Source organism: Oceanicella actignis (assembly GCF_900111545.1).
GTDB classification, from domain to species: domain Bacteria; phylum Pseudomonadota; class Alphaproteobacteria; order Rhodobacterales; family Rhodobacteraceae; genus Oceanicella; species Oceanicella actignis.
The window spans coordinates 1-56836 of sequence record NZ_FOHL01000002.1 but is presented as its reverse complement, the minus strand read 5'-3'; the positions used below and the strand labels follow the sequence as shown (position 1 = coordinate 56836).

Annotated in this window: 46 protein-coding genes, 1 tRNA gene and 1 pseudogene (1 of these 48 cut by a window edge); 22 read left to right on the top strand and 26 right to left on the bottom strand. The window is 73.6% G+C overall.

Translation table 11 applies throughout. The features are described from left to right. Positions 1–630 carry the 5' portion of a class II aldolase/adducin family protein gene (locus tag BMW67_RS02945; RefSeq protein WP_091764132.1) on the bottom strand. The gene continues 24 nt to the left of window position 1, outside the view, so only the first 630 of its 654 coding nucleotides appear in the window; the start codon lies at positions 628–630; its stop codon lies off the left edge, out of view. A 685-nt stretch (positions 631–1315) separates the two neighbouring features. Between BMW67_RS02945 and BMW67_RS02940 the strand changes: the two genes are divergently transcribed. The 5 genes from BMW67_RS02940 (at position 1316) to BMW67_RS02920 (ending at position 5808) form a co-directional block, all read left to right on the top strand. Beyond that, on the top strand, positions 1316–2023 hold the full coding sequence (locus BMW67_RS02940; protein ID WP_072746016.1) for an ABC transporter permease: 708 nt from the start codon (positions 1316–1318) through the stop codon (positions 2021–2023). Beyond that, entirely contained in the window at positions 2016–2855 is an 840-nt protein-coding gene (locus BMW67_RS02935; RefSeq protein ID WP_083581091.1) for an ATP-binding cassette domain-containing protein, read from the top strand. The genes BMW67_RS02940 and BMW67_RS02935 overlap by 8 nt, the downstream gene beginning before the upstream one ends. A gap of 50 nt (positions 2856–2905) precedes the next feature. Further along, positions 2906–3706, top strand: a complete 801-nt coding sequence (locus BMW67_RS02930) for an ABC transporter substrate-binding protein (protein ID WP_072746118.1) — start codon at positions 2906–2908, stop codon at positions 3704–3706. Between the two features lie 10 nt (positions 3707–3716). After that, complete coding sequence (gene aroQ, locus BMW67_RS02925; protein WP_072746017.1) at positions 3717–4157, top strand: type II 3-dehydroquinate dehydratase; 441 nt, start codon at positions 3717–3719, stop codon at positions 4155–4157. Between the two features lie 172 nt (positions 4158–4329). After that, positions 4330–5808, top strand: a complete 1479-nt coding sequence (locus tag BMW67_RS02920) for a right-handed parallel beta-helix repeat-containing protein (protein ID WP_072746018.1) — start codon at positions 4330–4332, stop codon at positions 5806–5808. A gap of 180 nt (positions 5809–5988) precedes the next feature. Here BMW67_RS02920 and BMW67_RS02915 read toward each other — a convergent pair whose 3' ends face one another. From BMW67_RS02915 to dapF, 4 genes are all read right to left on the bottom strand, one after another. Continuing rightward, positions 5989–6897 carry an EamA family transporter gene (locus BMW67_RS02915; protein WP_072746019.1) on the bottom strand — a complete coding sequence of 303 codons (909 nt, stop codon included), beginning with the start codon at positions 6895–6897 and terminating at the stop codon, positions 5989–5991. A gap of 10 nt (positions 6898–6907) precedes the next feature. Continuing rightward, positions 6908–7999, bottom strand: coding sequence for a signal recognition particle-docking protein FtsY (ftsY, locus tag BMW67_RS02910; RefSeq protein WP_072746020.1), 1092 nt, complete (start codon positions 7997–7999; stop codon positions 6908–6910). Between the two features lie 107 nt (positions 8000–8106). Next, on the bottom strand, positions 8107–9456 hold the full coding sequence (gene mtaB / locus BMW67_RS02905; protein ID WP_083581092.1) for a tRNA (N(6)-L-threonylcarbamoyladenosine(37)-C(2))-methylthiotransferase MtaB: 1350 nt from the start codon (positions 9454–9456) through the stop codon (positions 8107–8109). Further along, complete coding sequence (gene dapF, locus BMW67_RS02900; protein WP_245728458.1) at positions 9453–10388, bottom strand: diaminopimelate epimerase; 936 nt, start codon at positions 10386–10388, stop codon at positions 9453–9455. Before dapF ends, mtaB begins: the two co-directional genes overlap by 4 nt. Positions 10389–10661: 273 nt before the next feature. Between dapF and BMW67_RS02895 the strand changes: the two genes are divergently transcribed. Further along, on the top strand, positions 10662–12179 hold the full coding sequence (locus tag BMW67_RS02895; protein ID WP_218139745.1) for a pyridoxal phosphate-dependent decarboxylase family protein: 1518 nt from the start codon (positions 10662–10664) through the stop codon (positions 12177–12179). A 64-nt stretch (positions 12180–12243) separates the two neighbouring features. Here BMW67_RS02895 and BMW67_RS02890 read toward each other — a convergent pair whose 3' ends face one another. From BMW67_RS02890 to argC, 7 genes and pseudogenes are all read right to left on the bottom strand, one after another. After that, positions 12244–13020, bottom strand: a complete 777-nt coding sequence (locus BMW67_RS02890) for an enoyl-CoA hydratase-related protein (protein WP_072746023.1) — start codon at positions 13018–13020, stop codon at positions 12244–12246. A 23-nt stretch (positions 13021–13043) separates the two neighbouring features. After that, positions 13044–13562: a cytochrome c-type biogenesis protein gene (locus tag BMW67_RS02885; RefSeq protein ID WP_072746024.1), complete on the bottom strand. Its 519-nt coding sequence runs from the start codon at positions 13560–13562 to the stop codon at positions 13044–13046. Then, a complete protein-coding gene (locus tag BMW67_RS02880) occupies positions 13559–15544 on the bottom strand; it encodes a heme lyase CcmF/NrfE family subunit (RefSeq protein ID WP_072746025.1) in 1986 nt (661 codons plus the stop codon). Before BMW67_RS02880 ends, BMW67_RS02885 begins: the two co-directional genes overlap by 4 nt. A 110-nt stretch (positions 15545–15654) precedes the next feature. Beyond that, positions 15655–17928: a xanthine dehydrogenase family protein molybdopterin-binding subunit gene (locus BMW67_RS02875; RefSeq protein ID WP_072746026.1), complete on the bottom strand. Its 2274-nt coding sequence runs from the start codon at positions 17926–17928 to the stop codon at positions 15655–15657. Between the two features lie 188 nt (positions 17929–18116). Beyond that, a pseudogene (locus tag BMW67_RS02870) lies at positions 18117–18578 on the bottom strand ((2Fe-2S)-binding protein); the annotation flags it as partial. A 40-nt stretch (positions 18579–18618) separates the two neighbouring features. After that, a complete protein-coding gene (ccmE, locus tag BMW67_RS02865; RefSeq protein ID WP_072746028.1) occupies positions 18619–19074 on the bottom strand; it encodes a cytochrome c maturation protein CcmE in 456 nt (151 codons plus the stop codon). A gap of 93 nt (positions 19075–19167) precedes the next feature. After that, complete coding sequence (argC, locus tag BMW67_RS02860; protein ID WP_072746029.1) at positions 19168–20199, bottom strand: N-acetyl-gamma-glutamyl-phosphate reductase; 1032 nt, start codon at positions 20197–20199, stop codon at positions 19168–19170. Positions 20200–20337: 138 nt separating this feature from the next. On the opposite strand from argC, the gene BMW67_RS02855 reads away from it, so the two are divergent. Both BMW67_RS02855 and BMW67_RS02850 read left to right on the top strand, forming a co-directional pair. Beyond that, positions 20338–20547: a DUF4169 family protein gene (locus tag BMW67_RS02855; protein WP_072746030.1), complete on the top strand. Its 210-nt coding sequence runs from the start codon at positions 20338–20340 to the stop codon at positions 20545–20547. Beyond that, positions 20544–20807 carry a ribbon-helix-helix domain-containing protein gene (locus BMW67_RS02850; RefSeq protein ID WP_072746031.1) on the top strand — a complete coding sequence of 88 codons (264 nt, stop codon included), beginning with the start codon at positions 20544–20546 and terminating at the stop codon, positions 20805–20807. Before BMW67_RS02855 ends, BMW67_RS02850 begins: the two co-directional genes overlap by 4 nt. A gap of 281 nt (positions 20808–21088) precedes the next feature. On the opposite strand, the gene BMW67_RS02845 is transcribed toward BMW67_RS02850, so the two are convergent. Both BMW67_RS02845 and BMW67_RS02840 read right to left on the bottom strand, forming a co-directional pair. After that, the gene (locus BMW67_RS02845) at positions 21089–21979 is read right to left on the bottom strand and encodes a cytochrome c biogenesis CcdA family protein (protein WP_072746032.1); all 891 of its coding nucleotides are present in this window, start codon (positions 21977–21979) and stop codon (positions 21089–21091) included. A gap of 97 nt (positions 21980–22076) precedes the next feature. Then, entirely contained in the window at positions 22077–23573 is a 1497-nt protein-coding gene (locus BMW67_RS02840) for a hypothetical protein (protein ID WP_125458974.1), read from the bottom strand. A gap of 137 nt (positions 23574–23710) precedes the next feature. Between BMW67_RS02840 and BMW67_RS02835 the strand changes: the two genes are divergently transcribed. Together BMW67_RS02835 and BMW67_RS16135 are read left to right on the top strand one after the other, a co-directional pair. Next, complete coding sequence (locus BMW67_RS02835) at positions 23711–23968, top strand: sulfurtransferase TusA family protein (protein ID WP_072746034.1); 258 nt, start codon at positions 23711–23713, stop codon at positions 23966–23968. A 140-nt stretch (positions 23969–24108) separates the two neighbouring features. Next, positions 24109–26940, top strand: coding sequence for a calcium-binding protein (locus BMW67_RS16135; protein ID WP_072746035.1), 2832 nt, complete (start codon positions 24109–24111; stop codon positions 26938–26940). A gap of 8 nt (positions 26941–26948) precedes the next feature. Here BMW67_RS16135 and BMW67_RS02825 read toward each other — a convergent pair whose 3' ends face one another. From BMW67_RS02825 to BMW67_RS02795, 7 genes are all read right to left on the bottom strand, one after another. Further along, positions 26949–27911 carry a ChaN family lipoprotein gene (locus tag BMW67_RS02825; RefSeq protein ID WP_091764130.1) on the bottom strand — a complete coding sequence of 321 codons (963 nt, stop codon included), beginning with the start codon at positions 27909–27911 and terminating at the stop codon, positions 26949–26951. A gap of 412 nt (positions 27912–28323) precedes the next feature. Next, positions 28324–29481 carry an ABC transporter substrate-binding protein gene (locus BMW67_RS02820; protein ID WP_072746036.1) on the bottom strand — a complete coding sequence of 386 codons (1158 nt, stop codon included), beginning with the start codon at positions 29479–29481 and terminating at the stop codon, positions 28324–28326. 25 nt (positions 29482–29506) lie between these two features. After that, positions 29507–31372 (bottom strand): AMP-dependent synthetase/ligase, encoded by a 1866-nt coding sequence (locus BMW67_RS02815; RefSeq protein WP_072746122.1) that lies wholly within the window; start codon positions 31370–31372, stop codon positions 29507–29509. Positions 31373–31386: 14 nt separating this feature from the next. After that, on the bottom strand, positions 31387–32214 hold the full coding sequence (locus tag BMW67_RS02810; RefSeq protein ID WP_072746037.1) for an ABC transporter ATP-binding protein: 828 nt from the start codon (positions 32212–32214) through the stop codon (positions 31387–31389). After that, positions 32211–32999 carry an ABC transporter ATP-binding protein gene (locus tag BMW67_RS02805; protein ID WP_072746038.1) on the bottom strand — a complete coding sequence of 263 codons (789 nt, stop codon included), beginning with the start codon at positions 32997–32999 and terminating at the stop codon, positions 32211–32213. The genes BMW67_RS02810 and BMW67_RS02805 overlap by 4 nt, the downstream gene beginning before the upstream one ends. After that, a complete protein-coding gene (locus BMW67_RS02800) occupies positions 32996–34096 on the bottom strand; it encodes a branched-chain amino acid ABC transporter permease (RefSeq protein WP_072746039.1) in 1101 nt (366 codons plus the stop codon). The genes BMW67_RS02805 and BMW67_RS02800 overlap by 4 nt, the downstream gene beginning before the upstream one ends. Positions 34097–34100: 4 nt before the next feature. After that, the gene (locus tag BMW67_RS02795; RefSeq protein ID WP_072746040.1) at positions 34101–34976 is read right to left on the bottom strand and encodes a branched-chain amino acid ABC transporter permease; all 876 of its coding nucleotides are present in this window, start codon (positions 34974–34976) and stop codon (positions 34101–34103) included. Between the two features lie 483 nt (positions 34977–35459). On the opposite strand from BMW67_RS02795, the gene BMW67_RS02790 reads away from it, so the two are divergent. The 4 genes from BMW67_RS02790 to leuC all read left to right on the top strand — a co-directional run bounded on the left by BMW67_RS02790 (position 35460) and on the right by leuC (position 40404). Continuing rightward, the gene (locus BMW67_RS02790) at positions 35460–36611 is read left to right on the top strand and encodes a DUF2927 domain-containing protein (protein ID WP_072746041.1); all 1152 of its coding nucleotides are present in this window, start codon (positions 35460–35462) and stop codon (positions 36609–36611) included. Further along, the gene (locus tag BMW67_RS02785; RefSeq protein WP_072746042.1) at positions 36608–37414 is read left to right on the top strand and encodes a DUF2927 domain-containing protein; all 807 of its coding nucleotides are present in this window, start codon (positions 36608–36610) and stop codon (positions 37412–37414) included. Before BMW67_RS02790 ends, BMW67_RS02785 begins: the two co-directional genes overlap by 4 nt. A 644-nt stretch (positions 37415–38058) precedes the next feature. After that, positions 38059–38742 (top strand): CE1 family esterase, encoded by a 684-nt coding sequence (locus BMW67_RS02780; RefSeq protein ID WP_245728439.1) that lies wholly within the window; start codon positions 38059–38061, stop codon positions 38740–38742. Between the two features lie 246 nt (positions 38743–38988). Then, on the top strand, positions 38989–40404 hold the full coding sequence (gene leuC / locus BMW67_RS02775) for a 3-isopropylmalate dehydratase large subunit (RefSeq protein ID WP_072746043.1): 1416 nt from the start codon (positions 38989–38991) through the stop codon (positions 40402–40404). Between the two features lie 488 nt (positions 40405–40892). Here the strand turns inward: leuC and hslU are convergent, their stop codons facing one another. Then, positions 40893–42215 (bottom strand): ATP-dependent protease ATPase subunit HslU, encoded by a 1323-nt coding sequence (gene hslU, locus BMW67_RS02770; protein WP_072746044.1) that lies wholly within the window; start codon positions 42213–42215, stop codon positions 40893–40895. Positions 42216–42262: 47 nt separating this feature from the next. Then, positions 42263–42838 (bottom strand): ATP-dependent protease subunit HslV, encoded by a 576-nt coding sequence (gene hslV / locus BMW67_RS02765; RefSeq protein ID WP_072746045.1) that lies wholly within the window; start codon positions 42836–42838, stop codon positions 42263–42265. A 132-nt stretch (positions 42839–42970) separates the two neighbouring features. On the opposite strand from hslV, the gene hisB reads away from it, so the two are divergent. The 6 genes from hisB to BMW67_RS02735 all read left to right on the top strand — a co-directional run bounded on the left by hisB (position 42971) and on the right by BMW67_RS02735 (position 46219). Continuing rightward, positions 42971–43558: an imidazoleglycerol-phosphate dehydratase HisB gene (gene hisB, locus BMW67_RS02760; protein ID WP_072746046.1), complete on the top strand. Its 588-nt coding sequence runs from the start codon at positions 42971–42973 to the stop codon at positions 43556–43558. Beyond that, entirely contained in the window at positions 43558–44199 is a 642-nt protein-coding gene (gene hisH, locus BMW67_RS02755) for an imidazole glycerol phosphate synthase subunit HisH (RefSeq protein WP_072746047.1), read from the top strand. The genes hisB and hisH overlap by 1 nt, the downstream gene beginning before the upstream one ends. A gap of 21 nt (positions 44200–44220) precedes the next feature. Then, positions 44221–44943, top strand: a complete 723-nt coding sequence (gene hisA / locus BMW67_RS02750) for a 1-(5-phosphoribosyl)-5-[(5-phosphoribosylamino)methylideneamino]imidazole-4-carboxamide isomerase (RefSeq protein WP_072746048.1) — start codon at positions 44221–44223, stop codon at positions 44941–44943. Positions 44944–44972: 29 nt separating this feature from the next. Then, positions 44973–45731 carry an imidazole glycerol phosphate synthase subunit HisF gene (gene hisF, locus BMW67_RS02745; RefSeq protein ID WP_072746049.1) on the top strand — a complete coding sequence of 253 codons (759 nt, stop codon included), beginning with the start codon at positions 44973–44975 and terminating at the stop codon, positions 45729–45731. Beyond that, positions 45728–46087 carry a phosphoribosyl-ATP diphosphatase gene (locus tag BMW67_RS02740; RefSeq protein WP_072746050.1) on the top strand — a complete coding sequence of 120 codons (360 nt, stop codon included), beginning with the start codon at positions 45728–45730 and terminating at the stop codon, positions 46085–46087. Before hisF ends, BMW67_RS02740 begins: the two co-directional genes overlap by 4 nt. Before the next feature lie 55 nt (positions 46088–46142). After that, a tRNA-Arg gene (locus BMW67_RS02735) sits at positions 46143–46219 on the top strand. Positions 46220–46533: 314 nt separating this feature from the next. Here the strand turns inward: BMW67_RS02735 and BMW67_RS02730 are convergent. The 3 genes from BMW67_RS02730 to BMW67_RS02720 form a co-directional block, all read right to left on the bottom strand. Next, positions 46534–51354, bottom strand: a complete 4821-nt coding sequence (locus BMW67_RS02730; protein ID WP_072746051.1) for a calcium-binding protein — start codon at positions 51352–51354, stop codon at positions 46534–46536. A 496-nt stretch (positions 51355–51850) separates the two neighbouring features. Then, positions 51851–52543 carry a copper resistance protein B gene (locus BMW67_RS02725; protein ID WP_072746052.1) on the bottom strand — a complete coding sequence of 231 codons (693 nt, stop codon included), beginning with the start codon at positions 52541–52543 and terminating at the stop codon, positions 51851–51853. Positions 52544–52547: 4 nt separating this feature from the next. Continuing rightward, on the bottom strand, positions 52548–54275 hold the full coding sequence (locus BMW67_RS02720) for a copper resistance system multicopper oxidase (RefSeq protein WP_072746053.1): 1728 nt from the start codon (positions 54273–54275) through the stop codon (positions 52548–52550). 246 nt (positions 54276–54521) lie between these two features. Here BMW67_RS02720 and istA point away from each other — a divergent pair, with 246 nt between their 5' ends. Both istA and istB read left to right on the top strand, forming a co-directional pair. Next, on the top strand, positions 54522–56030 hold the full coding sequence (gene istA, locus BMW67_RS02715; RefSeq protein WP_072746054.1) for an IS21 family transposase: 1509 nt from the start codon (positions 54522–54524) through the stop codon (positions 56028–56030). After that, a partial coding sequence (gene istB / locus BMW67_RS02710; protein WP_072746055.1) for an IS21-like element helper ATPase IstB occupies positions 56027–56836 on the top strand: 810 nt, incomplete at its 3' end. The genes istA and istB, both read left to right, overlap by 4 nt.

Here is a 56836-nt window from a genome sequence, read left to right as displayed (position 1 = left end):
GGCGAATCGCGCGCGCACCTCGGCCATCTGCGCCGCGCTCAGCACCGCGGGCGTTCCGATCTGCATCGCCGCCCAGGTCTGGCGCGCAAGCGTCTCGAGCTCGACCGCGCGCCATTCGGCCTTGGCCAGCGTCTCGCCCAGCACGATCACGCCGTGATTGGCCAGAAGGCAGGCCGTGCGTCCCTCGAGCGCGCGCAGCGCCGCCTGCGACAGCGCCTCGCCGCCGAAGACGGCGTAGTCGGCGCAGCGCACGTCGTCTCCGCCGAAGGCCGCGACCATGTAGTGCGCGGCCGGGATCGCCATGCGGCACATGGCGAAGGCCGTGGCGTAGGTCGGGTGCAGATGCGCCACGGCGCCGATCTCGGGACGCGCGCGCAGAATGTCGCGATGGATGCGCCACTCGCTCGAGGGCGGCAGCGGCCCTTGCCAGGCGGGCGGCCCCTCGAGGGCGGTCGAGGCCAGGCTCTCGGCGGTCATGGCGGCGTAGGGGGTGGCCGAGGGGGTGACGATCATCCGCCCCTCGAAACGCGCCGAGACGTTGCCCGACGTGCCCTGATTGAGGCCCGACGCCTCGAAGCGCAGGCACATGGCGATGATCTCTTCGCGCAGCCGTCTTTCTTCGTCGGTCAAGCTCTGCTCCGTGCGTCATGCCCCGGCCGATCCGCGGGCGGCCGAACAGATGTGCCCGTTCGGCGCGCGCGCCTCAAGCCCGCGCAAGGCGCAACGGCGGCGCGCATCCGCCCGTCCGCCCTTGCGCCGGGCGACGCAACGGCGGCGGGGCGGCGGCGCGATGCGGTGCGGGCGCGCCAGCAGGACGGGCGCAGGTCCGGGCGGGGCGGCGCGGGCGCCCGCAACGGGCGATGCGACGCCGCGCGGCCGGGGGGCCGTCGCGCCGCCGCGATGGCCGACGGCGCGGCGATCGCGGCGCGCCCGCTCGGCCGGGCTTCGAGGGAGGCGTCGAACGACCCGCCGCGGCCCGCGAGCCCCGCCCATGCGGCGGGGCTTGCGATCACCCTGGCCGGGCGCGCCCGCGCGCGGCGAGCGAGGGGCGCTGCGTGCGGCTCGCGGCGCTGGCGCGGCCAGGGATTCGCCGCATCGCGCCGAGCCCGCGCGGCGCGTCAGGCGCGCCGTTGGAGGGATGTTCGGGCGCGGCCCCGAGGACGGCCGGACGGGGGCGCCGGCGCCTCGGCGCGTGGTCGCCCTTGCGCGCGGCCCGGCGCTCGGCCTTCCGGCTGGTGAAAGCCCGCCCCCTTGCGCGGCGCGGCGATCCGCGCGAAGTCTGGGCGCGGCGAAACCGCCGAGGAAACGGACCCGGATGCAGGAGTTCACGGACGCTTTCGGCGCGGCCTTCGCGCTGCTGGCCTCGGGCGATCCCGAGCTGGCCGAGATCGTCGGCCTGTCGCTGCGCGTCACGCTGACGGCGGTGGCCATCTCGTGCCTCGTCGGCATGCCGCTGGGCGCGCTCCTGGCCATTGCGCGCTTTCCCGGACGCGGGGCGGCGGCGGCGCTGCTCAACGCGCTGATGGGGCTGCCGCCGGTGGTGGTGGGGCTGGCGACCTATCTGCTGCTGTCGCGCTCGGGGCCGCTGGGGGCGCTGGGGCTGCTCTACACCCCCGCGGCGATGATCATCGCCCAGACGATCCTGACGCTGCCGCTGGTGGCGGCGCTGACGCGCCAGACCATCGCCGACCTGCATGCCGAGCATGACGAAACGCTGCGCGCCCTGGGCGCCGGGCGCTGGGCGACGGCGCTGACGCTGCTGCATGACGGGCGCTTCGCGCTGACCACGGCGGCGCTGGCCGGCTTCGGACGCGCGGCGGCCGAGGTCGGGGCGGTGATGATCGTGGGCGGCAACATCGCGCATGCGACGCGGGTGATGACCACGGCCATCGCGCTCGAGACCGCGCGCGGCGAACTGGCGCTGGCGCTGGGGCTGGGGATGATCCTGCTGGGGATCTCGGCGGCGGTGAACCTGGCGGCCATGGCGCTGCGCGCGCGCGCCGAGCGGGCCGCCCATGTCTGAGCCCGCGTCCAGGCCCGCGGCCGAGCAAGCGGCCGCCCCGCTGTCCGGCCCCGCCTGCGGGCGCCCCGCCGGCGCCCGCGCCGCCGAGCGGCCCGCCGCGCCGACCCGCGCCGCAGCCGCGCGCGACCCCTGGCCGGTGCGCCTCGATCGCGTCAGCGTGCGGCGCGGCGGACGCGCGGCGGTCGATGCGCTGACGCTGCGGCTCGATCCGGGCGGCGTGCTGGCGCTGATGGGGCCGAACGGGGCGGGCAAGAGCCTGACGCTGCGCCTTCTGGCCGGCCTCATCGCACCGGACGAGGGCGCGGCGACATGGGCCGGACGTCCCACGCCCCCGCGCGGGGCGGTGGGGGTGGTGTTCCAGCGCCCGGCGCTGCTGCGCCGCTCGACGCTGGGCAACGTGACCCATGCGCTGGCGCTGGCGGGCGCGCCGCGCCGCGCAAGGCGCGCCCGGGCCATGGCGCTGCTGGCGCAGGCGGGTCTGACGCATCGCGCCGACGCCCCCGCCCGCGCGCTGTCGGGCGGCGAGCAGCAGCGCCTGGCGCTGGCGCGCGCGCTGGCCTGCGCGCCGGCGCTGCTCCTGCTGGACGAGCCGACGGCCAATCTGGACCCGCGCGCGACCGCCCAGGTCGAGGCGCTGCTCCGCGAGGTCTGCGCCCAGGGGGTCACGGCGCTCGTGGTCACGCATGACGCCGGCCAGGCCCGGCGCGTTGCCGACGAGGTCGCGTTCCTGCATAACGGACGCCTGACCGAGCGCACCCCCGCACGCGAATTCTTCGCCCGCCCCGCCTCGCCCGAGGGGCGGGCCTATCTGGAAGGCAGGCTCTTGCTGTGAACGCCCGCACCCCGACCCTTCGCGCCGCCCTGCTCGGGGCGCTGGCGGCCATGGCCGCGGCCCTGCCCGGCGCCGCGGCCGCCGCCGGGCAGGACGAGATCATCGTGCAATCGACGACCTCGACCGCCAATTCGGGCTTCTTCGACCAGGTCCTGCCGCAGTTCGAGGCCCGCACCGGGATCAAGGTCAAGGTCGTGGCCGTGGGCACCGGGCAGGCGCTGCGCAACGCGGCCAATTGCGACGGCGACGTGGTGCTGGTTCATGCGCCCGGGGCCGAGGCGGATTTCGTCGCCAAGGGTCTTGGCGTGCGGCGCCATCCGCTCATGAGCAACGACTTCGTCATCGTCGGGCCGGCCGCCGACCCCGCGGGCATCGCCGGCATGCGCGACGCGGCCGCCGCCATGGCCCGCATCGCGGCCGCCGGCGCGCCCTTCGCCTCGCGCGGGGACGACAGCGGCACGCACAAGGCCGAGCGTCGGCTCTGGCGCGCGGCCGGGCTCGACCCCGACCCGGCGACCGACCGCTGGCTGCGCGAGCTGGGGGCGGGCATGGGCGCGACGCTCAACGCCGCCGCGGGCATGGGCGCCTATGCGCTGACCGACCGCGCCACCTGGCTGGCCTTCGCCAACAAGGCCGACCTGCGCATCATGGTCGAGGGCGACCCGCGGCTGCTCAACCATTACGGCGTCATCCTGGTCAATCCCGCCCGCTGCCCGAACGTGAACGCCAAGGCCGGACAGGCCTTCATCGACTGGCTGCTGTCGGACGAGGGGCGCGCGGCCATCGCCGGCGCGCGCGTCCACGGCGCGCAGCTGTTCCGCCCCGCCAAGCCGCAGGAGAAAACCCGATGAGGAACCCCGCATGACCCCGCGCGTTCTGGTGCTCAACGGCCCGAACCTGAACCTTCTGGGCCGCCGCCGCCCCGAGATCTACGGCGCCCGGACCCTGGCCGACATCGAGGCCGCCTGCCGCGCGCGCGCCCAGGCGCTGGGTCTTGCGCTCGACTTCGCCCAGTCGAACGCCGAGCACGAGCTGATCGACCGCATCCACGCCGCGCGCGAGACGGCGCAGGCCATCGTCATCAACCCCGCGGCCTACACCCACACCTCGATCGCCATCCTCGACGCGCTCGAGACCTTCGAGGGCCCGGTCGTCGAGGTGCATCTGTCCAACATCCACAAGCGCGAGCCGTTCCGCCACCGCTCCTACGTCTCGCTGCGCGCGGATGCGGTGATCGCGGGATGCGGCGCGCAGGGCTACGAGCTGGCGCTCGAGCGCGTCGCCGCGCTGTTGCGCGGCTGATCCGGCGGGCTTGACAGCGGCGGCGCGGGCGCGCCCTGATCGGAGCCGGGCCGCGCGCGGCGCCGGACGCAGCCCCGGCCTCGGCGCTCGCGCCGGCCCCGCTCGCGGCCCGATCGCCGCCCAGCCCCCAGCGCCGCGCCCGGCGCCCGTCCAGACCGCACCGGAGCCCGCCATGCCCGCCGCCCCGCCCACCGCCCCGCCCGACCGCGCCGCCCCGCCAGAACCGCCCGCCCGGCGCCGCCCGGCGCCCTGCCCGCCCGGCATCCGCCGCCGCGGCGCCGCCGCGCTGCGCGCCGCGGCCGCCGCCCTCGCCGCGCTGCCCGCCCTGGCCGCGGCCGGGGCCGAGCTGCGCGTGCCCGCCGGCCCCCAGGCCGAGGAGCGCTTGCAGGCGGCGCTCGAGGCGGCGCGGCCCGGCGACGTGGTCATGCTCGAGGCCGGGCGCTATGCGCTCGGGCGGGGCCTGTCGCTGGGCGCCGACGGCGCGACGCTGGAAGGCGCGGGGGCGGAGGCCACCATCCTGTCCTTCGAGGGCCGGGAGGCGGGCGAGGCGGGGCTGCTGGTGAGCGGCGACGACGCGATCCTGCGCGGCTTCGCCATCGAGGACGCCGCGCCCGCCGCCCTGAGGGTGCGCGGCGCGAACGGCGTCGCGCTCATCGGCATCCGCGTCGCGCGCGGCGCGGGCGGCGCGCCGGCCGACGGGATCGTGCTCGAGCGTGCCGGCAACGCGCTCATCGACGGCGTCGCGGTCGAAGGGCCGTGGCGCGCGGGCGTCCGCATCGATCGCGCGCGCAACGTTCTGCTGCGCGGCAGCCGCATCCGTGGCGCGCAGACGGGGGTTGCGCTGCTCGATTCGAGCGCGGTGGACGTGATCGACAACGCGCTGTCGGAAAACCGGATCGGCATCGCGATCGCCGCGCGCCCCGGCGCCGCCGGACCGCAGGGCGCCGGGTCGGAAAAGGCCGCACGGGACGGTGCGGAACCCGACGGCGCCGCGTCGGAGGGGGCCGGGGATGCGGGACCGCGGGCGGGGCGCACGCGCGTGCTGCGCAACCGCATCCGCGCTTCCGGCGCGGCCGAGCGCCCCGCCTCGGCCGCCGATCCGACCCTCGCCCCGGCGCCGGCGGGCGCCGGGCTGGCGGTTCTGGGCGGCGTGCGCGACGTCGAGATCTTCGAGAACGACTTTGCCGAGAACCGGGGCGCCAACGTCCTGATCCTGGCCCATCCCGAAGCCGACGATTCGGCCGCCGCGGCCTTCCCCACGCGGGTGCATGTGCATCATAACGCGTTCGCGCCCGCGGGGACCCCGCGCGTCGAAGAGGGCTCGCTCGCCGCCCTGCTGATCGAGGCGCTGGGCGCGCCGCTGCCGGACGTGACCTGGGACGGAGCCATGCCGCGCTGGAGCTATTTCCTGCTGGGCCAGGACGCCGAGGACAGGATCTCGGTGCATGACAACGCCCATGCGCCGGGCGCGCGAGGCTTTGGAAACGCGCATCTGATGATGCGCCGCCTTGCGCCGTGGCTGCACCGGCCCGATTTCGGCACGGCGCAGCTCGCCCCCGGCCTTGCGCCGCTTCCGGCGGCGCGCGTGATCGTGCGCGGCCAAGACGTCGCGGCGCAAGCGCCGTCGGCGGAACCGGCGGCCGCGCGCTAGCGGGCGCAGGCGCCCCCGGCCGCGCAGGCGGCGCGGGGCAGGCGCTCGGCCCCTTGCGGCGCCTTTGCCGCCCGCGCGGCATGGGGCGGATCGGGCGGCGTGCGCGCCGGGCCCGGACCGCGGCGCGGGCGCGAGGGGCGCGCGGCGGCCGGCCCGGGCGCCCGCGCCCCTCGCGCGCGGTCAGCCGAACTCGACCATCGCCGCGCCCAGCGCGATCAGCGCCATCAGCCCGGCGCGCGCAGGGCCCACGCGCTCGCCCAGGAACAGCCAGCCGATGAGCGCGGCGAACAGCGTCGAGGTCTCGCGCAGCGCCGCCGCCTCGCCCACCTTGTCCAGCCGCGTGGCCAGCATCACCGCGCCGAAGCTGACATAGGCGATCGCCGCCCCCGCCAGCGCGCGCAGCGCCAGCTGCCCCGGCGCCGGCGGCGGCCAGGCGCCCCGGCGCATCCGCCACAGCGCCAGCGCGGGAAACGCCCAGCCGTCGATGACGAAGAACCACGCCAGAAAGGTGAACGGATCTTCGGCCAGCCGCACGCCCCAGGCGTCATAGGTCGTGTAGGCCGCGATCATCAGCCCCGTCAGCGCCGCCAGCGCCAGCGCCGGCGCCATGCTGGCGCGCGCCGCCGCATCCGCCCGGCGCAGATTGAGCGCCGCCAGCGCCATGATCGCGCCCGACAGCACCGCCGCGCCGGCCCATTGCCCGGGGCGCAGGGACTCGTGAAACACGACCCCCGCCAGCGCCGCCGTCGCCAACGGCCCGACGCCGCGCGCCACCGGATAGACCACCGTGTAGGCGCCGCGCGCATAGGCCATGGCCTGGAACAGCTTGTAGACGGTGTGGATGAGCCACGCGCCGCCCAGCGCCGCCCACAGGCCGGGCGTGGGCCGGGGAACCAGCCACAGCGCCGCCGGCAGCGCCATGAGCATGTAGCAAAGGTCGATCGCGCCGCGCGTCAGCCAGGGATCGTGCCGCCCCTTCTGCAGCGCGCCGAAGGCGGCATGCGCCAGCGCCGACAGCAGCGCCAGCCCCAGCGCCGCCTGCGCGCCGGCCTCGGTTCCCTCGATGGCGCGGATCCACTCGGCCGGCATGGGGACGGCGTCACTCCGCTCCGGTCAGGGCGCGGGCGAACTCGTCGGGATCGAAGGGCTGAAGATCGTCGATCCCCTCGCCCACCCCGATCGCATGAATCGGCAGCCCGAAGCGGTCGGCCAGCGCCACCAGAACGCCGCCGCGCGCCGTGCCGTCGAGCTTGGTCATCACCAGGCCGGTGACCTTGCCCACCTCGCGGAAGATCTCGACCTGGGTCAGCGCGTTCTGCCCCGTCGTCGCGTCCAGCACCAGCAGGGAATCGTGGGGCGCGTCGGGGTCCCTCTTGCGCAGCACGCGCACGATCTTCTCGAGCTCGGCCATCAGGTCGGCGCGGTTCTGCAGCCGCCCGGCGGTGTCGATCATCAAGAGGTCCACGCCCTCGGCCTGGGCGCGGGCCAGCGCGTCGAAGGCCAGCGAGGCGGGGTCCGAGCCCTCGGGCGCGGTCAGCACCGGCACGCCCGCGCGCTCGCCCCAGATCTGGAGCTGCTCGACCGCGGCGGCGCGGAAGGTGTCGCCCGCCGCGATCATCACCGACTTGCCCGCCTGGCGGAACTGGCTGGCCAGCTTGCCGATGGTGGTGGTCTTGCCCGAGCCGTTGACCCCCACCACGAGGATCACCTGCGGCCGCGCCCCCGTCAGGCGCAGCGGACGCGCGACGGGTTCGAGCACGCGGGCGATCTCGTCCGCCAGAAGGCGCTTGATCTCGGAGGCGGTCAGGCGCTTGCCGTAGCGGCCCTCGGCCATGCGCGCGACGATCCGCGCCGAGGTCTCGACGCCCATGTCCGAGGCGATCAGCAGCTCTTCGAGCTGCTCGAGCATCTCGTCGTCGAGCGCGCGGCGCGGCTCGGCGGCGCGGCCCAGCAGCCGGCCCAGAACGCCCGCCCCGCGCGCGCTCGCGCCGGCCTCGGCCGCGGGCGCGGCGGGGGGGCTGTCGGGCGCTGTCCGGGATGCGGCGTCGGGCGCGGTCCGGGATGCGGCGTCGGGGGCGGTCCCGGCTTCGGCTTCGGGGGCGGCGCCCTCCTCGACGATCGCCTCCAGCCCCTGCTCGATCCGGGACGACGACTTGAACAGGCGCGACTTGAGCTTGTTGAAGAAGGACATGGGGTCTCCGATCTGCGGTCCGTGGATCCGCGGCCGGCGCCGGCGGCGCGCGATTTCACATAACCCGCCCCCCGCGCCAAGAAAAGGGCGCGCCCGGCCCGCCCCGCTCAGGCTGCCAAAAGGCGCCCGTCGCGCACGCCGACGATGCGCGCCTCGACCACGGCGCCGACGGGGCGATCCTCGGGGAACAGGATCTCGGCGAAGCTTTCGCCGCGCCCGATGCGGGGCGATTCGACCAGCGCCCGGTGCGCGCGCCCAACCTGCGCCGCCAGCCAGGCGTCGCGCGCCGCCTCGCCCTTGGCGCGCAGGCGCGCGGCGCGCTCCTTGACCACGGCGCGCGGCAGCTGGGGCATGCGCGCCGCCGGCGTGCCCTTGCGCGGGCTGAAGGGAAAGACATGCAGCCAGGTCAGCCCGCACTCGTCCACGAGGCGCAGCGAGTTCTCGAACATCGCCTCGGTTTCGGTCGGGAAGCCCGCGATCAGATCCGCGCCGAAGACGATGTCGGGGCGCGCGCGCCGCAGCGTCTGGCAAAAGCGGATGGCGTCCTCGCGCAGGTGGCGGCGCTTCATGCGCTTGAGGATCATGTCGTCGCCCGCCTGCAGGCTCAGATGCAGATGCGGCATGAAGCGCGGCTCAGAAGCGGCGGCCTCGATCAGGGCCGGGTCGGCCTCGACCGAGTCGATGGACGAGATGCGCAGCCGCGGCAGGTCGGGCACGAGGCGCAGGATGCGCTGCACCAGCTCGCCCAGCAGCGGGCGGCCGGGCAGATCGGCGCCCCAGCCGGTCATGTCGACGCCCGTCAGCACCACCTCGTTGTAGCCCTGATCGACCAGGCGGCGGATCTGCTCGACCACCTGCCCCGCCGGCGCCGAGCGCGAATTGCCGCGCCCATAGGGGATGATGCAGAAGGTGCAGCGGTGGTCGCAGCCGTTCTGGATCTGGACATAGGCGCGCGCGCGCGTGCCGAAGCCGTCGATCAGGTGGCCGGCGGTCTCGGTCACGGACATGATGTCCTCGACCAGGATCTTTTCCTCGGGCGGCGCGAAATCCGGCGCGCTCAGCCGCGACCAGGCGGCGGGGGCCATCTTCTCGGCGTTGCCCAGCACCAGGTCCACCTCGGGCATGGAGGCGAAGGTCTGCGGCTCGGTCTGCGCCGCGCAGCCGGTGACGACGATCCGCGCGCCGGGATTCTCGCGCCGCAGCTTGCGGATGCGCTGGCGGGCCTGGCGCACGGCTTCGGCGGTGACGGCGCAGGTGTTGACCACCACCGCGTCGTGCAGCCCGGCCTCGGCGGCCAGCTTCTTCATCGCCTCGGTCTCGTAGGCGTTGAGGCGGCAGCCGAAGGTCTCGAACACCGGGGCCGCGGAAGGGGCGGGCGGGCGCGCGCCGCCTTCGGCCGCGGACGGGGCGGCGAGCGGATCCGCGCCCGAGCGCGGCGCGGGGCGCGGGGCGCTCATGCCGCGCCCCCGGCGCCGGAAGGCGCCCCGGCCCCAAGCGCGCCGGAAGGCGCCTCGGCCCCAATCGCGCCGGCGGGCGCCCCGGCCCCAAGCGCGCCGGCCAGGAATTCGGGGCTCAGCCGCCCCTCGAACACCAGCGCGGCGGGGCCGGCCATGACCACGCCCTCGTCGCGCCAGTCGATCTGCAGCGCGCCGCCGTCCAGCAGCACCTCGACCCGGCGGCCGGTGAGCCCGCGCCGCGCCGCCGCCACCGCCGCCGCGCAGGCGCCCGACCCGCAGGCCAGCGTCACGCCCGCCCCGCGTTCCCACACGCGCATGCGGATGCGGCCGGGCGAAAGGACCTGGACGAACTCGACATTCGTGCGTTCGGGAAACAGCGGGTGGCGCTCGACGGCGGGGCCGAGACGCTCGAGCGCGACCGCCTCGGCGTCGTCGACGAAGAAGACGCAATGCGGGTTGCCCATGCCCACGGCCGAGGGCGCGCCCTCGATGGGCAGCGCGTCGATGTCGGCCGGCCGCGCCAGCGGGATCGCGGTCCAGTCGAGCACGGGCGCGCCCATGTCGACCTCGATCAGCCCGTCGGGACGGCGGCGGCAGGCCAGCGGCCCGCGCTCCGAGCGCAGGATCAGCGCATCGGCGCCGCTTTCCTCCATCAGCAGCCGCGCGACGCAGCGCGTGGCGTTGCCGCACGCGCCCGCCACCCCGCCGTCCGGGTTCCAGAAGACGACGCGCGCCGCCTCGTCCGGGCGGTCGGGGTCCAGGATCTCGGCCAGCTGGTCGAAGCCCACGCCGAAATGCCGGTCGCCCAGCGCGCGCGCAAGCGCCGGCGTCACGCGCGGGGCGCCCGCGCGCGCGTCGATCACCACGAAGTCGTTTCCCAGCCCGTGCATCTTGCGGAACGGGACGGGGCGAAGGTCGAGCCCTGGCCTCATCATGGCCGAGCATATACAACCGCGCGCCCGCCGGCGCCAGCGCCGCCGACGCATGGCCGACATGCGCGCGGCGCGGACGCCCCCGCACCGCGCGCCCCCGCGCGCGCCTCGCGCCGCCGCGGGATCGGCCCGGAACCATGCGCCCGACCGCCGCCCCCGGCCCGTCGGCAAGCTTGCGACGACGGCGGGGCGCGGCGCGCATCGCCCTCTCGCGCGGCGCGGCGAAGGCGGATAGAAAGGCGCCTGTCCGCGCTCAAGACCGGAGGATCGCCCATGACCACGCCGCGCCCGCAGCACCCCGCCCCCCGGCGCAGCGACGCGCCGCCGGCCCGGCCCCAGGCGCCCCGCCCCCCGATCGCCGACGCCGCGGCCGCCCCCGAACTCTCCGACGCCGCCGCGCAAGAGGCGCTGCGCGCGCGCATGTTCGCCCAGCTCGAGGACAAGGGCCTGTTTCGCGACGCGGCCGCGCGCGCCTTCGCCTATCTGGACACGATCATGGAGCGGCGCGTCTTTCCCGACGACGCCGCGCTGGCCGGGCTCGCCGCCTTCGACGCCCCCCTGCCCGAGCGCGGCGCCCCCGCCGAGGCGCTGATCGAGCTGCTCGACCGCGCCGGCTCGCCGGCGACGGTGGCGCAGCTGGGCGGGCGGTATTTCGGCTTCGTCAACGGCTCGGCGCTGCCGCCGGCGCTGGCGGCGCGCTGGCTGACCGACGTGTGGGACCAGAACCCGGCGCTGCATGTGATCTCGCCCGTTCTGGGGCGCATCGAGGCGACGGTCGAAGCCTGGCTGGCCCAGCTTCTGGGCCTGCCGCGGGGAACGGCGGCGGGCTTCGTCTCGGGCTCGTCCACCGCCATCTTCGCGGGGCTGGCGGCGGCGCGCTGGCGGCTGCTCGGCCGGGCCGGCTGGGACGTCAACCGCAAGGGGCTGGCGGGCGCGCCGGCGCTGCGCGTGGTGGCGGGCGAGCAGGCCCACGGCACCGTCGCCAAGGCGGCGCAGCTGCTGGGGCTGGGGCTGGACAATGTCGAGCGCGTGCCCGCCGACGCTGAGGGCCGCATCCGCGCCGACCTGGTTCCCGAGCTGGACGAGCGCACCATCCTGATCCTGCAGGCGGGCAACGTGAACTCGGGCGCGTTCGACGATTTCGCCGATCTTTGCGCGCGCGCCCGCGCCGCCGGCGCATGGACGCATGTCGACGGCGCCTTCGGGCTGTGGGCGGCGGCGACGCGGCGCTTCGCGCATCTGACGCGCGGCGTCGAGCTGGCCGATTCCTGGTCCGTGGACGGGCACAAGACGCTCAACACCCCCTATGACTGCGGCATCGCGCTGTGCGCCGACCCCGAGGCGCTGATCGGCGCCATGCAGACCGACGGCGCCTACATCCACTGGTCGGCCGAGCGCGACGGCATGCGCACCACGCCCGAGATGTCGCGCCGCGCGCGCGCGGTCGAGCTGTGGGCCGCGCTGGCATTTCTGGGCCGCGAGGGCGTCGAGACCCTGCTGGGCGCGCTGCACGACAACGCGCTGCGCTTTGCAGACGCGCTGCGCGCGGCGGGGTTCGAGGTGCTCAACGAGGTGGTCTTCAACCAGGTTCTCGTCGCCTGCGGCGACGACGCGCGCACCGAGGCCGTCATGCGCCGCGTCCAGCGCGAGGGCGAGGCCTGGGCGGGCGGCACGACCTGGCGCGGTTGCAAGGCGATCCGCATCAGCGTGTGCTCCTGGGCGACGCGCCCGCAGGACGTGGACCGCGCCGCGGCCGCCTTCGCCCGCGCCCTGCGCGCCGAGGGCGGCTGAGCCGGGCGGCGAGACGCGCCCCGGGCCGCGAGCGCGCGCCCCGACAGCCCCGCCCGCAGGAGCGTCAGCGGCCCTCGAAGCGCGGCGGGCGGCCTTCGCGCAGCGCCAGGAGCCCCTCCAGCGCGTCGCGCGTGCGCCCGGCTTGACGAAGCGCGCGCGCCTCGCGCTCGAGCTGCGTCTCGAGGTCGGACTGGGCGCCCGCGCGCACCGCCGCCCGCGTCAGGCGGATCGCCTCGGCGGGCCCGGCGGCAAGGCGGCGGGAGATCTCCATGCCCCGCGGCTCGAGCGCGTCATCCTCGGTCATCTCCCAGATCAGGCCCCATTCCAGCGCCCGCGCCGCGGGAACCGGATCGCCCAGAAGCGCCATGCCCAGCGCCCGCGCCCGCCCCGCCAGGCGCGGCAAGAGCCAGCTCGCGCCCATGATCGGCGTCAGCCCCGCGCGCAGCGACGGCTCGGCGAAGCTGGCCGAGCGCGCCGCCACGCAGATGTCCGCCGCCAGCGCCAGCGCCGCCCCCGCGCCCGCCGCCACGCCGCGCACCATGGTCACCACCGGCACGGCGCACTCCTCGATCGCGCGCAGGAGCGGCGCGAAATCCTCGCGCGCAAGCCCGCCCAGATCCGCCTCGGTCAGATCCGGCTCGCCGCCCAGATCCTGCCCCGCGCAGAAATCGCGCCCCATCGCCCCGATCGCCACCGCGCGCCCCTGCGCGGGGGCCTCGGCCAGGGCGTGGATCAGCTCGACGCGCATCTGCGCGCTCAGGGCGTTGCCGGCGGCGGGGCGCGCCAGGGTCAGGCGGACGACGTCGCCGTCGATCTCGTGGCGCAGGGCGTCGTAGCGCATCCGAAGGCTCCTTGGCGGGGCGGTCAGTCCTCGAGCAGGCGCGCAAGGCGCGCGCGCTCCTCCTCGGTCAGCGGGGCGGCGGCGGCGGACTCGGCGCCGCCGCGGCCCGCGCGGCGCACGAAACGCCAGGCCGCGATGCCGCCCAGCAGCAGCATCGCCGGGCCGCCCAGCCACAGCGCCGCGTTGCCGAGCGAGAAGCGCGGGCGCAGCAGCACGAATTCGCCGTAGCGGTCCACAAGGTAGCGCAGAACCTCTTCGTCGCTGTCGCCGGCCTTGATGCGCTCGCGCACCAGGATGCGCAGATCGCGGGCAAGGTCGGCGTCGGAATCGTCGATGTTCTCGTTGCGGCAGACCAGGCAGCGCAGCTCCTTGGACAGGGCGCGGGCGCGGGCCTCGAGCTGCGGATCGTCAAGCATCTCGTCCGGCTGCACGGCCAGAGCCGGCCCGGGCCCCAGCGGGCCGGGCGCCGCGCCCAAAGCCGCCAGCGCGCACAGCGCCGCCAGCGCCGCCGCGCGCAGCCGCGCCGCGGGGCGCGCGCTCATCGAGCCGCTCCGGCGACGGCCGCGGGCGCCGGCCGGCGCGCCGCCGCGCCCACGCGATAGCGCCGGTCCGACAGGCTGACCAGCCCGGCCAGCGCCATGACCAGCGCGCCGATCCAGATCCAGTTCACCAGCGGCTTGACATAGATGCGCACCGCCCAGGATCCGTCATCCTGCGGATCGCCCAGCACGACGTAGAGATCGCGCGCCAGCCCCATGTCGATCGCCGCCTCGGTCGTGGGCATGCGCTGCACGGTGTAGACGCGCTTTTCCGGCGTCAGGCGCGCGGTCTCGACGCCGCCCTCGAACACGCGGAACACCCCCTGGCGCGCGACGTAGTTCGGCCCCGGAACCTGGCGCACATCGTCGAAGACGAAGACGTAGCCCGACAGCTCGAGACTGTCTCCCGGGCGCGCGGTGCGGATCAGCTCGGCCTCCCAGGCGGTGACGGCGCTGACGCCGATGAAGCTCAGCCCCAGCCCGGCATGGGCCAGCGCCTTGCCCCAGTCGGCGCGCGGCAGCTTGCGCAGGCGGCGCAGCGTCTCGGCCGCCGGCGCGCGGCCAAGGCGCGCGCGCTCGAGCTGCTCGGCCAGCGCGCCGGCGATCAGCCAGGTTCCCAGCCCCACGCCCACCGGCCCCAGCGCCGAGCGCCCGGTCTGCAGCGCCCACACCAGCGCCGCCGCCGCCAGCGCCAGCGCCAGCGCCGGCGCCATGCGCCGCGCCGTGCGGCCCAGCCGCCCGCGCTTCCACGGCAGCGCCGCGCCGATCGGCAGGATGATCGCCAGCGCCACCATGAAGGGCGTGAAGGCCAGCTCGAAGAAGGGCGCGCCGACCGAGATCTTGGCGCCGTCCCAGTATTCGCGGATCATCGGCATGAGCGTGCCCAGCAGCACCACCCCCGCCGCCGCGGCCAGCAGCAGGTTGTTGAGCACAAGCGCGCTTTCGCGGCTGACGGGCGCGAACACGCCGCCCGCGCGCATCTGCGGCGCGCGCCAGGCGTAAAGCGCCAGCGCCCCGCCCGAAGCCGCCGCCAGCATCGCCAGCACGAACACGCCGCGCGTGGGGTCCGAGGCGAAGGCGTGCACCGAGGTCAGCAGCCCCGAGCGCACGATGAACGTGCCCATGAGGCTGAGCGTGAAGGCCAGGATCGCCAGCAGGATGGTCCAGCTCTTGAGCGTGTCGCGCTTCTCGACCACGATCGCCGAGTGCAGCAGCGCCGTCGCCGCCAGCCAGGGCATGAACGAGGCGTTCTCGACCGGGTCCCAGAACCACCAGCCGCCCCAGCCCAGCTCGTAATAGGCCCAGTAGCTGCCCAGCGCGATGCCCACGGTCAGCGCCGTCCAGGCCGCCAGCGTCCAGGGCCTCACCCAGCGCGCCCAGGCCGCGTCCACGCGCCCCTCGATCAGCGCCGCGACGGCGAAGCTGTAGGACATCGAAAGCCCCACATAGCCCAGGTAGAGGAAGGGCGGGTGAAACGCCAGCCCCGGATCCTGCAGCAGCGGGTTCAGGTCCGCGCCGTCGAGCGGCGGGTTGGGCAGCCGCTCGAACGGGTTCGAGGTGAACAGCATGAAGGCGAAGAAGGCGGCGCCGATCAGCCCCTGCACCGCCAGCGTGCGCGCCTTGAGCGTGGGCGGCAGCGCCCCGCCGAAGGCCGCCACCATGGCCCCGTAAAGGGTCAGGATCAGCGTCCAGAGCAGCAGCGAGCCCTCGTGATTGCCCCACACCCCCGTGACCCGGTAGAGCAGCGGCTGCAGGGTGTTCGAGTGCTCGGCCGCCAGCTTGACCGAGAAGTCCGAGTTCACGAAAGCCCAGGTCAGCGCCGCGAAGGACGTGGCTGTCAGCGCCCAGCACAGCGCCGCCGCGGGCTCGGCGACGCGCATCCAGTCCGCCCAGCCGCGGCTTGCGCCGATCATGGGCGCGGTCGCCTGCACGATCGAGACCATGAAGGCCAGGATCAGGGCGAAATGGCCGATTTCGACGATCATCAGCGTTCCTCCTGCCGCGGCATCATAGGCCGCCCCGGCGCTTATGCAATTCACGCGCGCGCCGGCGCGGCCCCCCGGGCGCGGGCATGTCGCCGCAGCCGGGCGGCGGCTCAGACGAACTTCACCGCATCGCCGAAGGGCAGGCTGCGCAGGCGCCGGCCCGTCGCCGCGAAGATCGCGTTGCCCAGCGCCGGCGCGGCCGGAGGCACGCCCGGCTCGCCGCCCCCGCCCATGCGCGGCGCGTTCTGCAGAAGGCGCACCTCGATCTGCGGGCAGCGATCCAGCCGCAGCGCGTCGAAATCGGGAAAGTTGGCCTGCTCGGGCGCGCCATCGGCGAAGGTGATCTTCTGCATCATCGCCGCGCTCAGCCCGAAGACGATGCCCGAGGTCATCTGCGCCTCGTAGTTGCGCGGGTCCAGGACCAGCCCCGGATCGGCCGCGCACCACACGCGCTCGACCCGCACGCCCTCGGGGCGGGCCGAGACCTCGACCACCTGCGCGACCCAGGCGCCGAAGCTGAGCGTGAAGGCCACGCCCTTGCCCCGCCCCGGCGCGGCGTCGCCCCAGCCGGACATGCGCGCGACCTCTTCCAGCGCCTTGCGCGCGGGGGCGAAGTCGGGGCCCGACAGCATCCGCAGCCGCATCTCGATCGGGTCGAGCCCGGCGGCGTGGGCGATCTCGTCCATGAAGCACTGGTGGAAGAAGCCGTTGAACGAATACCCCACCGAGCGCCAGAACCCCACCGGCACGCCCAGATCCACGGGCACGCCCTCGAAGCGGGCGTGCAGGGGCGCGCCGGGCTGGTCGAAGGCGCCTTCCAGGATCGGTCGGTCGGGACCGACCGCCGGCAGCGAGGGAAACGTGCGCCCCAGCACCGACTTGACCACCGGCGGCGCGGCCACGCGCATCTCGAGCGCCAGCGGCCCCTCGCCGCGGCGCACATGCGCGCGCATCCGCGCCAGCGCCGCGGGGCGGTAGGCGTCATGGGTCATGTCCTCTTCGCGCGACCACACGACCTTGACCGGGCGCCCGTCCGCATGGGCGGCCAGAAGCGCGGCGTAAAGGGCGAAGTCCGCCTCGGCCCGGCGCCCGAACCCGCCGCCCAGATGGGTGACGGTGACCTCGACGTCCTCGGCCGACAGCCCCACCGCCGGCCCGCACACCTCCTGCACCAGCGTCGGCGCCTGGGTCGGCGCCCAGATGCGCAGACGGTCGCCCGCCAGCTGGGCGACGGCGTTCATCGGCTCCATGCAGGCATGCGCCAAGAAGGGAACGCGGTATTCGGCGCGCAGGACCTCTTGCGGCGGGGCGGCGGCGAAGGCGGCCGGGGCGTCGCCCGCGCCGCCCATCTCGAACCCCTCGCCCTCGAGCCCGCGCGCCAGCGCCGCGAACTGGGCCTCCTCGTCGGCGGGATGGGGCGTGTCCTCCCACTCGGCCTCGATGGCGGCGGCGGCGCGAAAGGCGGTCCAGGTGTCGCGGGCGATGACGCCGAAGCCATGCCCCATGGGCGTGTCCAGCGGCACGACCGCGCGCACGCCCGCCATCGCCCGCGCCGCCGACAGGTCGGCCGAGCGCGCCCGCGCGCCGGGGCGCGGCGCCATGCGCACGGTCGCGAACAGCATGTCGGGCAGCGTCACGTCGATGCCGAAGATGGGCGCGCCGGTGACCTTGGCGCGCATGTCCACCCGGCGCGCGGGACGGCCCAGCACGCGCCACTCGCCGGCCGGCTTGAGTGGCGGATCGGCCGGCGGCGTCAGCCGCGCGGCGGCCTCGGCCAGCGCGCCGTATTCCAGCGCGCGCCCGCTCGAAGGGTCGATCACCCGCCCGCGCTCGGCGCGCAGGGCATGGGCCGGCGCGCCCCAGCGCTCGGCCGCGGCCGCGATCAGCATGATCCGCGCCGCCGCCCCCGCCTTGCGCATGCGCTCGAAGGCGTCCACGGTCGAGGACGAGCCGCCCGTCACCTGCAATCCCAGGGTGCGCCCCGCGGCGGCGGCGGCGGCGCGCGCCGCCTCGGCCATCCACGAGCGGTCCCACTGCGCGAAGGGTTGCGAGTCGGCCAGCATCGCCTCGTTGAAATAGGCGCCGGCGGGCGGGCCATGCTCGACCCGCAGCTGGTCGAGGCCGACCTCGAGCTCCTCGGCGACCAGCGCCGCCAGGGTGGTGCTGACGCCCTGCCCCATCTCGGCGCGCGGCGCGATGACCGTGATCGACCCGTCGGCGCCGATCAGGACATAGGGGTTGAAGGCGACGTCCCCCGGCCCCAGCCGGTCCTCGAGCGGGTTCGGCCATGGCCGCGTCAGCCGCCACCAGCCCAGCGCCAGCCCGCCGGCGGCGACGGCGCCCAGCCCCAGAAAGGCGCGGCGCGTGATCTTGCCCAAAGCCATGCTCAACGCTCCTCGGCGGGCGCCCCGGGCGCGGACGGAACCGCGTCGGGGGCAACTTGCGCGTCGGGGGCCGCAGGCGCGCCGGGGGCCGCAGGCGCGTCGGGGGCCGCAGGCGCGTCGGGGGCGACCGGCGTTTCGGAGGCCGCCTGATCCGCGCCAGGCGCCGCCGCCCCCTCGCCCGCGGCAGAGGCGCGCGCCAGCATCGCCGCCGCGCGGCGGATCGCGGCGCGGATGCGCGGGTAGGTTCCGCAGCGGCACAGATTGCTCATCGCCTCGTCGATCGCCGCATCCGAGGGCGCGGGATCGTCGCGCAACAGCGCCGCCGCGGCCATGATCTGCCCCGACTGGCAATAGCCGCACTGGGGAACCTGCTCGTCGATCCAGGCCTGCTGCACCGCCGTCAGATCCTGCGCGCCGAGCGCGGCGGGAAGCCCCTCGATGGTGGTCACCGGCGCGTCCACATCCTCGAGCGCGGTCACGCAGCTGCGCGCCGGCGCCCCGCCGATCCAGACCGTGCAGGCCCCGCACGCCCCGACGCCGCAGCCGTATTTCGGCCCCAGAACGCCCAGATGGTCGCGCAGCGCCCACAAGAGCGGCATCTGCGGATCGACCTCGAGCGTCCGCGCGACGCCGTTGACCACGATCTTCATGCGGCTTGCCTCCCTGCCCTGCGGCGGCCGCGCCCGCGGCTCAGGAGCCGCCGCCCTCTTCGGCCCCGCGATACACGCCCTGCTTCTTCAGCGCGTCGGCCACCTCGCGCGGCATGTAGGTCTCGTCATGCTTGGCCAGCACCTCGTCGGCCACGAACACGCCGTTCACCAGCCGCCCCTCGGCCACCACGCCCTGCCCCTCGGAGAACAGGTCGGGCAGGACGCCCTTGAAGCGCACCGGCAGCGAGGCCGCGCCGTCGGTGACCACGAACGACACCGTCTCGCCCTGCCCGCGCTCGACCGAGCCGACCTCGACCAGGCCGCCCACGCGCAGACGCTGATCGGGGCCCGGCGCGCGGGCGATCATCTCGGCCGGGCTGAAGAAGAACACGATGCTGTCGCGCATGCCCACGCCGACCAGCGTCGCCGCCGCCGCCAGCGCCGCCATGCCCGCCGCGATCAACGCGATGCGGCGCTTTTTCCGGGTCATCGCCATCGGATCCGCTCCTTGCCTGACGCGCGGCCCCGCGCGCGCGGGCCCCGCCGACAGGATGTGCGCCGGCGCGGCCGCGTTTCAAGTGCGCTCTTCTTACGGGAAAAGCGGCGCTGCCTCGAGTCCCGTCGTCTCGGGCAGGCCCAGCATCAGGTTCGCCGCCTGCACCGCCTGCCCCGAGGCGCCCTTGACCAGGTTGTCGAGCACCGAGACGATGATCGCCCGCCCCTCGATCCGGTCCGCCGTCACGCCGATGCGGCACAGGTTCGAGCCGCGCACATGGCGCGTCTGCGGCGCCTCGGCGCCCAGCGGCAGCACATGCACGAAGGGCTCGGGGCGGTGGCGCTCGTCGAGGACGCGGTGAATCTCGCGCGCGTCGCCCTTGACGTAGATCGTGGCCAGGATGCCGCGGTTCATGGGCAGAAGATGCGGCGTGAAGGTCACGCGCACCGGCGCGCCGGCGGCGCGAGACAGCTCCTGATCGAACTCGGCCGTGTGGCGGTGACGGGCGATGTTGTAGGCGTCCACGCCCTCGGTCACCTCCGAGAACAGCTTGCGCTCGGACGCGCCGCGCCCCGCGCCGGTGATGCCCGTCTTGGCGTCGATCACGATGTCCTCGCGCGCGATGACGCCGGCCTCGAGCAGCGGAACCAGCGGCAGGAGCCCCGTCGCCACGAAGCAGCCCGTTCCCGCCGCCAGCCGGCAGGCGCGCAGCTGCTCGCGGTAGAATTCGGGCAGGCCGTAGACGGCCTCCTTCTGCAGCTCGGGGGCGAGGTGGGGGTGTCCATACCAGCGCGCATAGTCCTCGGGGTCGCGCAGGCGGAAATCGGCCGACAGGTCCACGATCTTCACATGACGCGGCAGCGCGGCGATGACCTCCTGCGTCGTGCCGTGGGGCAGCGCGACGAAGACCAGCTCGATGCCCGAGAAGTCGATGTCCTCGACCCGCTGCAGCGGCGGCAGGTCCAGATGGCCCAGATGAGGAAACACCTCGCCCATCGACATGCCGGCCTTGCGGTCGGCGCTCAGCGCGGCGATGCGCATGCCCGGATGGGTGACGAGCAGGCGCACGAGCTCGGCGCCCGTGTATCCGCTGGCGCCCAGAATCGCGACCTCGGCCTTCTTCATGATCCGCTCCGTTGGCTGTTGCGCCCGCGGTGTTAGCGCGTCCGCGCGCCGCCGGCAATCGCGGCGCGCCGATGCTGCGCCGCGCGCGCGCCTGTCCTATCCTGCGTGCCAGCATCGCAAGCCACGGAGCGCCGCCCCATGAGCCGAATCATCAATCTGCGCCAGGCCCGCAAGCGCCGCGCGCGCGACGAGCGCCGCCGCGCCGCCGACGCCAACGCCGCCGCCCATGGCCGCCCCGCCGCCGAAAAGCGGCTGAGCGAGGCGCGCGCGCGGCTCGAAGAGGCCCGCCTCGAGGCGCACCGCCTCGACCGCGGGGCCGGCGACGGCGAGGACCCTGGCCAGGCATGAGCGCGCCCGCCCCCTACGCGCCCGCGCGCAAGCGCTCGGTGACGCTGCGCGGGCACCGGACCTCGGTCTCGCTCGAGCCGGTGTTCTGGGAGGCCCTGCGCCGCATGGCGCGCGCGCGGGCGCTGTCGGTCAACGCGCTGGCCGCGCGCATCGACGCCGAGCGCCCGCCCGAAGTGGGCCTTGCCAGCGCGCTGCGCCAGGCGGTGGCGGCCGAGCTTCTGGCCCGCGCCGAAGCCGCCGCGCCCGCCCCCGAGGACTGACCGCGCCCGGGGGCGCGCGGCGCCGGGCGCGGGGCCGGTCGATCGCAGCCTGGCTTTCGCTCGCGCGCCGCCCGGCCTGGTCCGCCCGGCCTGGTCCGCCCGGCCTGGTCCGCCCGGCCTGGTCCGCCCGGCGCTTGGCGCGCCGCGCGCGCCATCGCGCCGCCTCGCCATCGCGCCGCCTCGCCATCGCGCCGCAAGGCGCAGCGCATCCCGCGCTCGCGCGCCCGCGCAACCCCGCCGCGTCGCCACGTCGTGCCGCGGGCGCGCGGCGCCGCGCCGGCTCAGCCGATCGTGGCGAGCGCAGGAAAGGCGTCGAGCAGCCAGAAGGACAGCGCCGAGAAGCCCCCCGACGCCATCAGCGCGCCCACCGCCACCAGAAGCGCGCCCATCGCCGCCTCGACCCGGTGCAGGTGGCGGCGAAAGCGCGCCATGAAGCGCATGAAGGGCCGCACGAACAGCGCCGCCGCCAGGAACGGCGTGCCCAGCCCCAGCGCATAGACCAGCAGCAGCGTCACCCCCGCCAGCAGCGTCTCTTCCTGCGCGGCGAGGAACAGGATCGAGCCCAGGATCGGCCCGATGCACGGCGTCCAGCCGAAGGCGAAGGCCAGGCCTATGACATAGGCGCCCAGATACGACCCGGCCGCGCCGCCGGCCTCGAGCCGCGCTTCGCGCATCAGGAAGGGAAAGCGCTCCCACCCCGTCAGCCGCAGCGCCGCCGCCGTCGCCGCCAGGGCCAGGATCCAGACCCGATTGTCGGCCCAGAACTCGGCCGGATCCGCGCCGCGCCCCAGCGCGAGCGCAGCGGCCGCCGCCACGACCGCCGCCGCCGCCGCCGGCGCCCGCCGCAAGCCGATGAAATGCGCGCCCATGGCGAAGATCACCAGCCCCGACAGCAGCGAGAAGGTCTCCTTGTGCGTGGCCAGCGCGCGCCCGATCAGCGAAGCCGTCGCCCCCAGCGCCACGAACACCGTCGCCAGCCCCGCGACGAAGAACACCGCCGAGATCCGCACCCGCCGCGCCGCCCGCTCGTCCACGCCCCCGGCGCCCGTCAGCCGGTCGAGCGTCGTGCCGGCCATGAACGCCAGATAGGGCGGCGCCAGGGGCATCACGCAGGGCGACAGGAAGCTGAGCAGCCCGCCGATGAAGGCGGTCAGGATTCCGATCTGCGCCATGCTTCGCTCCGTTCTTGCCGCGCGGCCTCGGCGGGCCGCGCAGGCATTGCTACCGCGCCGGCGCGCGCGCGTCGACGCGCGCCGGCGCCGCGGCGCTTCACTTGTTCGTGTCGCGGCCCTTGAGCGCGGGCGCCGGCGCGGCGCCCTGCGCGGCCGGCTCGGCAAGGCCGGACGAAGGGCCGGGCCCCGGCGCGGCGCCGCCGGCCGGCCGCGCCTCGCCTGCACGGCCCCCGCCCGGCCCGACCGCCCCCGGCGCGCGCGCTTCCGGCCGATCCGCGCTCGGCTGATCCCCGTCCGGCCGGGCTGCGGCCGGCTGCGTCTCGTCCGGCTGCGCCGCGCCCGTCTGGTCCCCGCTCGGGTGATCCTCGTCCGGCTGGTCCCCGCCGGGTTGCCCCCCGTCCGACTGGCCCCCGTCGGGCTGGCCCCCGTCCGGCTGGCCCCCGTCCGGCTGGCCCCCGCCGGGTTGGCCCCCGTCCGACTGGCCCCCGTCGGGTTCGCCCCCGCCGGGTTGGCCCGCGCTCGGCGCGTCGTCGCCTGGCCGCTCCCCGGTCGATTGCCCGCCGCCGGGCCGCGCCCCGTTCGCCTCGCGCTCGTTCCGCCCGCCCCCGGTCGCCCGATCCCCGCTCGGCCGGTCGTCGCCCGAAGCGTCGCCGCTCGCGCCCGGTCGGTCGCCGGCGGGCGCGTCCGCCTGCGGCCCGGCGACGCCGCGCCCGGCGGCCTCGGCCTCACGGTCCCCCGCCGGCTCGGCGGCGCCCGCGCCGCCATCCCGTCCGCCCGAGGCCGCGCCTCGCGCCGCCTCGACGGCGCCTGCGCGGGCGCGGAGAAAGGCGATGAGATCCTCGACCTCGGCGCCCGAAAGCCAGGGCTGCGGAAAGTCCGGCGCCCGCTCGGCCAGCGCCGGCGAGATGTCGTGATAGGCCGGCATGGCCGAACCGGGACGGCGCACCGACTGGTTGACGATCGCCAGCCGCAGCTCGGCGTCGGACAGCCGCGCCGCCGCCTCGGCCAGATCCGGGCCGGGAGCGGGCTGGGGCGGGGGCGGGCCCGGCCGCGCGTCCTGCGGCTCGGCCGCCGCGACATCGCTCTCTTGCGGCGGCTCGTCCGCGCCCGGCGCGGGCCGCGGCGCGGGAAGGGGCGCCGCCCGGGGGTCGGGATCGGCGGGCGGCGCGGGATCGGCGGGCGCGACCGTGTCGTCGGCCGCGTCAGGGTCGTCGGCGGGCGCGGCCGGGTCGTCGGCGGGCGCGGCCGGGTCGTCGGCGGGCGCGGCGGGCGCGATCGCGGGCTCCGCCGCATCCGCACGCCCGCGCTCGCGCAAAAGCAGGATCAGCGGCGCCGCGGCGCGCGCCCCGGGCCCGGGAGCCCCGCCGGCCGTATGGCAATAGGCGCAGCCGCCCCGCGCGGGGTCGGCGAAGATCTGCGCCCCGCGCCGCGCATCCCCGGGCGCCTCGGCCAGCGGGGCCTCGATTCGCGCCCCGTCCGCGACGACGAAGGCGCGCGGCTCGGCCGGCGCCTGCGCGCGCGCGCCCCATCCGCCCCAGGCCACCGCCAGCGCCCCCGCGCCGACAAGCAATGCACGATTCGTCCAGCCGCTCATCCGCCAGCCCCCTTTTCGCCGGCCGGGACCATATCGCCCCCCGCGCCCGAAGCGAAGGCCCGCGCCTTGCCCGCGCGCCCATCCGCGCGCTACCGATCGAACATTGCGCCCCGCCCGGCAGAGAATCGGAGATCCGCATGAACAAGCCCGCCCCCGCGCCCGAAGCCGACGCCGAACTGGACGCGCGCGGCCTTCTGTGCCCCCTGCCCGTGCTCAAGGCGCGCAAGCGGCTTGGCGCGCTGGCGCCCGGCCAGGTGCTGCGGCTCTTGTCCGACGACCCGGCCGCGGTGGTGGACGTGCCCCATTTCTGCGCCGAGCAGGGGCACGAACTGCTGGACGTCGCGCCGCTGCCCGAAGGCGGGCGCGCCTGGCGCATCCGCAAGCGCGTTAAGTAAATAAACAAGTCCTGCGCGTTAACTTTACGCGCTTTTACCACTTCACGACGCGTAAACGCTGATAGTTCTTGGCGGTTACTTGCCCGTTTACTTGCCGCGACGATCCTGACCCCGGGTGAAACGGGTGAGGGGAGCGCGTCATGCAGGGCGCGTCGGACCCTTCGGCGCCGCTGATCGGCGGCGCCGGGGCGCAGAGCATTCGCGGCGGCGACGGCGACGATCTGATCTACGGCGATTTCGCCCCCGATCAGACGCCCGCGCGGCTGGCCGAGCTTGCCGCCTTGCGCGAGGCGCCCGACGGCGTGCTCGAGGGCGCCTTCCGCGCCCAGGGCGTCGTGCGCGACGGGCTGGCCTTCGTCTACGGCATGGGCGCCGATCCCGGCGCGGGCGGGCTCGGGGTGTGGATGGTCGACGCCGCCGACCGCCTGACCCAGGTCTTCGCGCAAAGCGCGCGCTATTTCGACGGTCAGCTTCTGACGGGCGCGCGCGGCATCCTGACCTTCGAGCATCAGGGCCAGGACATGCTGCTGACCGGCGGCTTCGGGGTCAGCCTGTCGCGCATCGCCGCCGATGGCCGCCCCGAGCTGGTGGCCACGCGGCACATGGACGAAACCCTCGACCTCTACAACCCCGGCGCCTTCGCCGCCTTCGAGATCGGGGGCGCGCTGCACGTCCTTGTCGGCGGGTGGGAGCGCCCGGGCCTGACGCTGCTGCGGCTCGAGGGCGACGCGCTGGTCAAGGCCGCCCGCTACGAGGACGACGCCGCGCGCCGTCTCGACGGCGTGGCCGCCATGGCCTCGGCGCGCCTTGCGGGGCGGGACTACGCCATCACCCTCTCGCGCCGGGACGAGGGGCTGAGCGTGTGGCGCGTGGACGCCGAGGGGCTGACGCTGACCGACATGCGCTCGCGCGACGACGCCGAGACCGACTTCGCCCTGTCCTGGGCGTCGGGGCTTGCGGTGGCCGCGCGCGACGATGCGGCGGGGGTCTATGCCGCGGGCGAGGACGGCTTGCTGGCCGCCTGGCGGCTGGACGCCGAGGGGCGGCTGACGCGCATCCAGTCCCTGCCGGCGGCGACGGACCTGGCTCATGCGCGGCTCGAGGGGCGCGACTGGATCTTCGCCGCGCGCGCCGACGGGACGGTGACGGTCTACGAGGCGCTCGCGGATCTGCGCTTGGTCGAGCGCGACCGCCTGGCGCTGGGCGACGGCGCGGCCCTGTCGGGGCTGGGCGCGCTGGTCTACAACGACCGCGTGCTGCTGACCGCGGGGCGGGCCGACGGCCCCGGCTACGACATGATCGCCTTCCGCCCCGAGGCGGGCGACGTGATCGACGGCGGCGGCGGGAACGACCGCATCTGGGGCGGCCCCGGCCCCGATCAGCTCAAGGGCGGGGCGGGCGACGACCAGCTGTGGGGCGAGGATCACGACGACCGCCTCTGGGGCGGCGACGGCGCCGACCAGCTCGACGGCGGCGCGGGGAACGACGCGCTTTTCGGCGGCGCGGGCGCCGACCGGCTTATCGGCGCCGAGGGCGACGACTCGCTGGCCGGCGAGGACGGCGCCGACGTTCTGCAGGGCGGCGCGGGCGACGACGTTCTGGACGGCGGCGCGGGGGGCGACGTTCTCGAGGGCGGCGACGGGGACGACCGGCTGACGGGCGGCGAGGGCGACGACTCGCTGGCCGGCGACGCGGGCGATGACGAACTGGACGGCGGCGCGGGAAACGACGAGCTGGACGGCGGCGACGGCGCCGATCTGCTGCTCGGCGGCGACGGGAACGATGCGCTCGACGGCGGGGCCGGCGCGGATCGCCTGGAAGGCGGCGGGGGCGACGACGTCCTGTCCGGCGGCGACGGCGCCGACACGCTGCTTGGCGGCGCGGGGAACGACCGCCTTGACGGCGGCGCGGGGAACGATGCGCTCGACGGCGGCGACGGCGCCGATGCGTTGTTCGGCGGAGCGGGCGCCGACGCGCTGACGGGCGGCGCGGGCGATGACGCGCTGGACGGGGGCGCGGGAAACGACGTTCTCGACGGCGGCGACGGGGACGATGCGCTGATCGGCGGCGACGGCGACGACGCGCTGACCGGCGGGGCCGGCGCGGACCGTCTCGAGGGCGGCGCGGGCGCCGACGCGTTGGCCGGCGGCGCAGGCGACGACGCGCTGGACGGGGGCGGCGGGAACGACGTTCTCGCCGGCGGGGCCGGCGCCGATGCGCTGACCGGCGGCGGCGGCGCGGACGAGATCCGCGGCGGCGACGGCGACGACGCGCTGCGCGGCGGCGGCGGCGCCGACAAGCTGTGGGGAGACGCCGGGGACGACGCCATCTTCGGCGGCGCCGGCGCGGACAAGGCCTGGGGCGGCGGCGGCCGCGACCAGATCGACGGCGGCGGCGGAAGCGATCAGCTGTGGGGCGGCGGCGGCGCGGATGCGCTGCGCGGCAAGAACGGCGCCGACGCGCTGTGGGGCGGCGCCGGCGCCGACCAGCTGTTGGGCGGGAACGGCGACGACCGCATCGCCGGCGGCGGCGGCGCCGACAAGGCCTGGGGCGGCGGCGGCCGCGACCGGATCGAGGGCGGCGGCGGAAACGACAAGCTTTGGGGCGGCGGCGGCGCCGACCAGATTTCCGGCGGCGCCGGCGCGGATCAGCTTTGGGGCGGCGCGGGAAACGACCGGCTCGAGGGCGGCGGCGGGCGCGACCGCATCGCCGGCGGGGCCGGCGCCGACCTGCTGCTGGGCGGCGCGGGGGCGGACGTCTTCGTCTTCGCCCGCGGCGACGGACGCGACTCGATCGCCGATTTGACGCCCGGAGAGGATGTCCTCTCCCTCGAGGGGCTGGCCCCGGATTTCGGCGCGCTCGACATCCGCCAGCAGGGCGAGGACGCGATCATCGAGGCGGGAAACGTGGTCATCGTCCTGCTGGATCTCGACCACCGGCTTCTGCACGCCGATGATTTCCTGTTCTCCTGATCCCGCCCTCACCCGCGCATCGGGCCGCGCGCGCGCAGCTGCGCGCAGGGATCGGCGCGCGGCGCCGGCGCGCTCAGGATCATGGCGTCGAACAGCGCCCCGACCCCGGCCGGCGGACCGAAGCCGGGCGCGGCCTCGAACTGGCCGATGACGAAGACCCGCAGCCCCGGCGCGGCCAGCGCCAGCGCCCGCGGCACGCCTCGGTCGCGCCGGGCATGCCCGTCGCCCGTCACCAGCATGGCCGCGCGCCCGCCGGCCGCCTGGCGCGCGCGAAGCAGCGCCCGCGCGAAGGCCGCGTCGCGCAGACGCTGGGCCTCGAGCATGGCGGGGATCATCCGCTCGGGCGCAAGGCCGCAATGGCTGGCGCGCAGCTCGTCGCGCAGCGGCGCCGCCAGCTCCTCGGGCAGCGGCGCGTCCAGGCCGAAACGGGCCGCATCCGGGCCGAAGGCGGCCGCCGCCCCCTGGCGCGCGGCCATGCGCAGCCTCTCGCGCGGGACGCCGGCGCCGATCGCCGCCGCATCGGGAACGGCTCCGAGGATGGGCAGGTAGCGCGCCCATTCGGGCGCCTCCTGCCCGGCCCGAGGCGCCCCGGCCGCGCGCAGCGCCTCGGCGCGCGGCTCGTCTCCCTCGGGCAGCATTTCGAGCGCCACGGCGCCCACGTTCAAAAGGCGCGCCAGCCGCGCCGCGTTGCGCTGATGCGCGGGGTTGTCGTGGATCTCGCCGACGACGATCAAGGGCGCGCCGCGGGCAAGATCGGCCAGCGCCGCAAGGCCGGGCAGGCGACGCCTTGCGCGCAGATCCTCGATGAGCAGCGCGTCGTCGGCGGCCCCGGCGGCGGCCGACGCGCCGAGGGACGGACGCGGCGCGCGCGCGCAGGCGCACATGGCCAGCGCCCCGGCCAGAACGGCGCGCCGCCCGGGCCGATGCGCCGCGCGCGCCGCCGACGCCGGGGTCTGCTCGATCGGTTTCATGCGCGCGATGGTGGCGCGGGCGCGGCGCCTTGTCCAGAACGCGGTCCGCCCTTTGGGCCGCGGCGCCGGCGCGAGTCGCGAGCGGCGGCAAGGTTGCGGCTGCGCGGCGCGCACGGGCAAGGCTGCGGGGGCGAGGCTGCGGCGGCGGGGTTGCGGCGGCGGGGCGCTCCGACCCGCGGCGGGGTGGGCTGCGCCGGATCCTCGGCGAACGAAGCTCGCGGCGTGGCGCACGGGCGCGTCGCCTCGGGCGGCGGCGGCGCGCGGGCGCGGCGCGTCGGACGAAGGGCGGCGCGCCTCGCGGGGGTCGCGCGCCAGCCCCCGAATGCGAAGGGCCCCCGAATGCGAAAGGCCCCCGAATGCGAAGGGCCCGGCCTTGCGGCCGGGCCCCGATCCGGGCGTCGCGGTCAGGCGGTCACTTGACCTCGCCGACCACCACCCATTTGCCGCCCTCGACCTTCGAGATGTAGACGGTCGTGTTGCCGACGTGCTTGTCGGGTCCGTAGCTGTAATTGGCGCCGAGGATGTGGTCGTAGCCCTCGAGCGACTCCATCGCGGCCTTGAAGCTTTCCACGGTCAGATCGCGCCCGGCCTTCTCGAGCGCCTTGACGAAGATCTCGGCCGACGAGCGGCCCAGCATCGCGCCCGTGCCCGGGAAGCTTTCGCCCGTCGCCTCGGTGTAGGACTTGACCCATGCGGCGACGACGGGATCGTCCATGCGGCCCTCGAGATCGGTCCAGCCGGCGCCGGCGTAGAAGCCCTCGGTCACGCCGCCGGGCACCTTGGCGACCACGGTGTGGAAGGCCGCGGACGAGCCCACGAACTTGACGTCGTTCCAGCCGATCTTCTTGGCCGTGGCCACGGCGGTGATGACCTGCTTGAGCCCCAGCGCCACGGCGACGGTGTCGCAGCCGGCGGCCTGCAGCTTGCCCAGCGCGCCGACGAAATCGACCTCGTCGGGCTTGTGCGTGGAGTCGGCCGCATAGGTCAGACCGCGCGCGGCGGCCTCGTCCTTGGCGCCCTGATGGATCTCTTCGCCGAAGTCCGAGGGGATGAACATGGTGCACACCGACTTGGCGCCCTCATGCTCGGCCATGTAGCCGATGGCCGCGCGCGTGCCGTCGTAATAGGACGAGGTGCCCACGAACTTCAGATCGGCCGGCTCCTGCAGCATCTGCCGCGCCGAGGACAGCGGCGAGATGTTCGGAATGCCCTTGCGGTCCAGGATCTTGAACGCGGCCAGGTTGTGCGGCGTGCCCAGCGACAGCAGCATGGCGAAGACCTTGTCGCGGTTGACCAGCTTGTTGACCGCCTGCACCGCCTTGGGCACCTGGTAGCCGTGATCCTCGACCACGAAGCGGATCTTGCGGCCATGCACGCCGCCCTTGGCGTTGACCTCGTCGAAATAGAGCTGCGCGGCCTTGGTGGCGGGCGCGCCGAAGGCGGCGAAGGGGCCGCTCAGATCGGTGTGCGAGCCGATCACGATCTCGTCGTCGGTCACGCCCTGCGTCTCGGCCAGGACCGGCCCGGCGATCAGCGCGGCGGCCGCGGCTGCGGCGAAAATTCGTTTCATGCTTGTTCTCCCGTTGGACCTGCGCTCATTGCGCGCCATACATGTCGTCGATCAGCGCCTTGTGCTTCTTCTCCACGAAGCCGCGCTTGAGCTTCATGGTGGGTGTCAGCTCTTCGTCCTCGGCCGTCAGAAGGACGTCGATGAGACGGAAGTCCTTGATCTGCTCGACCCGGGCGAAGGCCTTGTTGACCTCGGCGATCTCGGCCGCGATCAGCTCGCGCACCTCGGGAGCGGCGCACAGCGAGGCGAAGTCGCTGAAGGGCACGCGCCGGTCCTGGGCGTATTTCTCGACGTTCTCCTGATCGATCATCACGAGGCACGTCAGATACTTGCGCCGGTCGCCGATCACCACCGCATCCGCGATGTAGGGGCTGAACTTGAGCCGGCTTTCGATCTCGGCGGGGGTGATGTTCTTGCCGCCCGCGGTGATGATGATGTCCTTCATCCGGCCCGTGATGGTCAGCGCGCCGTCATTGCCCAGCCGGCCCACGTCGCCGGTGTGCAGCCAGCCCTCGGCGTCGATGGTCTCGGCGGTCTTGTCGGGCTTGTTCCAGTAGCCCTTGAAGACGTTCGGGCCGCGCACCAGGATCTCGCCCTCGGGCGAGATGCGGATCTCGGTGCCCGGCAGCGGCTTGCCCACCGTGCCGATCACGTTGTCCTCGAGCGTGTTGGCCGTGGCCACGCCCGAGGTCTCGGTCATGCCGTAGCCCTCGAGCAGCGGCACCCCCAGCGCGCCGAACCAGCGGATCAGCTCGGGCGAGATCGGCGCCGCGCCCGTCGTGCCCCGCCGCGCCCGGTCGAGCCCGATCAGCGCGCGCACGTTGCGCAGCGCCGCCCAGTCCCAGAAGGCCCGGCGCAGGCGCAGCATGGGCGGCAGCGGCTTGCCCTCTTCCTGCAGCCGCACAGCCTCGAGCCCGGTCTCGATCGCGCGGTCGAAGCACCAGCGCCCGAAGGCCGTCGCCTCGGAGCGCATGATGCGGATGCGCGAGTAGATCTTCTCCCACAGCCGCGGCACGGCGGTGAACGAGTGGGGCGAGACCTCGCGCAGGTTGTCGAACACCGTCTCGGGGCTTTCGGCGAAGTTGACCACCACGCCCGCGGCCAGCGGGAACTCGACCGAGACCAGCCGCTCGAGCACATGGCACAGCGGCAGGAAGCACAAGAGCTCGTCCGTCTCGCGGAAGTCGAGGATCTCGAGCCCGGCGTGCAGCTGGTAGATCATGTTGCGATGGGTGATCATCGCGCCCTTGGGCGGCCCGGTGGTGCCCGAGGTGTAGATGAGCATCATCGTGTCTTCGGGGCGGGCCTTTTCCAGCTCTTCCTCGAAGCGGCGCGGCTGGTCCTGCAGCGCCTCGGCGCCCAGGCCCAGAAGCTCGTCATGGAACATGACCATGGGGTCCGAGAAGCCGCGCAGGCCCTCGCGCTCGAAGACGATGACCTTGACCAGGGTGGGCATGCGGTCGCGCACCTCGAGCCACTTGTCGAGCTGCTCCTCGTTCTCGAGGAACAGGAAGCGCGAGCCGCTGTCGTTGACCAGATAGGCCAGCTGCTCGGCGCTGTCGGTGGTGTAGACGCCGTTGGTCACGCCGCCCATGCACACGACGCCCATGTCGACGTAGAGCCACTCCTTGCGGTCCTCGGACAGGATCGAGACCACGTCGCCGCGCTCCATGCCCAGCCGCGCCAGCGCCAGGCCGATCAGGCGCGCGTTGTCGTAGTAGTCGTTCCACGAGAATTCGCGCCAGATTCCCAGCTCCTTCTCGCGGTGGGCGACGGCGTCGCCCTTGACGCGGCAGCGATGGGCGAACAGCCGCGCGATGGTGTCGCAGCCGTCCACCAGGATCGGCGCGTCGGGAGCGATGGCCGCGTCCGTGCGGGTTGCCTGGGTCATGTCGTTCATCCCTCTCACCGCCACGACTTCTTGCGCTTCCAGCGCTTCTGGCCGCGCGGCGCGGCGCCGGCGTGCCCGCCCAGGTAGAATTCCTGGATGTCCTCCGAGGCCAGCAGGCGCTCGGACGGGCCGGCCATGACCACGCGCCCCAGCTCCAGCACATAGCCGTAATGGGCCGCGCGCAGCGCGACGTTGGCGTTCTGCTCGACCAGCAGCATGGTCACGCCCTGCTCGCGGTTCAGCCGCCGGATGATGGCGAAGATCTCCTTGACCAGCAGCGGCGACAGGCCCAGCGAGGGCTCGTCCAGCAGCATCACCCGCGGGCGCGCCATCAGGCCGCGGCCGATGGCCAGCATCTGCTGCTGTCCGCCCGACAGCGTGCCCGCCGGCTGGCCGCGCCGCTCGCGCAGGATGGGGAAATAGCCGTAGACCATCTCCATGTCCGCGCGGATCGCCTCGGCCCCGTCGCGGCGCGTGTAGGCGCCCATGAACAGGTTCTCCTCGACGGTGAGGAAGGGGAACACCTCGCGCCCCTCGGGCACATGGGCCACGCCCGCGCGCACGATCTGGTCGGGCTCGAGCCCCGAGATCACGCGCCCCTCGAGCAGCACCTCGCCCTTCTCGGGGTCCATCACGCCCGAGATCGTGCGCATGAGCGTCGTCTTGCCCGCGCCGTTCGCCCCCAGGATGGTGACGATGCGGCCCTTGGGCACCTCGATCGAGACTCCGCGGATGGCCATGATCGGGCCGTAGAAGCACTCGACGTTGCGCAGCTCGAGCACCGGCGCCTGATCGGCGGCGGCGGCCTGCGGGCGGGCCGGAGTCGCGACCGGGGCGCTCATGCCGCCTCTCCTTCGTTCTCGTCGTCCGGGGCGCCCAGATAGGCCTCGATCACGCGCGGATCGGACTGCACCTCCTGCGGGGTTCCCAGCGCCAGCGGCCGGCCGTCGGCCAGCGCCAGAACGCGGTCGGACACCTGGTTGACCAGGCTCATGTCATGCTCGACCATCAGGATCGTCAGCCCCATGTCCTTGTTCATGTCCTGGATCCAGAAGACCAGATCCTGCGTCTCCTCGACCGAAAGGCCCGAGGCGGGCTCGTCCAGCAGCAGCAGCTTGGGCTGGGAGGCCAGGCCCCGCGCCACCTCGACGATCTTGCGCACGCCGTAGGGCAGGCCCGCGATCATCTTGTCGCGGTAGGGCTGCAGGTCGAGAAAGTCGATCACCTCCTCGACGCGGCGGCGGTGGCGCAGCTCTTCGCGGCGCACGCGCGGCAGGAAGAACATGTCCTCGAGCCAGTGGGTGCGCCGGCGCGAATGGCGCCCGACCAGAAGGTTCTGCAGCACGGTCGAGTGCTCGAACAGCTCGATGTTCTGGAAGGTGCGCGCGATGCCCAGCGGCGCGATCTGGTCGGGCCGCATGCGCGTGATGTCTTGCCCGTCGAAGACGATGCTGCCGCCGGTCGGCTGGTAGAAGCGCGAGATGAGGTTGAAGATGGTCGACTTGCCCGCCCCGTTCGGGCCGACGATGGTGAAGACCTCGCCCTCCTCGACGTCGAAGCTGACGCCGTCCACGGCCTTGACGCCGCCAAACGAGATGGACAGGTCGCGGACCGAAAGAAGGCTCATTTCATCCGCTCCGTCTTGAGGAAGCTCTTGTGCCGCTTGAACATGTCCTTGCGGTAGAGCGGGAACAGCTCGAAGAAGGTGCGGATCTTGAGCCAGCGTCCGTAAAGGCCGGTCGGCTCGATCAGGATGAAGGCGATCAGCACCAGGGCGAAGACGCCCGTGTCGAGGCCGGGGATCGAGGCGTTGCCCGCGCCCATCAGCTCGGCGACCTGCTCGCGCAGGCGCACGATGGCCTGCGGCAGGAACACCACCACGATCGCGCCCAGATACGCCCCGTGGATCGAGCCGAGCCCGCCGATGGTGACCATCAGCAGCATCTGCACCGAGATCAGCACCAGGAAGGCTTCGTAGTTGAACGCTCCGAGGAAATGCGCCAGCAGCGCCCCCGCAAGCCCGGTGAAGAAGCACGACAGCCCGAAGGCCAGCGTCTTGTAGCGCGCCACGTTCACGCCCATGGCGCGGGCCGAGACCTCGGAATCGCGGATGGCGACGAAGGCGCGCCCGGTGGGCGAGCGCAGGATGTTGAGGTAGATGAGATTCACCGCGATCAGCGCCGCCAGGCACAGCCAGTAGAAGGGCCGCCCGCCATCGGCGTAGCGGTCGATGTCGGTCCCCAGCAGCGTGATCGAGGGCGCATAGACGCCGCCGATGCCGCCGGTGAAGTCCTCGAGCAGGATGATCACGTCCTCGGTGATGATCCCCACCGCCAGGGTGGCGATGGCCAGGTAGATGCCGCTCATCTTCAGGGCCGGCACCGCGATCAGCGCGCCGACCACGCCGGCGAAGAGCCCCGCCAGCGGGAACGAGATCGGGAACGGCACGCCGCGCTCGGCCAGCCACACCTCCATGTAGGCGCCGCAGGCCAGGAAGGCGGCATGCCCCAGGCTCGGCTGGCCCGTGTGCCCGGCCAGCAGCATCAGCCCCAGCCCCGCCAGCGCCCAGATGAGCATGAGCGTCAGCTCGCCCAGCATGTATTCGTCCAGAAGGTAGGGCGCCGCCGCCGCCAGCAGCGCCAGAAGCCCGTACCAGCCCGCCTTGGCGCGGTCCTCGAAGATGCGGATGTCCTGCTCGTAGGAGGTCTTGAAATGGAACTTCATGCCGTCAGACCTTCTTCTGGGCGAACTGGGCGAACAGCCCGTTGGGCCGCAGCACCAGCACCAGCAGCATGATGGCGTAGGGCGCGATCTGGCTGTATCCGGCCGCGCCGTAGCGGGCGGCGAAGGTCTCGACCAGGCCGATCAGCAGCCCGCCCAGCAGCGCGCCCGGCAGCGAGCCGAAGCCCCCGATCACCGCCGCCGCGAAGGCCTTGATGCCCAGAAGCCCGGCGCTGGGATCGATCGAGCCCTTGGCCGCGAACAGCACCCCCGCCACCGTCGCCAGCATCCCCGACAGCGCCCAGATCATCGACGAGACGCGCTTGACCGGCACGCCCACGTAATAGGCCGCCAGCTGGTTCTGCGAGGCCGCCTGCATGGCGATGCCCAGCTTGGTGCGCGCGAAGAACAGGTAGAGCAGCAGCGTCAGCGCCGCCGTGGCGAGAATCACGAAGGCCTCGTCATAGCCGACCGAGACCGGGCCCAGCTCGAACTGGCGCCCCGCCATGGGGGTCTGCAGCGTCTGCGGCTCGTGCCCCCAGATCACGCCGGCCACGAAGCGCAGCACGAAGCCCAGCGCGATGGTCAGGATGACGACGGCGAATTGCGGCTGGCCGAACAGGCGACGGATGATCGCGACCTCGATCGCCCAGGAGATCGCGCCCATCAGAACCACGGCCAGCGCAAGGCCGAGCGCGAAGGGCAGCCCCCAGCGATCCTCGTTGACCGCCTGGAGGGCGATGAAGGCGCCCAGCATCATCATGTCGCCCTGGGCGAAGTTCACCGCCTCGGTGGCCTTGTAGATGAGCACGAATCCCAGGGCCACGAGCCCATAGACGCACCCATTGGCGATCCCGCCGACGAGCAGTTGCGAGAAGTCCACGCATTCCTCCCTGTCGCGCCGCGGGGTTCCGGCCCCGCGGTCGTTCGTGTTGCGAAACGATGTTCCGCGTTCATGTCAGACGATAGCGAAGTTGCGCCGCGCGTCCAGAGGGTTTCGCCGCCCCGTCGGCCAGTTTCTTGCGCGCGCCGCTTCCGCGGGCGGTGCAAAGGCGGCGACGCCGCCGCCTGAACCTGCTCCTCGGCGTCATGTTGGGCGGTTTCCGCCCGCCGGTCAAGCGATCGGCCCGATGCGCCCCCCGATGCGCCGCGCACGCCCCTCGCCCGCCGCCCTCGCCCGCCCCGCTCGCTCGGCCGCCATCTGCGCGCGCCCGTCCCCGGCCCCTCGCCCCGGTCCCTCGCCCCGGTCCCCACCCCCTCGCCCTGCACCGCGCCCCCGCGCGCTGGCGCCGCGGGCGCGGCGACGCTATGTTTCCTGAACGCCCGCCTCGGCTCAGCGCCCGGGCCGCAAAGCGAGTCGACGACGATGACGCACCCAGCCAGGCGGCGCCGCCCCGCCCTTTCGGCCCTTGCGCCCGCCCGCGCGCCGGCGCCCGGCCGCGCGGCGCAGCCCCGCCGCCCGGCAAGGCCCCGCCTTTCGTCGCGCGCGGCCAGGCTGTGCGCCGCGGCGGCGCTGGCGGCGCTGGCGGGCGGATGCGCGCAGAGCCTGGCCGACCGCTACGCCGCGCTCGAGCGCGCGCATGTGCGCCAGGGGCTGCTCAGGCTCGACCGCGACCCGGCCGACGCGCCCTTCGACGCCGAGGACCTGGCGCGCGATTTTGAGCGCATCGCCTTTCACAAGGAATTCGCCGACGGCCCGGGCCTGATCGCCGCGCCGACCCCGACGCAGCTCATCAAGTGGGACGGCGAGGTGACGTGGACGCTGACCGGCGACGGCGTGCGCGAGGACGACCGCCGCGCCTTTCGCGCGCTGACCGCGCGCCTCTCGGCGCTGACCGGGCTGCGATTTTCCGAACGCCCCGCGCCAGACACGCCCGCGCCAGACACGCCCGCGCCAGACACGCCCGCGCCAGACACGCCCGCGCCCGGCGCGTCCTCGCCCGATCAGCCGCCCGCCCGGGGCGGCCGCGCGCCCGATGAAGACGCGCAGGACGAGGGCGCGCGGGTCATGATCCTGATCGCGGGGCCCGAGCTGCGTCGCGCCGCGGGAATCCTGGCCGCCGGCATGCCCGGCAACATGGACGCCATCGCCGCCTGGGCGCGCGACGACAGCTATCCTTGCGTCGGCCAGGTCGGCTGGCGCGGCGAGGGCCCCGGGCGCGACCAGCGCGCCATCGTCGCCATCAAGGCCGAGACGGCGGGCCGTCTGCGCCTGAGCTGCATTCACGAGGAGCTGACCCAGATCCTGGGGCTGGTGAACGACGACCCCGAGGCGCGGCCCTCGATCTTCAACGACGATCAGGAATTCGCGGCCCTCACCCGGCATGACGAGCTGCTGCTGCGCATCCTCTACGACCCGCGGCTGCGCCACGGCATGACGGCCGAAGAGGGCATGCCCATCGTGCGCCGCATCATCGCCGAGCTTGCGGCCGCCGGCGAGGTCGCGCCCGCCCGCCATTCGGCCTCCCGCGACAGGGCCGCCCCGCGCCCGGGCGCGGGGCCGAGGGTGCGCGCATGACCGGCCGGACCGCGACGCTGGCGGCGGCGGTCGCCCTGGCGCTCGCGGGCTGCGCGGCGCAGAATGGGCAATACGCCCGGCGCGGCGCGCCCGAGGCTTCTCGCCAGGGGCCGGCGCTGTTCGCCGCCTTCGCGGCGGCGACCGGGACCGATGCCGCGGCGGCCGGAACCGAAGGCGCGCGCGTCGCCGACGCGCCCGCGCAGACGCTGCGCAAGTGGCAAGGGCCCGCCCGCGTCGCCTTCCATGGCGCGCCCGAGGCGCAGGATGTCGAAGCCGCGCGCGCGGCCATGGCGCGCCTGCGCCGGCTGACCCGGCTGGACCTGCGCTCGGCCGATGGCGAACAGGCCGAGATCCGCATCTTCGTCCTGCCGCCCGAGCTGCGCCGCGCCCTGGCCGCGCAGATGGCGGCCACGGGCGACGCGCGCGCCGCCGCCTCGTCCTTCGGCCGGTGGCTGAGCGGCGCGCCCGGCGCAGGCCCCTGCGCGACGCTGGCCGAAGAGGCCCCCGGCGCGCCCCGCGGCGCGCTGGGGCGCGCGGTGATCGGCGTCGCGGCCGAGGCCCCCGCCCGGACCCGCGCCGCCTGCCTCGAGGACGGGCTGAGCGCCGCGCTCGGGCTGGATTTCGCGCGCGTCTCGCCGCCTCCCGACCGGCCGACGCGCGCGGCGCTCCTGCGCCTTCTTTACCGCCCGGCCCTGCGCGCGGGCATGCCGCGCGCGCAGGCGCTGCGCCTGGTGCGGAGGATGACCGAGAACGTGCGCGACTTCGACCCGGCGCCGCGCGCGGGCGCCGCGCCGCACTCATGAGCGCGCGCGCCCGGGCCCTGGTCCTGACCAAGGCCGAGCAGACGGCGGCCGCGCGCCCGCGCCGAACCCTCCCCAAGACGCCGAAGCCCGTCGCCGCCCTCGGGCGCGCGGGGCCGCAAGGGGCGAAGCCTTCGCCGCGCGGGATCGCCGACGGGAAACGAACGGACGGGCCGCGCGCCGGCGCGCGCCGATCTTGCGCCGCGACGGACGGCCCGCCCGCGGGCGCGGACGCCGCCGCCGCGCCAGATCGGCGCGGGCGACGTCCACCCGGCCCGCCTGCGCCCGCCGCCCCTGGCTGCGCCGCGACCGTTCGGATGAGGATTCGGGCGAGGACCGGCCCGCTCTCGGGCGCGGCCGCCGCCCCGCCGCAAGGGGCCGGACGGGCGCCGCGCCCACTCTCGCGCCCCGGATGCGCAGGCGCGCCGCGCCGCCCCCTCGCCGCGCTTGCCCGACGGCTGCGCGCCGCGATCCTGCCCGCCGCGACGCTGGCGCTGGCGGCGGCCTCCCAGGCGCTCGCGCAGGCGGGCGCGGAATGCGGCCGGGCGGACGCGCCCTGCGTCGCGGCCGGCGGCGAGTATCTCATCGCCCTGCCCGCCGACCCAGCGCCCCGCCCCGCACGGGACCCGAGCGCGCCGCGCCCGGCCGTGATCTTCCTGCACGGCCATGGCGGGCGCGCGGCGGCGGTCATGCGCAACCGCCCGCTGGTCGAGGCGTTTCTGGCGCGCGGCCTCGCCTTCATCGCCCCGCAGGGGGCGCCGCGCTTTGCGGGCGATCGCGGCGGGGGGTGGAACGCGCACGGCGCGCCGCCGGCGCGGGACGACGCGGCCTTTCTGAGCGCGCTCGCCGACGACGCCGCCGCGCGATTCGGCCTCGACCGCCGGCGCATGCTTCTGGCCGGGTTCTCGAGCGGGGGCATGATGGTCTGGCGCATGGCCTGCGTCCGCCCCGGCGCCTTCGCCGCCCATGCGCCCGTGGCCGGCCTGCTCTGGCGCCCGTTGCCGGCGCGCTGCGCGGGACCGACGCGCCTGCTCCACGTCCATGGCTGGAGCGACCGCGTGGTTCCGCTCGAGGGACGGGCGGTGGCGGGCGGAAGCCTGGTTCAGGGCGACCTGTTCCGGGGGCTTGCGCTCTTGCGGGCAGCGTTCGGCTGCGCGCGCGACGCCCCCGACGCCTTCGGCCGCCGCGGCGCGCTGCTGATGCGCCGCTGGCGCGACTGCGCGGCCGGGGGCGAGCTGGCGCTGGCGCTTCACCCGGGCGGGCATCGCGTTCCGCGCGAATGGGCGGCGCTGGCGCTGGACTGGTTCGAGGGGCGCGCGATCGCGCCCTGAGCGGGCCCCCGCGCGGCGTTTGACGCTTGCGGCGCGGCGGGCGCGGACGTAGATAAGGCGCATGTTCTCGTTCCTGCGCATATCGGATCGCGTCCGGCTGCCCTGGCGGTTCCACGCCGCCGCGCTCAGCGCGCGCGCGCTCTGAGAGGCGGCGCGCCAGCCAGGGCGCGCGCGGCCGCGGCCGCAACAGCACGCATCGGCGCAAGACGACGCGCCGGAACGCCCCCCGCCACGGAGACTTCCGCGATGACATCCTCCTCCGCACCTCGCACGCTTTACGACAAGATCTGGGACGACCACGTGGTCGATCAGGCCGAGGACGGCACCTGCCTGCTCTACATCGACCGCCACCTGGTGCATGAGGTCACCAGCCCGCAGGCCTTCGAGGGCCTGCGCATGGCCGGACGCAAGGTGCGCCGGCCCGACGCCACCGTCGCCGTGCCCGATCACAACGTGCCCACCACGCCCGACCGCGCCAAGGGCATCGAGAACGAGGAAAGCCGCATCCAGGTCGAGACGCTGAAGCGCAACGCCGAGGAGAACGGCATCGAGTATTACGGCGTCGACGACATCCGCCAGGGAATCGTGCACATCATCGGCCCAGAGCAGGGCTGGACCCAGCCGGGCATGACCATCGTGTGCGGCGACAGCCACACCGCCACCCACGGCGCCTTCGGCGCGCTGGCCCACGGCATCGGCACCTCCGAGGTCGAGCACGTGCTGGCGACCCAGACGCTGATCCAGAAGAAGTCCAAGAACATGCTGGTCCGCGTCGAGGGCGAGACCGCCCCCGGCGTCACCGCCAAGGACATCACGCTGTCGATCATCGGCAGGACCGGCACGGCGGGCGGCACGGGCCACGTCATCGAATACGCCGGCTCGGCCATCCGCGCGCTGTCGATGGAAGGGCGCATGACCGTGTGCAACATGGCCATCGAGGGCGGCGCGCGCGCCGGCCTGATCGCCCCCGACGAGAAGACCTTCGAATACGTCAAGGGCCGCCCCCACGCCCCCAAGGGCGAGGACTGGGAGCGCGCGCTGGCCTACTGGCGCACCCTGCGCTCGGACGAGGGCGCGCATTACGACAAGATCGTCGAGATCGACGCCGCCGACATCGCGCCCGTGGTCACCTGGGGCACCAGCCCCGAGGACGTGCTGCCCATCGACGGCGTCGTGCCCCTTCCCGAGGAGTTCGAGGGCGGCAAGGTCGAGGCCGCGCGCCGCGCGCTCGAATACATGGGCCTGACGCCGGGCATGAAGCTGACCGACATCGAGATCGACACGGTCTTCATCGGCTCGTGCACCAACGGCCGCATCGAGGATCTGCGCGAGGTCGCGCGGATCATGGAGGGCCGCAAGGTCAAGGAGGGCGTGCGCGCCATCATCGTGCCCGGCTCGGGCCTCGTGCGCGCCCAGGCCGAGGAAGAGGGCATCGCCCAGAAGCTGATCGAGGCCGGGTTCGAGTGGCGCATGGCCGGCTGCTCGATGTGCCTTGGCATGAACCCCGACCAGCTCAAGCCGGGCGAGCGCTGCGCCTCGACCTCGAACCGCAACTTCGAGGGCCGCCAGGGCCGCGGCGGGCGCACCCATCTGATGTCCCCGGCCATGGCCGCCGCCGCGGCGGTGACCGGCCGGCTGACGGATGTGCGCGACCTGATCTGACGCGGGCCGCCCCGCGCCGCCGCCCCCGGGGCGCGGCGCGCTCGATCCGCGCGCAACGCCGCCGCCCCCCGGGCGGCGGCGTCTTGCATCTGGAGGGGGCTGGCGGGGTCTGACGACCGTCGGCGTCAAGCGTCCGGCGGCGTCTGCTCGCTGCCGACGTGCAGCCTCCCGCCGGGGCGGTTCGCGGGCCGCGCGTTCGTCCTGCGGCGGGCGACAGGCCGGCGGCGCGCTGCGTCCTGCGCCGGACGGGCGGCCGATGGCTGCCATGCCTCCGCCGCCCCCGCCGGCCGTCGCCGCGCCGGTCCGACCGCCCCGAGGCCGGGCCCGGGCGTTTTCACGCGGCGGCGCCGCATTCGTCGGCGGCGACGTTCGGCCCCCGCGTTCCTGGCCCTTGCCGGCGCCGCGGCGCCCCTCTTGGCCGCCCCCGGCGCCGTCATTCCGGCGCGCGCGTCAGGCCCGGGCGGCTCCGGCCCGGATCGCGGCGCGGGTCACAGGACGAAGCGGCTCACATCCGACGAATCGGCCAGGTCGGCCAGGCGCGCCTCGACATAGGCGCGGTCGATCGTCACCTGCTGGCCGGGCCGGTCCGGGGCGGTGAAGCTCAGCTCCTCGAACACCCGCTCCATGACCGTGTGCAGGCGGCGCGCGCCGATGTTCTCGACGGTGCGGTTGACCTTGGCCGCGATCTCGGCCAGGGCGCGCACCCCGTCGGGCGCGAAGGTCACCTCGACGCCCTCGGTCGCCATCAGCGCCGCGTATTGGCGCGTGAGCGCGTTGTCCGTCTCGGTCAGGATGCGCACGAAATCCTCCTCGGTCAGCGCGCGCAGCTCGACGCGGATGGGCAGGCGGCCCTGAAGCTCGGGCAAGAGATCCGAGGGTTTGGACAGGTGAAACGCCCCCGAGGCGATGAACAGGATGTGGTCGGTGCGCACGACGCCGTGGCGGGTGGTCACCGCCGCGCCCTCGATCAGGGGCAGAAGATCGCGCTGCACGCCCTCGCGGCTGACGTCGGCGCCGCGGACGCCCTCGCGCGCGCAGATCTTGTCGATCTCGTCGATGAAGACGATGCCGTCCTGCTCGGCGGCCTCGAGCGCCTCGCGCGCAAGGCTTTCCTGGTCGAGCAGCTTCTCGGCTTCTTCCAGCGTCAGCGCCTCGAGCCCCTCGGCCACCGTCATGCGCCGCCGCTCGCGCCGGCCGCCGCCCAGCGCCTTGCCGAACAGCTCGCCCAGATTGACCATGCCCCCCGGCGCGCCGCCCGGCCCGCCCGCAAGGCCGGGCAGGTCCAGCGCGGCGAAGGGGTTGGCCTGGTCGGTCAGCTCCAGCTCGACCTCGTGCGCGTCGAGCTCGCCCGCATGCAGGCGCCGGCGGAAGGCCTCGCGCGTGGCCTCGCGCGCGCCGGCGCCGCAAAGGGCGTCGAGGATGCGCTCCTCGGCGGCCTGGCGGGCGCGGGGGCGGGCCTCTTCGCGGCGGCGCGCGCGCGTCTCGGCCAAGGCCACCTCGACCAGATCGCGGATGATCTGCTCGACGTCGCGGCCGACATAGCCGACCTCGGTGAACTTGGTCGCCTCGACCTTGACGAAGGGCGCGCGCGCCAGGCGCGCCAGGCGGCGGCTGATCTCGGTCTTGCCGACGCCGGTGGGGCCGATCATGAGGATGTTCTTGGGCGTGACCTCCGAGCGCAGCGGCTCGGGCAGGCGCCGCCGGCGCCAGCGCGCGCGCAGCGCCACCGCCACGGCGCGCTTGGCCTCGGACTGGCCGACGATGTAGCGGTCCAGCTCGGACACGATCTCTCGCGGGGTCAGGTCGGTCATCGGATCTCCGTTCGCCTGCGCTCGGCGCCCGCGCGGGGCGCGGCGCGTCAGTCGGCCGCCGGGCGCGCGCGCTCGAGCGTCAGGGCGCCGTTGGTGTAGATGCAGATCTCGGCCGCGATCGCCATGGCCTTGCTCGCGATCGCCTCGGCGTCGAGCGTCGTGTCCATCAGCGCCCGCGCCGCGGCCAGGGCATATGCGCCGCCCGAGCCGATCGCCGCCACGTCGTGCTCGGGTTCGAGCACGTCGCCCGCGCCCGTGACCACGAACAGGTCGGCGCCGTCGGTGACGATCAGCATCGCCTCGAGATTGCGCAGGCGCTTCTCGGTGCGCCACTCCTTGGCCAGCGCCACGCAGGCGCGCGCCAGCTGGCCGGGGCGCGATTCGAGCTTGCTTTCGAGCAGCTCGAGCAGGGTGAAGGCGTCGGCCGTCGAGCCGGCGAATCCGGCCACCACCTGGTCGGCCCCCGGCGCGCTGAGCCGGCGCACCTTGCGCGCCGAGCCCTTGATCACCGTGTCGCCGAAGGTCACCTGGCCGTCGCCGGCGACGACCACCTCGCCGCCCTTGCGCACGGCGAGGATGGTGGTGCCATGCCAGCGGGCGGCGTCGGTCGGGGACTGGGTCATCGTCATCCTCCTGCGGGTCGGCCCCTGATATAGGCCCTCGGGCGCGCCCGCGCCAGCCGCCGCGCGCCCGCGCGCACTGGCGCGCCGCCGCGCCCGGCGCTATAACCCCCCCGTCCGAAACGGAGACCGCCCATGCGCAAAGCCTCGATCGCCCGCAAGACGGCCGAGACCGACATCCGGGTCGAGATCGACCTGGACGGCGCCGGCGCCTATGACAACCGCACCGGCGTCGGCTTTTTCGATCACATGCTGGACCAGCTGGCGCGCCACTCGCTGATCGACATCACGGTGCGCGCCGAAGGCGACCTGCACATCGACGACCACCACACCGTCGAGGATGTGGGCATCGCGCTGGGCCAGGCGCTGCGGCAGGCGCTGGGCGACAAGCGCGGCATCCGCCGCTACGGCGCGTGCCTTCTGCCCATGGACGACGCGCTGGTGCGCGCGGCCCTGGACCTGAGCGGGCGGCCCTTTCTGGTGTGGAAGGTGGATTTCAGCGCGCCGAAGATCGGCAGCTTCGACGTCGAGCTGGTGCGCGAATTCTTCACCGCCTTCGCCATGAACGGCGGCGTGACGCTGCATGTCGAGAAGCTGGACGGCCTCAACGCCCATCACGTCGCCGAGGCCGCCTTCAAGGCCGTGGCGCGCGCCCTGCGCGAGGCGGTCGAGCCCGACCCGCGCAAGGGCGACGCGGTGCCCTCGACCAAGGGCGCGCTGTGATGACGACGGTCATCATCGATTACGGCTCGGGCAACCTGCGCTCGGCCGAGCGGGCCTTCGCGCGCATGGCGGGCGAGCTGGACGCCGGCGCGGTGACGGTCACATCGGACCCCGAGGCCGTGCGCCGCGCCGACCGCATCGTGCTGCCCGGCGTCGGCGCCTTCGCCGACTGCAAGGCCGGGCTCGAGGCCCTGCCCGGCATGCGCGAGGCCATCGAGGAGCGCGCGCTGCGCGGCGGCGTTCCCTTCCTGGGCATCTGCGTGGGCATGCAGCTTCTGGCCACGCGCGGGCTCGAGCACGGCCCGACCGACGGGTTCGACTGGATCCCGGGCGAGGTGACGCGCCTCGAGCCGGGCGATCCGGCGCTCAAGGTGCCGCACATGGGCTGGAACGAGCTCATCCTCGACGCGCCCGGGCATCCGCTGCTGCGCGGAATCGCGACGGGCGACCACGCCTATTTCGTGCACTCGTATCACCTCGTCCCGCGCGAGGGCGCGCATCTGCTGGCCCATGCCGTGCACGGGCGCCCGCTGGCGGCCGCGGTTGGGCGCGACAACATCGCCGGCACGCAGTTCCATCCCGAGAAAAGCCAGCGCACCGGCCTGCGGCTGATCGCCAACTTCCTGCTCTGGCGGCCCTGACCGCCCCTTCGGAGACGCCCGATGATCCTCTACCCCGCCATCGACCTCAAGGACGGCCAGTGCGTGCGCCTTCTGCGCGGCGAGATGGACAAGGCCACCGTCTTCAGCGACGACCCCGCCGCCCAGGCCGCCGCCTTCGAGGCCGCCGGCTGCCGCTGGCTGCACCTCGTGGACCTGAACGGCGCCTTCGCCGGCGCGCCGGTCAACGCGGCGGCGGTCGAGGCGATCCTGTCGCGGGTCTCGATCCCGGCCCAGCTGGGCGGGGGCATCCGCGACATGGCCGCCATCGAGCGCTGGATCGATAAGGGGCTGGCGCGGGTCATCCTGGGCACCGTCGCGGTGCGCGATCCGGCGCTGGTGCGCGAGGCGGCGCGGGCCTTCCCGGGCCGGATCGCCGTGGGCATCGACGCGCGCGGCGGCATGGTGGCCGTCGAGGGCTGGGCGCAGACCACCGACGTCAGCGCGCTGGACCTGGCGCGGCGCTTCGAGGATGCGGGGGTGGCCGCGATCATCTATACCGACATCGAGCGCGACGGCGCCATGCAGGGGCCCAACGTGGCCGCGACGGCGGCGCTGGCGCGGGCGGTGTCGATCCCGGTCATCGCCTCGGGGGGCGTGTCCTCGATGGAGGATCTGCGCGCGCTCAAGGAATGCGGCGCGCCGCTTGACGGCGCGATCTCGGGGCGGGCGATCTATGACGGGCGCATCGACCCGGCCGAGGCCACCGCCTATCTGGCCGCCTGACGCCGCGCCGCCGCACGCAAGGAGCAAGGATGCTGAAGATCAGGGTCATCCCCTGCCTCGACGTCAAGGACGGGCGCGTGGTCAAGGGGGTCAACTTCGTCGATCTGGTCGATGCGGGCGACCCCGTCGAGGCCGCCCGCGCCTATGACGAGGCGGGCGCCGACGAGCTGTGCTTTCTGGACATCTCGGCCAGCCACGAGAATCGCGGCACGCTGCTCGACGTGGCGCGCCGCACGGCCGAGCAGTGCTTCATGCCGCTGACCGTGGGCGGCGGCGTGCGCACCCCCGAGGACGTGCGCCAGCTGCTGCTGGCGGGGGCCGACAAGGTCAGCTTCAACACCGCCGCCGTGCGCGACCCCGAGGTGATCTCGCGCGCCGCCAACCGCTTCGGCGCGCAGTGCATCGTCGTGGCCATCGACGCCAAGACCGTCGCCCCCGGGCGGTGGGAGATCTTCACCCATGGCGGCCGCACGCCGACCGGCATCGACGCGGTCGAATTCGCGCGCGAGATGGAGGCGCGCGGCGCCGGCGAGATCCTGCTGACCTCGATGGACCGCGACGGCACGCGCGCGGGCTACAATCTCGAACTCACGCGGGCCGTCGCCGACGCGGTGTCGATCCCGGTCATCGCCTCGGGCGGGGTCGGCGCGCTGGATCACCTGGTCGAGGGCGTGACCAGGGGCCACGCCTCGGCGGTGCTGGCCGCGTCTATCTTCCATTTCGGCCACCACACCATCGCCGAGGCCAAGGCGCACATGCGCGCGGCCGGCATCCCGGTGCGGCCATGAGCGCCCCCGCCAGCCCCCCCGAAGGCGGCGCGGGCGCGCCCGGCGTGCTGCGCCGGCTCGAGGCCGCCATCGCCGCGCGCAAGGGCGCCGATCCGGCCGTCTCGCACACCGCCGCGCTGCTGGCCCGCGGGCCGGGCAAATGCGCCGAGAAATTCGGCGAAGAGGCCGTCGAGGCCATCGTCGCCGCCGCCGCGGGCGACCGCGCGAACCTGGTCTATGAAAGCGCCGACGTGCTTTATCACATGCTGGTGATGCTGGCCGCGCGCGACGTCGCGCTGGACGAGGTGCTGGCCGAGCTGGCCCGCCGCGAGGGGGTGTCTGGCGTGGCCGAGAAGGCGGCGCGCAAGCCGCGCTGAGCCGCCGCTTCGCGCTTGCATCGGGGCGGGCAAGCCTCTAGAAATCCGGCCAGCGGGTCCCGTAGCTCAGCTGGATAGAGCGCTGCCCTCCGAAGGCAGAGGCCACAGGTTCGAATCCTGTCGGGACCGCCACTTCCCAGCCCGCGACCGCCAGCCCTCGGCCTCGGACCATGGAGCCCCGGCGCGGCGCCTCCAACGCCCCTCATCGCCATGCCCTGCGCGCGAGCCGGCGCGCCGGGCAAGGCGCGGCGCCGCCGCTTCGGCCGCAATCGCGCCCGCCGAATGCCCCGCCGCAGCCACGCCGCAAGCCCCGCCGCAAGCATGGTTCAGACGGCGCGAAAGGCCGGGCATGGGGCCAGGCGCCGTTCCCCCGCCCCCGGCGCCGTCGCGCCGCCCGAGGCCCTGGGCGCGGATCGCCGCCATGGCGCCCGCCCGGGGACGGCGCGTCAGAACAGGAAGTCGGACGCGTCCAGCTGGCCCAGCTTGACCCCCTGCAGAAGGATCGAGTCGCCTTCGCCCGTCGCGATCAGCACCCCGTCGGCGGTCTGGCGCGCGGCGCTCAGCACCTCGGCGGGAGTCCCGAGCGCCGAGACGCCCGACAGGTCCAGCTTCTCGGCCCCGCTGCGCGCGGCGAAGTCCGTGATCACGTCGCGCCCATGCCCGTCGGCGAAGATGAAGACATCGCCGCCGCCGCCCCCGGACATGACGTCGTCGCCGACGCCGCCCTCGAGCCGGTCGGCCCCGACGCCGCCGAACAGAAGGTCGCGCCCCTCGGCGCCGAACAGCAGATCGTCGCCCGCGCCGCCGCGCAGCTCGTCCGCGCCGCGCCCGCCGTAAAGCGCATCGTGCCCGTCGCCGCCGCGCAAGAGGTCGTTGCCGTCGCCGCCGAACAGGCGATCGCGGCCCTGGGCGCCGTCCAGCCTGTCGCCGCCAAGCTGACCGAACAGGCGGTCGTCGCCCTCGCGCCCGTTCAGCGCGTCGTCGCCGCCGCCGCCGAAGGCGCGGTCGGCCCCCCTCCCCCCGAACAGCTGGTCGGCGCCCTTGCCGCCGAACAGCGCGTCGCGCCCCTGCCCGCCTTCGATGCGGTCCGCGCCGGCGCCGCCGCGCGCCTCGTCGTCGCCCGCGCCGCCGCTCAGCCGGTCGTCGCCGCCGCCGCCCTCGAGCCCGTCGTCGCCGCCGCGCCCGTCCAGAAGGTCGTCGCCGGCGCCGCCGCCGAGCTGGTCGGGCGCATCGGTGCCGCGCAGCTCGTCCGCGCCCGCGCCGCCGGCGAAGGCGACGCCGGCGCCGTCCTCGCCGAACAGGTCGCGGCCGTCCATCAGGTCGTCGCCCTCGGTGCCCTGGACCGAGCGCTGCCCCGAGCGGGTTTCGGCAAGGATGAAGTCCTCGCGGCCCAGCTCCTCGGGCAGCATGCCGACCACCAGGCCCGCCACCTGACCGCGCACCAGAACCTGGGTGCTCTCGGGCACCCATCGCAATTCGTTCCACCGCTCGAAGCTGACATCCGCCCACGCCGCAGCGAAGGCGGCGAGCGAAATCTTGTCCTCGCCCGGGGTGAAGTCCCTTATCCGGTCCTCGCCGCCATCGGGCGTCAGCGCGAAAACATCCGCGCCGCCGCCTCCGGTCAGTTCATCCACATGGCCGAGGCTCTCGACGGTGACGAAGCCCAGCAGAGGGCCATACCCGTCGCTGGTCAGGGCAATCGTGCGGCCTTGATCGTCCACAAATTCGGACACCTCGGCGAAGGCCAGCTTGTCCTCGCCCGTGCCCGTGAATTCGAACTGGTAGATGGTCCCGGTCTCCTCGGCGGCGCTGCTCAGATATTGCAGCCCGCTCTTGGCACCGGGCTTGACGCCGGGCGCCGTCGGCCTGACCAGGGATCCGTCCGGCATGACGCGCGCAAGGGTCGGATTGTTCAGCACGCTGGCGTCATTGAGGTTGACCTCCAGGCTCTCGCCCGGATCGTAATGCGGGTAGGGGGTCGAGCGCCTGTCCGACATCGCGAAAGTGACGCGATAGAGACCGCCGACCTGCGTCTCGAGCGTCCGATAGATCTGGTCCATCGGCGAGGCATAGCCGTCGATATCGACGATGCCGCCGCGCCGCCCGGTCCCCGGAACGGCCGGCGGGCTGATGGTTCCGCCGACGGGGCTGTCGGAAGGATCGGCGTCGTCGGCCACGGCCTCCCACACCTCGATGGGCCCTGCCGGGTTGAACCAGTCGTTCCAGCCGCCGTGGAAGAATTTCAGCCGCGTGATGCTTGGATCGCCGAAATCGTCCGTGAAGATCACGCCGCTCTCGTCGCCGCCCGAAAGAAAGTCGTCGCCGTCGCCTCCGATCAGAATGTCCGACCCCGCGCCGCCGTCCAGCGCGTCGTCGCCCGCGCCGCCTTCAAGCCGGTCGTTCCCTCCCCGCCCGGTCAGGGTGTTGGCGTTCGCGTCGCCCAGAAGGATGTCGTCGCGCTCGGTCCCGAACACGTTCTCGAAGTTGAGAACGGGCATGACATGGGTGAAGGGGTCGGCGTCGCCCGGCTGCATGAATTGCGACGAGGCGCTGCCCTCGGTCAGGTTCACGACCCAGCCCGAGACGTTCTCGAAGAAGCCGCCTGTCTCGCCCATCACGTCGGGCTCGTGCCAGGCGTCAAGGCGGAAGGCCTGGCCGGGCTTGAGCTCGAGCGTGTCGGAGCCCGCCCCGCCGTCGACGCGGGTCCGTTCGACATACCCCATGGCCACGATGTCGTCGCCCGAGCCGGCGTCGATGTCGCCGTCGATCTGCTCGGTCACGTCGACGTAGTCGGCGCCGCCAAGCCCCCGGATCACGTCGCCGCCCTCATCGCCGAACAGGTAGTTCGCGCCGTTGTCGCCGATCAGCACGTCGTCGACCCGCGTGCCCACCACGCCCTCGATGCCGATCAGCCGGTCGGCCAGCGTCTCGGCGCCGGCGCCGCTGAATTGCAGCTTTTTCGCCGTGCCAAGGCTCAGATCCACCTCGACGCCCTGCACGCCCTGTCCTGTGTGCGTCTCCTGATAGCGGATGTTGTCGAGGTTGTAGTTGACCAGGTCGAACCCGTCGCCGCCGTCGAAGACGCTGCCCGCCTTGGCGGCGAAGAACACGTCCGCGCCGGCGCCGCCCATGAAGATCGAGCCGTTCTTGACGTAGCGGAACACCATGTCGCCGTCGACCAGCTCGTATCGCTCGTAGATGATGCGATCGCGCGTGGCGCCTTGGCCGAATCCGTAGGCGTAGAAGACGTCGCCGTAATTGGTGCCCTCGAAGCGGTCGACATTGGTCACCGTCCAGTCGCCGGAGCGCGTATTCGGCGCGTCCTTGGCCGAGTGGCGCGCCTGCGAGTTCTCGTTGTCGTCGGGGTCGGCGCGCACTTCGACGCGCACGCCCTCATAGCCGCCGAGGCGGAAGGACATGAGCGGCAGGTTGTCCGGGCTGTCGCCCCAGGGCGGGGGCTGATGCGCGAAGGAGTCGCCCTCGCCGGCGTAAAGGAACCGGTCCGCGCCCCCGCCCGTCTGCACGCTTTGCGCGCCGTCGGCGCCCAGATAGACGTCGGCCCATCGCGTGCCGCGCACGATCTCGACGTCGCGCATGGCGCCGGTCGCGCCCGCGCCGTAGTCGATCGCGGAGGTGGCGAAATCGACCGTCGCGCCGGCGGCGGCGTCGATGACCACCGTGTCCACGCCCGCGCCGCCGTAGATCTGATCGGCGCCCTCGCCGACCACGATCAGGTCGTCTCCGTCGCCCGCATAGACCAGGTCGTCGCCGCCCTCGCCCTTGAGCGTGTCGTTCCCCGCCCCGCCGAACAGGCGGTCGTCGCCGCCGCGCCCCTCGAGCAGGTTCGCCCGCCCGTCGCCGAACAGCCAGTCCTCGCCCGCGCTTCCCACGGCGTCGGCCGAGCCGCCGTCCACATAGACGAACTGCCGGACCGCCTGCCATGGCACGTCGCCCAGCCCGGGATTGGCGAAGTTGAACAGCTCGACGTCATGGGCCCGGTCCACGCCCTCGGACATGATCGCCGCGTCCCGCGCCGCCACCTCGACCAGCAGCGGCTGGCCCAGATCCCGATCCCCCAGCAGCTTGAGGCGGTAATCCTCAATCCGGTGCAGCAGCAGCAGCCGGTCGGTCCCGCCGCGGCCGTCGATGTCGTCGTCGCCGCCGAAGCCGGCGAAGTCGTCGTCCAGGGGCGTGCCCGTCAGCGTGTCGTCGCCGTCGGTCCCGGCGACGACGAGGCTGCCGTCGGGGTTCTCCATGATCAGCGCGCCCAGATCCCGAATGGCGGGAAAGGCGACGTCGTCGGGGAACAGATCGGCGCGCAGCCCGTCGTAGAAGTCGCGCACGTCGTCGGCGAATCCCGGCGCCTCGAGCTCGACCTTCATGCGCTCCAGATTGCGCTTCATCTCGTTCATCAGGTCGGCGGCGGGGTTGAGCTGGGCGAACAGCTCGTCGATCAGATCGTCCAGCCCCGTCGCCTCCATGACCGCGTCCACCACCGGCCGGACGACGCGGTCGATCACGTCGCTGGCGGCCTCGAACGCCCAGTCCACCGGCTTGAGCGCGCGGTCGATCTCGTCCAGCGCGGGGGCGATGGGATCGAGCGCGGCGTCGATGTCGTCGAAGATCCGGTTCACGCCCGAGAAGAACGCGTAGATCTCCCGGTAGACGCTGAAATCCAGCGCGGCCAGCTCTTCGCGCAGCGGCTCGGAGGCGGCCAGCGCGTCGTCCGAGTCGGCGTTCGCCTGGTCGAGGAACTCATACCATCCCTGATCGCTTTCCCCCAGGCGCTGGTCGTCCTGCAGCAGCCCCTCGACGACCATGCGCGTCAGCAGATCCGACTTGTCCTGCATGATCTTGCGCACGCCGGAGGTCGAGACGTTGACCGTTCCGATGGTCAGCGCGATCCCGCCGATGACCGAGTTCACCGTGCTGAGCGGCGTTTCGAGCTGATCCAGAAGGCCGACGCTGCGGTCCAGCGGGTCGCCCAGCCGCTTGACCGTGAACAGCACCCCGCTTCCCAGCGGCCCCACCACGGGCAGCTTGGACAGGACGAAGGCGACCTTCTCGATCGTGTCCATCCGCCGCAGCGTGCCCGTCATGCGCGCATGGGCCAGCTCGAGCGAGCCCGACGCCGCCCCGACCGCGCCGACGATGTTGCCGATGATGTTGAGGTCCGAGATCAGCTTGTCGGCGTTGCCGACCGCGTGGTCGAGCTCGGAGCGCAATTCGTGGATCTGGTTGTGCGGCGCGCCCTGCTGGTGCGGCATCCTTCCCTCCGCCTTCGAAATCGATTTGCGCCGATCGAAGGCGACCGAAAGGGGCCGGCATCCGCAACGCAACAATGCCCCACATCTGACCAGTCATGGTCACTTTGTGTCAACCAGAAACCATTTATTCATCATCGAACATGGAATCGTTTCAAAGGCGCGAACTGGCGCGTGCGGCTCTTTCATTGCAATCGCGACCGCGCTGTTCATGTTGCGCATCCGGTCGAACGGATCGGCGCATCCGTTTGATCTTGAACGGAACGCCGGACCTGGCGAGGCATCTGCGTCACCGCCGCGCGACCACCGCCCCGCATCCGGGCGCAGGCGGCGCAAGCGACGGCGCAAACGACGGGGCGGATGACGGGGCGGATGACGGCGGCGCGCATGTTGCCGGACGGCCGCGGCGGCGAATCGCCGCGCGACGGCCGCCGCCGCCCGCACGGCCCGGAAGCCCGCGCGCGAACGCCCCGGCGGCCAGCGCCGCCGGGGCGCGGGATCAGAACATCAGGCGGGCGCCGATCACGAAGAACAGCGCGTCGCGCGCCTCGCCATCCTCGGCGCGCAGATCGGCCGTCCTGCCGAAGACGCGCTCGTAATGCAGCCCGACATGGGGCGAGAACAGGCGATCCACGAGGTCGTAGCGCAGCCGCGCCCCGATCTCGAGCCTCGGCCCCCAGGCGCCGAAGCCGACGGACTCGTCATCGGCCAGCGGCAGCTCGAGCTCGAGGGCCGGCTCAAGCGTGAGACGGTTGGTCAGCAACCCCTCATACTCGGCCTCGAAACGCGCGAACGGCCGATCCGAGGCGAACAGCTCGGCGTTCACCTCGAACCACTGGGGCGCGAGGCCTTGCACCCCGAGCACCCCATACGCCCTGTCGGGCCCCCTGGGGGTCGAGATCATGACCCCCGCGGCCGCGTCGAAAAAGGCCGAGATCGGAACCTGGAGCCGGGCCTGATTCCTCAGCCGCTCGAAGGCGTCGGCCTTCAGATCGTATTCGGCCTCGGACCGCCAGACGAATTCGAGCTCGTCCGAGCCCACGCTTGCGTCCAGGCTCCAGGCCAGCAGATCCGACCCATCTTTGACGCGGCGTTCAAGCCGATCGAAGCGCACGCCCCAGACGAGGGGCTCGGCGAAGGCCGGCGCAGCCGAAAGGGCGAGGGCGAGGGCCGCCATGGCATGACGCATCATCGGTTCAACCTCCATGCACGGCGTCGAGGAACGCGGCCCTGGCCGTCGGGCCGCCTTCGACGACGACCTTTCGGAACATCCCCGCGGCCATGTGATAGGAAAGATGGCAGTGGAACGCCCATTCGCCGGGCGCGTCCACTTCGGTCTCCATGTAGACGGTGGTTCCGGGCGCCACGCTGACGGTGTGCTTGACCGGATTGAGCTCGCCCGAGCCGTTGTCCAGGATCGACCACATGCCGTGCAGATGCATCGGATGGGTCATCATCGTCTCGTTGACGAACTTGAAGCGCACGCGCTCGCCATGGCGAAGGCGGATCGGGTCGGCGTCTTCGTATTTCACGCCGTTGATGGACCAGATGTAGCGTTCCATGTTGCCCGTCAGGCGCAGCTCGATCTCGCGCGTCGGCTTGCGGTGGGGGTAAAGCGGCCTGAGCGCCTTGAGGTCGGCGTATGACAGGAACTTTCCGCCATTCGCCGCCCTGGGCGCCAGACCGCTGCCGGGGGCGTAGAACGGATCGCCTTGCGCGCCGCCCTTGCCATGCCCGGCCGCGCCGTGATCCATGCCCTTCATGGTCATGGCCTCGCCATGATCCATGCCAGGCATGCGCGCGCCCTCCGGCATCGCGTGCGATCCGGCCATGGCGGCATGGTCCATCCCGGCCATCGCGCCGTGGCTCATGCCCATGTCGGCCATGGTCAGCAGCGGCGGATCGCGCAGCGGCGGGATCGGCTCGGCCATCCCCTCGCGCGGCGCCAGCGTGGCCCGGGCCACCGCCGTGCGCCCCATGGATTCGGCCAGGATGGAATAGGCCTTCGCCTCTGTCGGACGCACGATCACGTCGTAGGTTTCGGCGACCGCGATGCGCAGCTCATCCACCGTCACGGGCCGAACGTCGTTGCCGTCGGCCTGCACGACGGTCATCTTGAGGCCGGGAATGCGCACGTCGAAATAGGTCATCGCCGACGAGTTGATCAGCCGCAGCCGCACCCGCTCGCCCGGGACGAACAGGCCGGTCCAGTTGGCCTCGGGGCTCTTGCCGTTGACCATCGGGACATAGCCCTGCACGTCCTCGATGTCGGTGGGCATCATCCGCATCGCGCCCCACATCGCCCGCTCGGCCAGGGTCGCGCCAACGCCCCGTTCCGCGGCGTCGGAAAGAAAGTCGAGCAACGTCCGCTGCTTGCGGTTGTAATAGTCCGGCATCATCTTGAGGTTGCGGAACACGCGCCCCCCGGAGTGCGGGTGCTTGTCGGTCAGCTGCACCACATAGTCGCGGTCATAGCGGTAGGGTTCGCGCGCCCTGGGCTCGATGACGATGGCGCCGAACGCGCCGTCGGGCTCCTGAAAGCCCGAATGGCTGTGGAACCAGTAGGTTCCCGCCTGCCTGATCGGAAAGCGGTAGACGAAGGTCTCGCCCGGCGCGATGCCGGGAAAGCTGATGCCCGGCACGCCGTCCTGATCGAAGGGCAGGATCAGGCCGTGCCAGTGAATCGATGTGCTCTCGGACAGGTTGTTCGTGACCCTGATGACCGCCTCCTCGCCCTCCTTGAGGCGAAGCACGGTCGGGATCTGGCTGCCGTTGTAGCCGATGCCGTTCTTGACGAACTTGCCGGCGTCGATCGCGATGCGATCGACGGTGATGTCATAGGTTCCGGCCGCGGCCGCCCCCGCAAGGGTCGCGGCAAGGCCGAGTCCGAGCGCGCCGGCCCGGAGCGTGCCTGCAAGAAGCATGCGCTTGTTTCCTTGTTTTTGCCCGAATGGGCGCGGCGTCCCGTCGCGGGGCGCCGTCGCCCTGGTGATGAGCGACAACCAAGTTGGCCGCGAACGTCAACCAAGATGGCCGGTGGCCCCAGGCGGAGGGAGGGCGTAGCCCGACCGTAGACTGGGGCCACCGGCTTCGCTCTCTTCTTGGGGGTGGGTGCTGGCCGCTGCGGGCCGGTAGGGTCGAGATCTCTGAAGCCAAACGGAGATACGACCGTGCCGGGCAAACCCGTCACCGACCAGCAAGTGAGATTATACATGACCGACCGTCTCCAGCACAGCCAGCGTGTCGCTGCCGCCCGCGCGGGGTTCAGCGAACGCACCGCCCGCAGGATCGAGGCTGATCCGCGCCTTCCCTCCCAACACAAGGCCGCCCGGAGCCGCACTGTGCCCGACCCGCTCGCGGCGGTTTGGGAGCCGGTGCTGCTGCCGATCCTCAAGCGCGACCCCGCCGTTCAGGCCGTCACCTTGATGCGGCGCCTCCAGTTGACGCATCCCGAAGCCTTCCCGGACGACCGCGTCCGCCGGACGCTTGAGCGCCGGGTGCGCGACTGGCGGGCCTTGCACGGGCCAGAGCGCGACGTGATCTTCCGTCAGACACCCGAGCCGGGGCGCATGGCGCTGTCCGATTTCACCGACGCCAGCGCCTTGGGCGTGACGATCGGCGGGCAGCCTCTCGAACACCGCCTGTATCATTTTGTCCTGGCCTGCAGCAGCTGGGAACATGTCGCCGTGGTTCTGGGCGGCGAGAGCTTCACCGCGCTGGCCGAGAACCTGCAGAATGCCCTCTGGACGCTCGGCGGGGCGCCGCATGAACATCGCACCGACAGCCTCTCGGCGGCATACCGCAACCTCGACGCCGCAGCCGCGGAGGACGTCACCAGGCGGTATGAGGCCTTCTGTGCCCATTACGGCATGCTCGCGAGCCGCAACAATCGTGGCGAGGCGCATGAGAACGGGTCGGTCGAGGCGCACAACAACCACCTCAAGGTGGCGCTCGACCAGGCCCTGATCCTGCGGAGCTCACGGGACTTCGCCGATCTCGCATCCTGGCGGCGCTTCGTGGATGAGCTCGTTGCCCGCCGGAACCGGCGGCGAGAGGCTGCCCTGCGCATCGAGATGGCGGCGCTCAAGCCGTTGCCTGCCCGCCGCACGACCGACTTCACCGAGGTGATTGCGCGCGTGACGAAGACCGGGGGCTTCCTGGTTCACCAGGTCTTCTACTCCGCGCCCTCGCAACTGATCGGCCAGCGGCTGCGGGTCCATGTCTATGATGACCGGATCGAGGCCTTCCTTGGCGCCACACATGTCGTCACCCACCCGCGGCGCCGCGGTCGTGAGGACGGCCTGCGTGTCCATTGCGTCAACTATCGACATGTCATCCACGCCCTGCGCCGGAAGCCCCAGGCTCTGGCAGGCTCGGTCTATCGCGACGGCCTGTTCCCGCGCTCGGAATACGCCGAGGCCTGGACCGCGCTCTCCGCCGCCTTGCCCCGCCGCGACGCCTGCCGACGGATGGTCGACCTGCTCTGCCTCGCCCATGACGAAGGCTGCGAGGCCGAACTGGCCCTCGTGATCGCCGACAGCCTCCGTCAGGGCGAGCTGCCCGAGGCACACAGATTGAAGGAACGGCTGGAGCCGCCGAAGCGGGCTCTCCCGGAGGACACGCCCGTCGCGCTGACAGAGCTGGCCAGCTTCGACGCGCTGCTGGAGGGCCGCGCATGACCGCCCCCGCCGCACCTCGCCCCGTCGATGTCCACGCGCTGCCCACCATGCTCACCGCGCTGCGTCTGCCGAGCTTCCAGCGCCATTGGCAGGCACTCGCGGAACGCGCCGATACCGAGGGGTGGCCGGCCTCCCGCTTCCTCGCGGCCCTGGCCGAACTGGAGCTGGCCGAGCGGGATGCCAGGCGCATCCATCGTCACCTCCAGCAGTCCCAGTTGCCCGGAGGCAAAACCCTTGGCGCCCTCGACTTCAAGGCCCTGCCCGGGGTGACCAAGGCCCGGATCGAGGCTCTGACCGCAGGGGATTGGATCGAGACCGGCGCAAACCTCATCGCCATCGGCAACTCGGGCGCGGGCAAAACCCACGTCCTGTGCGCCATCGGGCATGCCCTTGTCGAAGCCGGCAGGCGCGTCCTCTGCACCAGCACGACCGACATGGTGCAAAAGCTCCAGGCCGCCCGCCGCGACCTCGCCCTCGAGGCCGCCCTTGCCAAGCTCGACAAGTTCGATCTCATCATCCTCGATGACATCACCCATGCCCAAAAAGATCAGGCCGAGAGCTCGGTCCTCTTCGAGCTGATCGCACGGCGCTACGAGACCAGAAGCCTCGCCATCGCGGCCAACCAACCCTTCAGCGCCTGGGACAAGATCTTCCCCGACCAGGCTGTCACCGTCGCCGCAATCGACCGCCTCGTTCACCACGCCACCATCCTCGAGATGAACGGCGACAGCTACCGAAGGCGGGCCGCGGCCGGACGACAAGCCGCCAAGCTTGACGCAGGAGCGACAACCTCCAGCGACAACCTC

Excerpts from the sequence above, each read along its gene's own strand:
- BMW67_RS02785 (WP_072746042.1), top strand. The coding sequence starts at position 36,608 with ATGACCGGCCGGACCGCGACGCTGGCGGCGGCGGTCGCCCTGGCGCTC.
- hisH (WP_072746047.1), top strand. The coding sequence starts at position 43,558 with ATGACGACGGTCATCATCGATTACGGCTCGGGCAACCTGCGCTCGGCC.
- BMW67_RS02915 (WP_072746019.1), bottom strand. The coding sequence starts at position 6,897 with ATGCCGGCCGAGTGGATCCGCGCCATCGAGGGAACCGAGGCCGGCGCG.
- BMW67_RS02720 (WP_072746053.1), bottom strand. The coding sequence starts at position 54,275 with ATGCTTCTTGCAGGCACGCTCCGGGCCGGCGCGCTCGGACTCGGCCTT.
- BMW67_RS02790 (WP_072746041.1), top strand. The coding sequence starts at position 35,460 with ATGACGCACCCAGCCAGGCGGCGCCGCCCCGCCCTTTCGGCCCTTGCG.
- mtaB (WP_083581092.1), bottom strand. The coding sequence starts at position 9,456 with ATGAGCGCCCCGCGCCCCGCGCCGCGCTCGGGCGCGGATCCGCTCGCC.
- BMW67_RS02885 (WP_072746024.1), bottom strand. The coding sequence starts at position 13,562 with ATGAGCGCGCGCCCCGCGGCGCGGCTGCGCGCGGCGGCGCTGGCGGCG.
- BMW67_RS02920 (WP_072746018.1), top strand. The coding sequence starts at position 4,330 with ATGCCCGCCGCCCCGCCCACCGCCCCGCCCGACCGCGCCGCCCCGCCA.
- BMW67_RS16135 (WP_072746035.1), top strand. The coding sequence starts at position 24,109 with ATGCAGGGCGCGTCGGACCCTTCGGCGCCGCTGATCGGCGGCGCCGGG.
- argC (WP_072746029.1), bottom strand. The coding sequence starts at position 20,199 with ATGAAGAAGGCCGAGGTCGCGATTCTGGGCGCCAGCGGATACACGGGC.
- aroQ (WP_072746017.1), top strand. The coding sequence starts at position 3,717 with ATGACCCCGCGCGTTCTGGTGCTCAACGGCCCGAACCTGAACCTTCTG.
- BMW67_RS02875 (WP_072746026.1), bottom strand. The coding sequence starts at position 17,928 with ATGGCTTTGGGCAAGATCACGCGCCGCGCCTTTCTGGGGCTGGGCGCC.
- BMW67_RS02835 (WP_072746034.1), top strand. The coding sequence starts at position 23,711 with ATGAACAAGCCCGCCCCCGCGCCCGAAGCCGACGCCGAACTGGACGCG.
- hisA (WP_072746048.1), top strand. The coding sequence starts at position 44,221 with ATGATCCTCTACCCCGCCATCGACCTCAAGGACGGCCAGTGCGTGCGC.
- hslV (WP_072746045.1), bottom strand. The coding sequence starts at position 42,838 with ATGACCCAGTCCCCGACCGACGCCGCCCGCTGGCATGGCACCACCATC.
- BMW67_RS02810 (WP_072746037.1), bottom strand. The coding sequence starts at position 32,214 with ATGAGCGCCCCGGTCGCGACTCCGGCCCGCCCGCAGGCCGCCGCCGCC.
- ftsY (WP_072746020.1), bottom strand. The coding sequence starts at position 7,999 with ATGTCCTTCTTCAACAAGCTCAAGTCGCGCCTGTTCAAGTCGTCGTCC.
- hisB (WP_072746046.1), top strand. The coding sequence starts at position 42,971 with ATGCGCAAAGCCTCGATCGCCCGCAAGACGGCCGAGACCGACATCCGG.
- BMW67_RS02815 (WP_072746122.1), bottom strand. The coding sequence starts at position 31,372 with ATGACCCAGGCAACCCGCACGGACGCGGCCATCGCTCCCGACGCGCCG.
- BMW67_RS02740 (WP_072746050.1), top strand. The coding sequence starts at position 45,728 with ATGAGCGCCCCCGCCAGCCCCCCCGAAGGCGGCGCGGGCGCGCCCGGC.
- BMW67_RS02850 (WP_072746031.1), top strand. The coding sequence starts at position 20,544 with ATGAGCGCGCCCGCCCCCTACGCGCCCGCGCGCAAGCGCTCGGTGACG.
- hisF (WP_072746049.1), top strand. The coding sequence starts at position 44,973 with ATGCTGAAGATCAGGGTCATCCCCTGCCTCGACGTCAAGGACGGGCGC.
- BMW67_RS02840 (WP_125458974.1), bottom strand. The coding sequence starts at position 23,573 with ATGAGCGGCTGGACGAATCGTGCATTGCTTGTCGGCGCGGGGGCGCTG.
- leuC (WP_072746043.1), top strand. The coding sequence starts at position 38,989 with ATGACATCCTCCTCCGCACCTCGCACGCTTTACGACAAGATCTGGGAC.
- BMW67_RS02930 (WP_072746118.1), top strand. The coding sequence starts at position 2,906 with ATGGCCGCGGCCCTGCCCGGCGCCGCGGCCGCCGCCGGGCAGGACGAG.
- BMW67_RS02725 (WP_072746052.1), bottom strand. The coding sequence starts at position 52,543 with ATGATGCGTCATGCCATGGCGGCCCTCGCCCTCGCCCTTTCGGCTGCG.
- BMW67_RS02800 (WP_072746039.1), bottom strand. The coding sequence starts at position 34,096 with ATGAAGTTCCATTTCAAGACCTCCTACGAGCAGGACATCCGCATCTTC.
- BMW67_RS02880 (WP_072746025.1), bottom strand. The coding sequence starts at position 15,544 with ATGATCGTCGAAATCGGCCATTTCGCCCTGATCCTGGCCTTCATGGTC.
- ccmE (WP_072746028.1), bottom strand. The coding sequence starts at position 19,074 with ATGGCGATGACCCGGAAAAAGCGCCGCATCGCGTTGATCGCGGCGGGC.
- BMW67_RS02940 (WP_072746016.1), top strand. The coding sequence starts at position 1,316 with ATGCAGGAGTTCACGGACGCTTTCGGCGCGGCCTTCGCGCTGCTGGCC.
- dapF (WP_245728458.1), bottom strand. The coding sequence starts at position 10,388 with ATGAGGCCAGGGCTCGACCTTCGCCCCGTCCCGTTCCGCAAGATGCAC.
- BMW67_RS02855 (WP_072746030.1), top strand. The coding sequence starts at position 20,338 with ATGAGCCGAATCATCAATCTGCGCCAGGCCCGCAAGCGCCGCGCGCGC.
- hslU (WP_072746044.1), bottom strand. The coding sequence starts at position 42,215 with ATGACCGACCTGACCCCGCGAGAGATCGTGTCCGAGCTGGACCGCTAC.
- BMW67_RS02805 (WP_072746038.1), bottom strand. The coding sequence starts at position 32,999 with ATGAGCCTTCTTTCGGTCCGCGACCTGTCCATCTCGTTTGGCGGCGTC.
- BMW67_RS02845 (WP_072746032.1), bottom strand. The coding sequence starts at position 21,979 with ATGGCGCAGATCGGAATCCTGACCGCCTTCATCGGCGGGCTGCTCAGC.
- BMW67_RS02730 (WP_072746051.1), bottom strand. The coding sequence starts at position 51,354 with ATGCCGCACCAGCAGGGCGCGCCGCACAACCAGATCCACGAATTGCGC.
- BMW67_RS02825 (WP_091764130.1), bottom strand. The coding sequence starts at position 27,911 with ATGAAACCGATCGAGCAGACCCCGGCGTCGGCGGCGCGCGCGGCGCAT.
- BMW67_RS02935 (WP_083581091.1), top strand. The coding sequence starts at position 2,016 with ATGTCTGAGCCCGCGTCCAGGCCCGCGGCCGAGCAAGCGGCCGCCCCG.
- BMW67_RS02820 (WP_072746036.1), bottom strand. The coding sequence starts at position 29,481 with ATGAAACGAATTTTCGCCGCAGCCGCGGCCGCCGCGCTGATCGCCGGG.
- BMW67_RS02890 (WP_072746023.1), bottom strand. The coding sequence starts at position 13,020 with ATGCGCTACGACGCCCTGCGCCACGAGATCGACGGCGACGTCGTCCGC.
- BMW67_RS02895 (WP_218139745.1), top strand. The coding sequence starts at position 10,662 with ATGACCACGCCGCGCCCGCAGCACCCCGCCCCCCGGCGCAGCGACGCG.